A 56156-nucleotide genomic window follows, 5' to 3' on the forward strand; every position below is an offset into this window, starting at 1 on the left:
CCCCGGCCGGCGGGGCACCGGCACGGTGACGGCGGGCGGCCCCGCGGCCACCCGGGCCGCCCCCCGCCCCACCCCGCCCCCACCCCCCCCAAAAACCGCCCCCCCAAAACCAACCCCGGGCCCCCCGGGTTGGGGGACGGGCGGCCCCCGACCCCACCCCGCCCGGGGGCGGGGGCCCCGCCCCCCCCCCGGGCGGGGGGCCCCGGGCCGGGGGGGGGGGCCCGCCCCGCCCCCCCCGGGCCCGCCCCCCGGCCATAGGTCGTCTCTATGACCCCATAGACCGGCACCGCCTACACCTCCGCGGGCCCGCCGGGTTGGCTGCAGGGACGTCCCCGTCCGCCTCCCCGCTGCGCCCGACCGGAGGTACCACCCACCATGACCCGCCCGATCAGGGTCGCGATCGTCGGCGCCGGCCCTGCCGGTGTGTACGCCGCCGACGCCCTGCTGAAGTCCGACGCCGCCCACGCCCCCGGGGTCTCGATCGACCTGTTCGAGCGGATGCCCGCCCCGTTCGGGCTGATCCGCTACGGCGTCGCCCCCGACCACCCCCGGATCAAGGGCATCGTGACCGCCCTGCACCAGGTGCTCGACAAGCCGCAGGTCCGCCTGTTCGGCAACGTCGACTACCCGGACGACCTCGCCCTCGACGACCTGCACCGGTTCTACGACGCGGTGGTGTTCGCCACCGGCGCCACGGCCGACCGGGCGCTCGGCCTCCCCGGGATCGGGCTGGAGGGCTCGTACGGCGCCGCCGACTTCGTCTCCTGGTACGACGGCCACCCGGACGTGCCGAGGAGCTGGCCGCTGGAGGCCGAGAAGGTCGCCGTGCTCGGCGTCGGCAACGTGGCCCTGGACGTCGCCCGGATCCTCGCCAAGACCGCCGACGAGCTGCTGCCGACCGAGATACCCCCGAACGTCCACGCCGGGCTGCGCCGCAACCGGGCCGTCGAGGTGCACGTCTTCGGCCGCCGCGGCCCGGCGCAGGCCAAGTTCAGCCCGATGGAGCTGCGCGAACTGGACCACTCGCCGACGATCGAGGTGATCGTCGACCCCGAGGACATCGAGTACGACGCCGGCTCGATCGCCGAACGCCGGGCCGTCAAGCACGTCGACCTGGTCGCGGCGACGCTGGAGAACTGGGCGATCCGCGACGTCGGCGACCGCCCGCACCGCGTCCACCTGCACTTCTTCGAGTCGCCGGTGGAGGTCCTGGGCGAGGACGGCCGGGTCGTCGGCCTGCGCACCGAGCGCACCGAACTGGACGGCACCGGCAACGTCCGCGGCACCGGCCGGTTCCGGGACTGGGACGTCCAGGCCGTCTACCGGGCCGTCGGCTACTACTCCGACGAGCTGCCCAAGCTGCCCTTCGACCCGGTGTCCGGCACCGTCCCGCACGAGGCGGGGCGGGTCCTGGACGGCGACGGCTCGCACCGCGCGGCCACCTACGTCACCGGCTGGATCAAGCGCGGCCCGGTCGGCCTGATCGGCCACACCAAGGGCGACGCCAACGAGACCGTGGCCTGCCTGCTGGCCGACCACGCGGCCGGCCGCCTGCCCGGCGCCGTCGAGCCGGACCCCGAGGCCGTGGTCGCCCACCTGCGCGGGCAGGGCGTCCGGTTCACCACCTGGGAGGGCTGGCAGCTGCTGGACGCGCAGGAGCGCGCGCTGGGCGCGGCCGAGGGGCGCGAGCGGGTCAAGGTGGTCGAGCGCGAGGAGATGCTCCGGCACAGCGGGGCCTGAGCGGGCCCCCGGCGGGACCCGACGGCCCGGCAGCGGGTCGGGATCCGGGTCAGGGGCGGACGATCGGCAGCAGCACCTCGTCGACGATCGCCGCCGGATCGAGCCGGACGGCCGTTCCGCCGCAGGTCTTGATCCGGTACAGCATCAGCGCCGGCACCACGTCGGTGACCAGCGGGGTGACGGCCCCGGGGCGGACCTCGCCCCGGGCCGCACCCCGGGCCAGGACCTCGCCGATCAGTGCGGTGGTCGGCTGCACCACCCGCTCCAGCACGATCGTCAGGAAGACGTGGGCCCGCTGCTGGTCCAGCTCGCCCATGATCGCGCGCACGGCCGCGCCCGGTTCGCTGAACATCGCCGCGCGCAGCCTGGTCACGACCTCCATCAGGTCCCCGCGCAGGCCCCCGGTGTCCGGCGCCGGGCCGGCCGGGGGCAGGCTGGCCCGCAGCGCGTCCTTCACCAGCTCCTCCTTGGAGGGCCAGCGCCGGTAGAGGGCGGCCTTGCCGGTCTGCGCAGCGGCGGCCACGCCCTCCATGGTGAGCCGGGCGTAGCCGTCGGCGGTGAGCAGCCGGAGCGTGGCCTCGAAGATGGCGCTCTCCAGCGCCTCGCCGCGCCGCCGCAGCGGGGCGGCCGGCGACCGGGTCGGGGCGGCGGCCACCGACCGGCGCGCGACGTCGGTTTCAGCGGGCATGGCTGCGCACCTTCTTCGGTCCCGCCTCTCGACACGTCCCTCATCACGGCCGCCGATGGGCGGCCCGTCATGAGCGGAGCCGTTTCCCGCCTCCCGGGAACACTGTCGATGTTAGTGAACGAACCCGTTCCGCCCCAACCGTCCGTCCGCCGGTGTTCGACTGCGGCGTTCAGCAGGGCCCGTGCTGGGCTCGGGCCTCGGCGGTGGCCTTCAGGTTCGCCAGCCAGGCCTCCAGCCCCCGGCCCAGGAGCGCGGTCGCGACGGGGACGTCGGCGTCGACCTGAGGCCCGGTGTGGGTCTCCTCGGTGCGCACCAGGACACCGTCCTCGACCCGGGTGAAGGTCCAGACGTGCACGCCGTCGATGTGCAGCCCCTCCCCGACCGCGGGGCCGGTCCAGCGGATGCAGGACCCGGGCCTGAGCTGCTCGACGGTCGAGGTGATCACCAGCTCGGTGGCCGGGGTCGCGGGGTTCGGCGGTACCGGCGTCGTCCAGCGGAACGCCGAGCCGGCCCGCAGCGGGCCGCCGTCGAGGCGCTGCGCCGTCTCCACCGGGGGCTGCCAGGACGGCCAGTCGGCCACGTCGGTCTGCACCTCCCAGACGGTGCGCAGCGGCGCGTGGATCACGGCCTCGGTCCGGTAGCGGACCTGCGCGCCGGGGTCGACGCCCTCGCCGCGGCAGGTCAGGGACGCGGCGCGGTGGGCGGTGGCGGCCCCGGCCGGCGCGGCGGCGCCGAGCAGAGCGGCCACGAGCGGGGCGGTGATCAGGGCGGCGCGGATGCGGTTGCTGCGGATGCCGGACACGGTGGTCCCCTTCGCTCGACTCGGAGATAGACACTCACGCGTTCGTTAGAAGTTATAACGGACGATCAGATGAAGGGTCAATGCCCGCGTGACAACCCCTAACGATTCCTTGATGCCATCGCCGTCCGATCCGGGCCCGCCCCACCCCGCCGCGGTGACATAGTGAGGCTCCTTTCCGGATCCCCCCTCGATCCCCGGAGCGTGACACCGTGAGCGTCGTCGTCTGGATCTCCCCGAGCACCTGGCCCGCCTGCGTCGATGCGGCGCGCTGCCACGCCCCGCCCGGGGCCGAGATCGTCCTGCTCCACGCCGTCGAACCCGCCTCGCACGCAGCGCCGGCCCACCCGGACCGGACCGGCCGGGCCCCGTACGACCCCGACGCCCGCCTCGACGAACTCGCGGCGGCCTCCGGCGAGGGCCTGCTCAGGGCCGCCGCGAGACGTCTCGGCCGCCCCTGCACGGCCCGGGTGCGCGTCGGCCGCGTCGAGCGCGAGGTCGTCGCCGCCGCCGTCGGCGCCGACCTGCTCGTCCTCGCCCGCGGCGGCGACCGCCCGCACGGCCCCGACCGCGCCACCCGCTACGTCCTCGACCACGCCCCCTGCCCGGTCCTCCCGGTCCGGACCGGGCCCGGCACGCCGGAGCACCGACCCCTCGTCCCGCACCGCGGGACTCATCCGATCGGATGGCGCGCCGCGACACCCGGCGCGCCCGGGTAGTACGGACCCGGACGGGCGGCCACCGGCGGCTAGGGTTCGACCCCGTGACCGGCAACGACCTGGTCCTGGCCCTGGTGGTTGCCACCGCGCTGGGATTCGACTTCACCAACGGGTTCCACGACACGGGGAACGCCATGGCCACCTCGATCGTCACCGGGGCGCTGCGCCCACGGGTGGCGGTCGCCGTCTCCGCGGTGCTCAACCTGGTCGGCGCGTTCCTCTCGACCGCGGTGGCGGCGACCATCGCCAGCGGCCTGGTCGACAGCGGCGACGTCACCCTCACCGTGGTCATGGCGGGCCTGACCGGCAGCATCCTATGGAACCTGGCCACCTGGTACCTCGGGATCCCGTCCAGTTCCTCGCACGCGCTGATCGGCGGCGTGGTGGGCGCGACCATCGCGGCGGCGGGCGGCTCGGCCGTCAAGTGGCAGGGGCTGGTCGCCAAGGTGATCGTGCCCGCGGCGCTGTCCCCGTTCATCGCGGGAGCCATCGCCGCCCTCGGCACCTTCCTGGTCTACCGGATCACCCGCCGGGTGGCCGAGGGCCCGCGCTCCCACGGGTTCCGGATCGGCCAGGTCGGCTCGGCCTGCATGGTCTCGCTCGCCCACGGCACCAACGACGCGCAGAAGACCATGGGCGTCATCACCCTGGCGCTGATCGCCAACGGCACCCTGCACGCCGGCGCGACCTCCCCGCCCTGGGTCATCACCTCCTGCGCGGTGGCGATCTCGCTCGGCACCTACATCGGCGGGTGGCGGGTCATCAGGGCGCTGGGCAAGGGGCTCGTGGAGATCGAAGCGCCGCAGGGGATGGCCAGCGAGTCGGCCTCGGCGGCCGTCATCCTCTCCTCCACGGACTTCGGCTACTCGCTCTCCACCACCCACGTGGCCACCGGGTCGATCCTGGGCTCCGGGGTCGGCAAGAAGGACGCGGAGGTGCGCTGGCACATCGCCCGCCGGATGGTGACGGCCTGGCTGTTCACCCTGCCCGCCGCGGGGTTGATGGGCGCCCTCGCCTACTGGGTCGCCAACGGGATCGGCGGCACGGCGGGCGTGGTGACCATCTTCGTCGTGCTGATCCTGGCCTCGGTCGCCTTCTTCGTCGCCTCCCGCCACCCGGCCGTGACCCCGGAGAACGTCAACGCCGCCTGGACCGGATCGGTCGTCCCGGCACCCGAGCAGGACGAGGTGGCCTCGTGAACAGCTGGATCAACCTCGACGCGCTCTGGCGGATCATCGTGGTCGGGCTGCTCGCCGGCGCCGGCCTCCCCGCGCTGTTCGCGGTCGGCCTGCTCGCGCTCGCCCCGCAGCCCCGCCCGGACGCGCCCGGCACCGACCGGCCGACCGCCGGCGTGCTCGGGTACGCCGTCGCCGGACTCTGCTTCGCCGTGGTGCTCGCCGCGATCGGCTGGGGCATCGCGGTGATCGTCAACCACAGCTGAGCACCCCGGGCGGCGCGGCGGCCTTCAGGACGTGGCGGCCCGGCGCAACCCGTAGGCGGCCGCGCCGACGGCCAGCACGGCCGCGCCGGAGAGCACCGAGGCGAGCGGCAGGGCGGCGGCCAGCGCCAGGCAGCCCGCCAGGCCGAGCGCGGGGACGACCCGCGGCGGGCGGCCCTCGGCCCGGGTGAGCGTCCAGGCCGAGGCGTTCGCGACGGCGTAGTAGGCCAGCACCCCGAAGGAGGAGAAGCCGATCGCCCCGCGCAGGTCGGCGCTCGCCGCCGCGACCGCCACCACGGCGCCGACCGCCAGCTCCGCCCGGTGCGGCACGCGGTAGCGGGGGTGGACCGCGGCCAGCACGTGCGGCAGGTGCCGGTCGCGGGCCATCGCGAAGGCCGTCCGGGAGACCCCGAGGATCAGCGCCAGCAGCGAACCGAGCGCGGCCACCGCCGCCCCCGCCCGGACCACCGGGACCAGCCCGTCCGCACCGGCCGCGCGCACCGCCTCGGACAGCGGCGCCGCGGCCGCGGCCAGCCGCTCGGGCCCGAGCACCGCCAGGACGGCCACGGCGACCAGGGCGTAGACGACGAGGGTGAGGCCCAGGGCCAGCGGGACGGCCCTCGGGATGGTGCGCGCCGGATCGCGGACCTCCTCCCCCAGGGTGGCGATCCGCGCGTAGCCCGCGAAGGCGAAGAACAGCAGGCCCGCCGCCTGCAGCACGCCGTGCGCGGAGGCGTCGGAGCCGATCTCCAGCCGGGTGGCGTCCGCGCCCTCCGAGCCCAGCGCCGCCACCACGACGGCGGCGAGCACCGCCAGCACGACCGCGACGATCCCCCTGGTCAACCAGGCGGACTTCTGCACGCCGACGTAGTTCACCGCCGTCAGGGCGACCACCGCGGCGACCGCCACCGCGTGCGCCTGCCCCGGCCAGACGTATCCGCCCACCGTCAGCGCCATCGCGGCGCAGGACGCGGTCTTGCCGACGACGAACGCCCAGCCGGCCAGGTAGCCCCAGAACTCGCCGAGCCGCTCCCGTCCGTAGACGTACGTCCCGCCGGACTGCGGGTAGCGGGCGGCCAGTCGCGCCGAGGAGGTCGCGTTGGCGTAGGCGACCACGGCCGCGAGGGCCAGCCCCGGCAGGAGTCCGGAGCCGGCCGCGCCGGCCGCCGGTGCCAGTGCGGCGAAGATCCCGGCCCCGATCATCGAGCCCAGCCCGATCACCACGGCGTCGAACAGCCCCAGCTGACGGCGCAGTTGCGGCTGGGCACTCCCGGCCGGTCGGTTCATGGCAGGCTCCCGTGTCGATCTCCGATGCCCGTGCACGGTATCCCAGCCCGGGAACGAGAGGACGGCCGCCCCGCGGCGCGACGGACCGGCCCGCCGACACCCTCTCCGGCGCGCTGTCCGGAAACCGCCGACTGTCCGTAATGAACGGTTGTGTTCCCTATATCCCGGAGCTAGTGTCGTGGTAGTGGACGCTTCCGCCACCCTCCCGCCACCGTTCGCTCCCCAGCCACCGGGAGACCTGCCATGGCCACCTCGCGTGCCCTGGCCCAAGCTCCGCCCGCGCCCGCGCGCCGCGGCCAGCACCCAGGGATAGCCCTCACCGTCATCGCGGCCACCCAGCTCATGGTCGTGCTCGACATCACGATCGTGAACATCGCCCTGCCGCACATCCAGCAGGCACTGAACTTCAACACCACCGACCTGTCCTGGGTCATCAACGCCTACACCCTGACCTTCGGCGGACTGCTGCTGCTCGGCGGGCGGACCGGAGACATCCTCGGGCGCCGGCGGGTCTTCATCGCCGGCGTGCTGGTCTTCGCCCTGGCCTCGCTGCTCGCCGGCGTCGCACAGTCCTCCGCGTGGCTGCTGGCCGCCCGCTCCCTGCAGGGGCTGGGCGGCGCGATCGCCTCGCCGACCGCGCTGGCCCTGATCGCCACCAACTTCCGGGAGGGCCCGGAGCGCAACCGCGCCTTCGGCGTCTTCTCCGCCGTCGCCGGCGCTGGCGGCGCCATCGGGCTGCTGCTCGGCGGCATGCTGACCTCCTGGCTGTCCTGGCGCTGGGTGTTCTTCGTCAACGTGCCGATCGGCATCGCGATCGCCCTGCTGGCGCCGCTCTACATCAACGAGTCCGAACGGCACCCCGGCCGCTTCGACCTGGTCGGCGCCTTCACCGCCACGGTGGGCATGGTCTCGCTGGTGTTCGGGTTCATCCGGGCCGCCGAGCACGGCTGGACGGACTCGGTGACGCTCCTGTCGTTCAGCCTCGCCGTGGTGCTGCTGGCCGCGTTCGTGCTCAACGAGCGGCGGGCCCCGCAGCCGATCACCCCGCTACACCTGTTGCGCGACCGCAACCGCTCCGGCGCGTACGGGCTGATGCTCTGCGTGGCCGCGGCGATGTTCAGCATCTTCTTCTTCGTGACCCTCTTCGTGCAGGACATCCTCGGGTTCAGTCCGCTCCGGGCCGGCTTCGCCTTCCTGCCGATCAGCGTGGCGATCATCGCCGCCGCCCAGTTCGCGGCCCGCAACCAGGTGCGGTACGGCCCCAAACCCTTCCTCGTCACGGGTTCGTTCCTGGTGCTGGGCGGGGTGGTCTGGGCCGCCCAGACCGGCATCACCACCACGTACGTCGGCGGCGTCCTCGGCCCGACCCTGCTGTTCGGCCTCGGCATGGGCTCGATCTTCGTCCCGGTGATGCTGACCGCCGTCTCGCACGTCGCCCCGCACGAGACGGGCGCGGCCACCGGCATGCTCAACACCACCCAGCAGGTGGGCGGCTCGCTGGGCCTGTCGATCCTGGTGACGGTCTTCGGCACCGCCAGCCGCAACGAGGCCCGGCAGCAGCTCGGCGCGTTCCTCCACCAGGCCACCCCGCAGCAGCTCGTCGAGTTCCGGGCGACCGGACGGCTGCCGGCGCCGTACTCCTCGCAGGTGCTCGTGCACGGCATCTCCAGCGCCTTCCAGATGGGGCTGGTGTTCGCGGCGCTCGCGGTGCTGATCGCGGTGTTCGTCATCAAGGTCCGCCCGGCACCGGCGCCCGTCAGTCCTTCGGGGGAGGGTGCTTGACAGGGCCTCAGGGGATCCGGGACAGTCGAGTTAGAAATGGTTTTCATCTCCGATAGAGGAGTATCACCCATGTCCCTCGACGTCTCCCCCACCCTGCTCGCCCAGGCCGCGCAGGGCAGCGTCGACCAGTCCGACTTCATCGACACCGTCCGCACCTCGCTCCCGTACGCCTACCGGGTCGTCTCCGGGCTCAGCGCCGAACTCAGCGCCACCGACGCCGAGTTCACCACCGACAACACCACGCCCAGCGACCACGAGCGCGCCCAGCTGCTGCGTGCGCTGGCCAGCAACGCCATCCGGGGCAGCCTGGAGGAGCACTTCGCCGTCAAGCTCGCGTTCGTCAACTGCCACCGCGTCGGCGCCTTCCGCCCCGGCACCGAGGACGGCGACGCCTACCGCGAGTTCACCTCCCTGCACAACCAGATCCGCAACCAGAGCCCCGAGCTGCGCAGCTGCTGACGCCGGGCAGCCCACCGGCCGGCCCCCGCGCCCCCGCGCGGGGGCCGAGCCCCCGCCCGGCCCGTGACGGCGGTCAGGGTGAACCGGGGTTGCACCGTGTTGCGGGCGGGTGACACCGTGCCCGGCGATCTTGTCGGGGCGCGATCGGCTGCGTACGTTCGACCCGTACCGGCCGTCCCGGCCCTGCGGGGCCGCCCCACACCACACGGAGCACCCACCATGCTGCGGAAACTCGGCTTCCTCACCATCGGACTGTTCGACGAGGCCGACCCGCGCCGGGGCCACGAGGACACCCTCGACCTGATCACCCTCGGCGAGCAGCTCGGCTTCGACAGCGCCTGGCTCCGCCACCGCCACCTCCAGTACGGCATCTCCTCGCCCGTCGCCGTCCTCGCCGCGGCCTCCCAGCGCACCCGCCGGATCGAACTCGGCACCGCCGTCACACCGCTCGGCTGGGAGAACCCGCTGCGCCTCGCCGAGGACCTCGCCACCGTCGACGTCCTCTCCGGCGGCCGCCTCAACGCCGGGATCAGCATCGGCCCGCCCACCCACTTCGAGAACGTCCGGGCCGCGCTCTACCCCGACACCGCCGAACACGAGGACTTCGGGCACCGCCGCGCCGAGCGGCTGCTGGAGCTGGTCCGCGGCGAGCCCGCCTCGGACTTCGTCGGCACCGAGGGCATCGAGGTCTACTCCCGCCGGGTCCAGCCGCACTCCCCGGGCCTGGCCGCCCGCATCTGGTACGGGGCCGGCAGCCTGCGCTCCGCCCGCTGGGCCGGCGACCACGGGCTCAACCTGCTCACCAGCAGCGTCGTGAAGGCCGAGGAGTCCGAGGACTTCGCCGAGAACCAGCGCGCGCAGATCCACGCCTTCCGCGCCGCGCACCCCGACGGCGATCGCGCCCGGGTCTCCCAGGGCCTCGTCGTCATCCCCACCGACGGCGCCACCCCCGAGCAGCGCGCCAAGTACCGGGCGTACGCCGAGGCCCGCACCCCGCGCACGCTCGCCCCGCAGGGACCGGCCCGGATGCTGTTCGCGCCGGACCTGGTCGGGACGTCGGCGGAGATCGCCGAGCGGCTGGAGGAGCACGCCGGGTACCGGGAGGTCGACGAGGTGGCCTTCGCGCTGCCCTTCACCTTCGACCGGGCGGACTACGGGCAGATCCTCACCGACATCGCCACCCGCCTCGGCCCGGCCCTCGGCTGGCGGCCGGCGGACGCCGGTTCGGACGCGGACCCGAGCGCGGATACGGGCACGGGGACGAACGGCTGACCCGGGGGCCGCGCAGACACCGGCACGGTCAGAACTCGCCGGTCTCCAGCTCGAGTTCGAAGGGCGCGGGCAGGCGCACCCGGGTGCCGAAGGGGTGCGGGCCGGAGGCCAGGGTGTAGCCGAGCGTGCCGGGCTCGGAGAACAGGGTGCAGGAGCGGTCCTGCCGGTCGACCAGGAGGTAGAGCGGCGCACCGAACTGGGCGTAGCGCCGGCGTTTCACGGTGCGGTCGGTGTCGGCGTTGGACGGCGAGGTGACCTCGACCACCAGCAGGGTCTGGTCCGGCAGCAACGCCCCCTCCGACTTGGCGAGTTCGGCAGGGACCACGGCCAGGTCGGGCACGTAGAAGTTCTCCGTCCCCGGCAGGTCCAGGTTGCCGGAGCCGGCGCGCAGACCCAGTTCGCGCATCCGCGGGCCGACCTGCTCGCGGATCAGGTCGATGGCGCTCTCATGCGCCCAGGACGGCGACACGGGGGTGATGACTCCCTCGACGATCTCGACGCGGTCGCCCGCGATGTGCTGAATCGCGTACTTGAGGGCCTGCTCCGGGTTCGGCACCCGGCTGTAGTCGCCGGGGCCGATGTGCGCTGTGCTCACTCGTTGCTCTCCTGTCCGGCGCCGGCCCGCGCGCCCGGGGGCCGCCCGCGGGCCAGACTACCGGTGCCCGGCCGCACCGGCCGGGAGCGGCGGCCGGGCAGCCGCACGGGCGGCAGCGCGGACGACGGGTCTGGCCAGATGAATAAGCGCTTGCTTAGAATCGGGCGGCCAGTGCAGCAGCGAGCGCGCCCAGGAGATGCCATGACCGCAGTCAACCGCCAGATCCGCCTTGCCCGCCGGCCGGTCGGGGAGGTGCGGGCGGAGGACTGGACCCACGGGTCCGAGGCCGTGCCGACGGCCGGGGAGGGCGAGTTCGTCGGCCGCACCCGCTACCTCTCACTCGACCCGGCCATGCGCGGCTGGCTCGACGACCGGCCGTCCTACCTGCCGCCGGTCGGGATCGGCGAGGTGATGCGCGCCGGGTCGGTGGTCGAGGTCGTCGAGTCGCGGCACCCGAAGTACCGGGTCGGCGACCACGTGGTCGGCACCTTCGGCGTCCAGGAGTACGCGCTCTCGGACGGCCGCGGCACCCTGAAGGTCGACCCCGCGCTCGCGCCGCTGTCCACCTACCTGGGCGCGCTCGGCATGCCCGGCATGACCGCCTACTTCGGCCTGCTCGACGTCGGGGCGCTCAAGGAGGGCGAGACGGTGGTGGTCTCCGGTGCCGCCGGGGCCGTCGGCACCATGGTCGGGCAGATCGCCAAGGTGAAGGGCTGCCGCGTCGTCGGCATCGCGGGCGGCCCGGAGAAGTGCGCGCTGCTCACCGGGGAACTGGGCTTCGACGCGGCGATCGACTACCGCGCCGAGGACGTCCGCAAGGCGCTGCGCACCCACGCACCGGACGGCATCGACGTGTACTTCGACAACGTCGGCGGCGAGATCCTGGACGCCGCGCTGACCCGCCTGGCGATGCACGCCCGGGTGGTGGTCTGCGGCGCGATCAGCCAGTACAACAACGAGACCGCCGTGCAGGGCCCGTCCAACTACCTGTCGCTGCTGGTGCGCCGGGCCCGGATGGAGGGGTTCGTGGTCTTCGACTACGCCCGCCGGTACCCGGAGGCCGCGAAGGAGCTGGCCGGCTGGATCGGCGCGGGCCGGATCAAGGTCAAGGAGCACGTGCTGGACGGCGGCGTGGACGACTTCCCGGCGGCCCTCGGGATGCTGTTCCGCGGCGAGAACACCGGCAAGCTGGTGCTGCGCCTGGCCTGATCCGCCGCCGCGGGCAGCGGTGCGCGCGCACCGCGGGCGGCCGCCGGAGGACCGGCGGCCGCCCGTGTGCCGGGTGCGCTCAGAGCAGGCGCTTGATCTCCCCGCGCGCCCGGTAGAAGCCGCCCGAGGCGGACTCCCGCACCTCGGCGACCAGGTACCGCGCCCCGGGGACCCGGATGTCCTTCGGGAACTGCACCCGGCGCGCCCGGTCGTAACCCGCCGACACCACCCGCACCCGCAGCCGGTTGCCGTCCTGCACGCACTCCACCTCGACCCCCGCACCGGCCGGCCCGTCGGCTGTGACGGTGACCGTCTCCAGGGCGGCGCCCGCCAGCACCGGCTCCCAGCCAGTGTCCCGCACCTCGGCCGTGGCCGGCAGGGTGCCGCCCTCGGCCGCCCGCACGGCGTGCTCGCTCGCGTCCAGGCAGGCCAGCGAGCCGTCGGTGGTGACGACGTACAGCCGGCCGTCGCGGTACTGCATGCTGTACGCCGAGCCGCAGCCGGTGGCGAGCTTCCAGAGCCGGGTGCCGTCGGCCGCGAAGCAGTAGACGGAGGAGTGGTTGTCCCCGGCGAAGACGTACTCGCCGTCCGGGGAGGCCGCGCAGGAGAACACCGCCGCGTCGCAGCGGTAGGCCGCCGTCTCGGCGCCGTCGGACTTGCGCAGCCGGTGCACCCAGCCGCGCGACGTCCCGGCGAACACCGAGTCGGCCTCCTGCCAGCCGAACAGCACCTCGCCCTTGGTGGCGGTGTGCCAGAGCTGCTCCCCGCCGCGGGAGGCGTAACGGGCGACACCGCGCGAGTGCCCGTGGTAGACGCCGTCGGCGTCGCAGCGCACCATCCAGCCGGAGTTCCCGTCGGCGTTGCGGCGCCACTGGAACTCGTCCTCGTGGTCCACCGTGGTGAGGCCGCCGCGCTCGTCGGCGACGCCGAGCACGCCGTCGTGGATGTCGAGCCAGAAGATGTCCACGTCCTCGGCGATCTCGTACGCCACCCGCGGCACCTTGCCGCCCAGGTCGTAGACCTTGCCGTTGTCGCAGCCCGCGTAGATCCACCAGTCGTCGGCGACGATGCACTTGACGCCGTCCGGCAGGCCGAAGCGGGCGGTGACCTCGCCGTCGTGGGTGAGCGTGTAGACGTCGCCGCGCTCGTTGCCCACCCAGGCGTGCTCCTCGCCCACGAAGATGCCGAAGGCGGGCGAGCCGGAGCGGAAGCGCCACAGCAGCGGCGCCTGCGTCGCGGTGGAGCGGCTGCTGACGATCTGCCGGCGGGTCACCCCGCGCCGCTCGCGCACGCCCTGGACGGCGGGCGCGTAACCCTTGCGCACCTTCTCGCCGATCTTCTTGGCCGCCGCGGCGGCCGCCTTCTCGGCGCTCGGGTAACCGGTGGTCTTGCTCTGCCCTGCGTCGCCGATCCGCCCGTAGCGGACGGTCACCGTGGTGCCGGCGAGCCGCACCTCGTAGAACTTGTGCGCACCCCCCTCGTCCTCGGACAGTTCGAGGTAGGTGACCTGCTCTTCCACGGCAACGGACACGACGAAGTCCCCTTTCGGGCAACGGAGATGACGGACACGGGCGGGGCTGCGGAGACGGCGCACCGGAGCCGGACGGCACCGGGAACGCGACCCGGGCCTGCACCCGCCGCTCACCCACGACCCCCAACCTAGGCCCCGGCACTGACAACGCGTCCGCCGGGTGCCCACCGGAGGGCCGCCTCCCACTTGCCGCCCGGCGAACCGTTCTTCCTCCGTACATCTGGCCGTCGCCCTCCGCGCACGGTAGGGATCGGGTGGCGTTGCTAGAACCTCAGCGCCCGACCTTTCTTGTCCGTGGTCATGCCGCCGGGTCACGAGCCCGTGCGGCCGTCAGGAGGAAGCCCGATGCGGAGAACCCAGCGAGTTCGGCGCCGAGCGATGGCGGGGGCGGCCGCCGCGGCCGTGGTGGGGGCCCTGCTGGCACTGCCGGGGGGCGTCGCTCAGGCGGCCTCGCCGGACGTGGTGATCAGCCAGGTGTTCGGCGGGGGCGGCAACTCGGGCGCCCCGTACACCAACGACTTCGTCGAGCTCTACAACCGCGGCACCGCGCCGGTCTCCGTCACCGGCTGGACGGTCCAGTACGCCTCGGCGAGCGGCTCCTCGTGGACCAGGACCACGCTCTCCGGGACGATCGCGCCCGGGCACTACTTCCTGGTCCAGGAGGGCGCCGGGGCCGGTGCGGGCGCGGCGCTGCCGACTCCCGACGCCACCGGGACGATCGCGATGTCCGCCACCTCCGGCAAGGTCGCGCTGGTCACCAACGGCACCGCGCTGACCTGCTCCTCGGGCTGCGCGACGCAGGCCGGCGTGCGGGACTTCGTCGGCTACGGGTCCGGCGTCAGCTCCGCCGAGGGCTCGCCGACCGGCGCCCTGTCCAACGGCACGGCCGCCCTGCGCGCCGGCGGCGGCGCCACCGACACCGACAACAACGCGGCCGACTTCGCCGTCGGCTCGCCCGCGCCGCGCAACGCGGCCTCCACCGGCGGGGGCGGCACCGGCGGCACCCGCATCCACGACATCCAGGGCGCCGCCCGCACCTCCCCGCTCACCGGCAGCGCCGTCAGCTCGGTGCCCGGCGTGGTCACCGCCGTCGGCCCCAGCGGCTTCTGGTACCAGGACCCGCAGCCCGACGGCGACCCGGGCACCAGCGAGGGGATCTACGTCTACACGGCCGGCGCGCCCGCCGTCGCCGTCGGCGACTCGGTCACGGTGAGCGGCACCGTCAGCCAGTACCGCCCCGGCGGCACCGGTGGCACCACCAACCTGTCGATCACCGAACTGACCGCGCCCACCGTCGGCGTGGTCGCCCACAACGCGCCGCTGCCCGCCGCCACCCTGGTCGGCGCCGGCGGGCGGGTACCGCCGTCCGCGGTGATATCCGGCGTCACCAGCGGGGACGTCGAGACCGCCGGCGGCTACCGGCCCACCACCGACGGCCTGGACTTCTGGGCGTCGCTGGAGGGCATGCGGGTCGAGATCGACAACGCCGCCGTCGTCGGCCCCAGCAACACGTACGGCGACCTGCCCGTCGTCCCGCAGGGCAGCACCACCCGCACCAACCGGGGCGGCATCCTGCTGCAGGCCGCCGACGGCAACCCGGAGCGGGTCACCCTCGGCAACGCGCTGGCGCCCACCCCCACCGCCAACGTCGGCGACACCCTCACCGGCGCCACCGTCGGCGTCCTCGACTACTCCTTCGGCAACTTCAAACTGCAGGTCACCGCGACCCCGACAGTCGCCTCCGGCGGCATCGCCCCCGAGGTCACCGCGGCACCGACGGCCGGCCAGCTCGCCGCCGCCACCTTCAACGTGGAGAACCTCGCCCCCTCCGACCCGCAGAGCAAGTTCGACGGCCTGGCGGCGGGCATCGTCACCAACCTGCGCTCGCCCGACCTCGTCGCCCTCGAGGAGATCCAGGACAACAGCGGCGCCACCGACGACGGCGTCACCGCGGCCGACCAGACGGTCGCCAAGCTCACCGCCGCGATCACGGCCGCCGGCGGCCCGGCCTACTCCTACCGCCAGATCAACCCGGTGGACGGCCAGGACGGCGGCCAGCCCGGCGGCAACATCCGCCAGGTCTTCCTCTTCCGCACCGACCGCGGCCTGAGCTTCACCGACCGCGCCGGCGCCGGCTCCACCACCGCCGACTCGGTGGTCAACGCCGGCGGCACCCCGCAGCTGGCCTACTCCCCCGGCCGGATCGACCCGACCAACTCCGCCTTCAACGCCAGCCGCAAGCCGCTCGCCGGGGAGTTCCGGTGGAACGGCAAGCCGGTCTTCGTGATCGCCAACCACTTCAACTCCAAGGGCGGGGACCAGCCGCTCTTCGGCCGCTACCAGCCGCCCGCGCACCCGTCCGAGGCCCAGCGCCACAACCAGGCGACGGTGGTGAAGGGCTTCACCGACCAGATCCTCGCGGTGGACCCGAACGCCTCGGTCATCGTGCTCGGCGACCTCAACGACTTCGAGTTCTCGCAGACCGCCGACATCCTCACCGCCGGCGGCTCGCTCACCGACCTGCCGCGCACCCTCCCGCTGCCCGAGCGCTACACCTACGTGTACGAGGGCAACTCCCAGGTGCTCGACCACATCCTCATCTCCGGCGCACTCGCGGCGAAGGCCTACAGCTACGACATCGTGCACATCAACAGCGAGTTCAGCGGCCAGCTGAGCGACCACGACCCGCAGGTCGTGCGGATCCCGCTGCCCTGACGTCCCGTCCGCCGACGCGGTGCCGGCTCCCGCCACGGGGGCCGGCACCGCCGCCGTTCCGGCCCCCGCCCGACCGTGCGGGGCCGCCGGGGGGCCGCGGTGCGGCGGGCCGCCGTGCCTGTTCGGGCAGTCGGTGCTGCCCGCGAGGACCTGCCGGGCCCGCCCGTCCTTCGGGTATGAGTGGGGGGAGCCGCCACCGCGAAGGAGCCCACCGTGCAGGCCCGAGACACCGCCAGGACCGCCGACACCAGGACGGAGGAGTCCGCGGCCGCCCGTACGCCGGTCCGCCGCACGGCCGCCGCACCGCCCGCGCTCGCCCTCCAGCGCAGCGTCGGCAACACCGCCGTGGCCCGGATGATGCGTCAGGACGGGCGGCCCCGGGCCGGGGAGACCGTCCAGCGGATGGCCGCCGCCGGGCCGAAGTTCCTCGCCATGAGCCGGGAGTGGTTCGCCGAGCACGGCACCGAGGTCTTCGAGGTCGACTACTACACCTTCCTCGACGCGAAGAACATCAGCACGAAGCCCCAGGTGCACGAGGAGGACTTCAAGGCCTCCGTGCGCGGCGAGTGGGAGGCCGCCCGGGCCGCACAGGCCCAGGCCCAGCAGGACGCGGCGGCCGTCGTCGAACAGCGCCGGGCCTCGACCGCCGCCGACCGCCGGGACACCTGGCAGATGGTCGGCACCGTCCGGTACGCCAACGGCGTGGGCCTCGGCAACGCCGACCGCAACCTGGAGGACCAGGTCAGGCTCAACCAGATCCGGGTCAACACCTCCACCGGGCACGTCGAGCCGGTCCTCAACCGCCGCTACCACTTCCACGTCGCCGGCGGCTCCCACGGCGCGGCGATCGTCTTCCTGCTCGACGCGGACTTCCGGGTCGTCCCCTGCATCTACGACTACGCCGACTCGCGCTCGCAGAACCGCTACAACTGGAACAACAGCGGGACCAACTACGACAGCGGCGCGGACGTGCCGGGCCTGGCCGAGTCCGTCGCCCGCGCCGCGCAGCTGGGCAACGGCTGACGGCCGCCCGGCGTCGGAGCCCGGTCAGGGCCCGGTGAGGTGGCGCAGGTAGGCCTCGAGCGCTCCAGGTAGCGGCGCCGGTCGCCGGGCCGGGCTCAGGCGTCGCCGGGCCAGGCCGCCTCGCGCAGCAGGCGCAGTCCGTTGAGCCCGACCAGCACGGTGGAGCCCTCGTGGCCGAGGACGCCGAGCGGCAGCGGGAGGGTCGCGGCCAGGTCCCAGAGCACCAGGGCGGTGATGAACCCGCCGGCGAGCACGAGGTTCTGGACGACCAGCCGGCGCGCCCGGCGGGACAGCTCGATCACCGCGGGGACGGTGGCGAGCTCGTCCCGGACCACGACCGCGTCGGCCGTCTCCAGGGCGAGGTCGGAGCCGGCCCGGCCCATCGCGACGCCGGTGTGCGCCGCCGCCAGTGCCGGGGCGTCGTTGACGCCGTCGCCGATCACCAGCACCCGGCGGCCGGCGGCCTCCAGCTCCCGGACGGCCGCGACCTTCCCCTGTGGCAGCAGTCCGGCGCGGACCTCGGTGATGCCCGCCTCGGCGGCCAGCCGGGCCGCGGCCCGCGGGTTGTCCCCGGTGACCAGCAGCGGCGTGCCGTCGGTCAGCCCGGCCAGGGCGGCGACGGTGGCGGCCGCGTCCGGGCGCAGCCGGTCGGCGGTGCCGAGGACGCCGACCGGCACGCCGGCGACCTCCACCAGGACGGCCGTGCGGCCGGCCTCCTCCAGGGCGGCGGCCAGTGCGGCCGCCTCGCCGGCGGCGCCGTCCGCGCGGCCGCCGAGCAGCCGGACCGGGGCACCGACGCCGACCACCCGGCCGTCGACGGTGGCGCTCACGCCGACGCCGGGGACGGAGCTGAAGTCCGCCGCGTCCGCGAGCGCCAGACCCCGGGTGCGGGCGGCGGCCACGACCGCGCGGGCCAGCGGGTGCTCGCTGGGGTGCTCGACGGCCGCGGCCAGCGCCAGCAGGGCGTCCTCGTCGAGGCCCGAGCCGGCCAGCGGGCGCAGTTCGGTGACCCTGGGGGTGCCCTCGGTCAGGGTGCCGGTCTTGTCGAGTGCGACGGCGTCCACCTGGCCGAGGCGCTCCATCACCACGGCGGACTTCACCAGGACGCCGTGGCGGCCGGCGTTGGCGATGGCGGAGAGCAGCGGGGGCATGGTGGCCAGCACCACCGCGCACGGCGAGGCGACGATCATGAAGGTCATCGCGCGCAGCAGCGCGTCGGTCAGGGCCGTTCCGGCGGCCAGCGGGACGGCGAAGACGGCGAGGGTGGCGGCCACCATGCCGAGGGAGTAGCGCTGTTCGACCTTCTCGACGAACAGCTGGGTGGGCGCCTTGGTCGCGGAGGCCTCCTCGACCATGGCGACGATCCGGGCGATCACCGAGTCGGCGGCGTCGCGCCCGACCCGGATCCGCAGGGCGCCGGTGCCGTTGAGGGTGCCCGCGAACACCTCGTCGCCGGGTTCCTTGGCCACCGGCAGCGGCTCGCCGGTGATGGTGGCCTGGTCGACCTCGCTCGCGCCGTCCAGGACCCGGCCGTCGGCGCCGATCCGCTCCCCGGGCCGGACCAGCACGGTGTCGCCGACGGCGAGCACCCCGGTGGGGACGAGCTCCTCCCGGCCGTCGGGGAGCAGCCGGCTCGCGGTGGCCGGGGCGAGGTCGAGCAGTCCGCGCACCGAGTCGGCGGTGCGGGCGGTGGCCAGGGCCTCCAGTGCGCCGGAGGTGGCGAAGATGACGATCAGCAGGGCGCCGTCCGTGACCTCGCCGACGGCGGCGGCGCCGAGGGCGGCGACGATCATCAGCAGGTCGACGTCGAGGGTCCGCTCGCGCAGCGCCAGGAGGCCGGCCCGGGCAGGTTCCCAGCCGCCGGCGGCGTAGGCGAGCGCGTACAGCGGGCCCCAGGACCAGGCGGGGGCACCGGCGAGGTGGAGCGGCAGGGCGACCAGGAAGAGCGCCGCCGCGGCGGCGGCCCAGCGGGCCTCGGGCAGCGAGAGCACCCGGGTGCGGCGCCGTGCGGCGGGGGCCGTGGGCGCGAGCGGGGGTGCGGGGCGCTCGGTCAGGGTGGCGGGCATGGCAGCAGGACCCTTCGGGCAGGGCGGGACTCTCGACCGATCAACCATACATGTACATATGAACGCACTTTCATTCGTTACCGCCGCGAGGCGGCTCGGAAGCGGGCCGGATGCGGGGCCGCTCCGGGGCCGGGGCGGGCGCGGAGCAGCTGCCGGGCGGCGGGAGGGCGGCTCGCGGGACGGACTGCGGTGCGGTCCGCGGGGCAGCCTCGAAAATCCGCTCCGGGGGTCGCCCGGCACCCCCTAAGCTTTACGATCATGCTTGCAAGACGACTGGCCGGGCTGCTCGTCGGCGCCCTCGCCCTCACCGCGGCCTGCACCGCCGCCCCGGCACCCGACCGGGCCGCGCCCTCCGGCACCCCGCCCGTCGCCGACGAGCCGTCGCCCGAGCCGCACACCCCGCTCGCCGTACACGCCCTCACCTCGGCCGAGCTGCAGTCCCGGTGGTGGGACTGGGCCACCTCGGTGGCGGAGGAGCGCAACCCGGTCACCGACCAGGACGGCCACCTGTGCGGTCAGGGCCAGCGGGACGACGTCTGGTTCCTGGCCGGCACCACCGGCGGCGCCGTGACCCGCAGCTGCAACGTCCCGGTCGGGCTCCCGATCGCGTTCCCGCTGGTGAACCTGTTCGGCGAGTCGTCCGACTGCCTGGAGTTCATGGACTCCGCACAGGGCAGCGCCACCCTGGACGGGCGCGAGCTGACCGCCGAGGCGCTCGGCTCCACGCCGATCCGGATGTACCCGCAGGAGGGCAACCCGTTCACCAGCGTGGAGGGCAGCGTCAACACCCACTCCTGCGGACTGTGGGTCCGGCTGGATCCCCTCGACCCCGGCAGCCACGAACTGACCCTGCGCGGCCGGTCCGGCGCCTTCACCACCTCGGTCGACTACCACCTCAAGGTCGCCCGGCCCGTCCCCACCAACGCGGCCTGACCGGGCGCCGGCCCGGCGCGCGGCGCCCGGATCAGTCCCGGCGCACCCGGGTGCAGCGGGTCACGTACGGCAGGGCGATCTCCTCCCGGGCCGCCAGGTCGGGGTGCGTGGCGAGGAGCCGGTCGACGTCGGCCAGCAGGCGCGCCCGCTCGTCCTCCGGCAGGGCGATGACGTAGCTGCGCGAGGCCACCATGGCGACGATCCCCTCCCGCGTGGTGACGTGCTCCCAGCGGATCTCCAGCCGCTCGGGCGCGCCGAACGGGGCGGGCAGCAGCGGCCGGGTGTCGATCTCCTGCCGCGCCGAACGGTGCATCAGCGCACCGAGTTCGGCCGCCCACGGCTCGGACTCGTCCCGGACGTTCCACACCAGGGCCAGCGTCCCGCCCGGCGCCAGCACCCGGGCGATCTCCGGCACCGCGACCGCCGGGTCGAACCAGTGCCAGGCCTGCGCCACCACCACGGCGTCCACGCTGCCGTCCGCCAGCGGGATGTGCTCCGCCGAGCCGGCCCGCACCGCCGCCCTCGGCACGGCCGCGGCCAGCTGCTCGCGCATCGCCGCGTCCGGCTCGACCGCCACCACGTCGAGCCCCGCCTCGACCAGCAGCCGCGTCAACTTGCCCGTCCCGGCGCCCAGATCGAGCACCCGCCGGGCCTCGCGCGGCACCGCCGAGCCGATCAGCGCCTGCGGGTAGCCGGGCCTGCCCTGCTGGTAGGCGTCCGCGGCGGCGCCGAAGGACCGCGCCCGCAGCCGGCCGGACCACCGCCGGGTCGCCCCCTGCCGGGTCATCCCGCAGGCCCGCCCGATCTCCTCCCAGGTCGCGGACCTCCCCCGGCGCAGCTCCGCCACCACCTCCGTCCGGCGCTCCTCCAGGGCCGCCACCACCTCCGACAGCCGCCGCAACCCGTCCAGTCCGCCGTCCCCCACCACGTCGTCCGCGATGTGACGACCGAGATCATCCGTAGCCATGCCCGGCACCGTACGCACCGGGAGCCGGACACGTCAACACTCATTGCCCAGCCAGGCAACAGAAGTTGCTCTGACACGCCGGCCGCCGCACCGCCCCCCGCGCGGGTGATCGCTGCGGCCGGAGTTGACGAGGCGGGCCCGCCTTAGCACGAACTCGACTTTCCAGGGCGGGACTTGGCCAAGAATCCCTTCACATGAGCGAATCCCGGGCGGGTTCCCGGTATCGACGGGGCGAGGCGAGAAGCCTGGTGCCGGGACGGCGCCGACGATTGTTGCCACTGGTGTGCGAGATGTCCGGCATGTCCGGCACGGCGGTACAAGTCAGCTCTACAGCAGTATTTCTGAGTTTCGATCAGGAATGTCCTGAACTTGGCTATGCTGCAGCACCACGTCACCGGCGCCGGACGCCGCCCCGTCCCCGTATCCCGCACCGTTCCGATCGTTGGAGGATGCCGAATGCTTCGAGCTGGATCATCACCCGCCAGACGGCCCGCCGCGCCGTTGCTCGGCTGGCTGCTCCCCACCGCCGTGATGGCGGCCGCCGTGGGGATCGCCGAGGCGGTGGTGACCGCCGGGGCCCGGGCCGCGGTGCTCTGGTGCGGAGCGACCGGCACCGTGCTGGTGGCGGTGGTGGCCGCCGAGTCGGCCCGTCGGGGGCGGGCACTGGCCGCGGCCCGGGAGCAGCACGCCCGTCAGGTCGGCGAGTTGCAGCAGCGGCTGGCCGGCCAGGAGGCCGAGGCGGTGCTGCTCGCGCGGGAGGGGCTGGCCCGGCTGGTGGCCGGCGCGCGGTACGGCACGGACAGCGACACCCTGCTCCGGCCGTACCGGAAGCCGGACTCCCCGATCGGCCCGAAGTTCCGCGGCGCACTGGAGTCCGTGGCCCGCGGCGTCATCACCGCCGTCGACGACGAGGTGAGCCGGCGCGACTCCGCCGAGCGCGCCTTCGTCAACATCGCCCGCCGGGTGCAGGCGATCATCCACCGCCAGGCCAAGGACCTGCGCGAGATGGAGGACCGGCACGGCAACGACCCGGCGGTCTTCGACGACCTGCTGCGCCTGGACCACGGCAACGCCCTCACCGGCCGCCTCGCCGACAGCATCGCCGTGCTCTCCGGCGCCCGGCCCGGCCGCCAGTGGACCAGGCCCGTCGCCCTGTACAGCGTGCTGCGCGGCGGCATGTCGCGCATCCTGGAGTACCAGCGCGTCGACCTGCACCCGGTGGCCCAGGTGTCGGTGATCGGCCCGGCCGTCGAGCCCCTGATCCACGCCGTCGCCGAACTGCTCGACAACGCCACCCGGTACTCCCCGCCGCACACCCACGTGCACCTGAGCGCCGCCGAGGTGCAGAGCGGCATAGCGATCGAGATCGAGGACGGCGGCCTCGGCCTCACCGACGAGGCCAGGCTCCGCGCCGAACGCAGCCTGCGCGAGGCCCAGGTCTCCAAGGACCTCGACGACCTGACGGAGTCCCCGCGGCTCGGCTTCGCGGTGGTCGGCCGGCTCTGCCAGGCGTACGGCTTCCAGATCTCGCTCCGCCGCTCGGCCTACGGCGGCGTGCGGATCGTCCTGGTGGTGCCGCAGGAGCTGGTCACCACCGCGCCGCCGACCGGGCGCGCACACGGCATCGGCGCGTTCTCCGGCCCCCGGCCGCTGCCCGCCAACCCGCCCAGGCCGGCCGCCCCGGAACGGCCCTGGGGAGCGCGGACGACGGTGGCCGGCGCCCCCGGGCCGTCCTTCGGCACCGCCGACCCGTGGGCTCCGAGCGGCTCGTCCGGGCCCGGATCCGGACCGGGCGCGGGGTCCGGCCACGGGGACGACGAGGTCGTGGTGACCGAGCGCACCGCCAACGGGCTGCCGCAGCGCCGGCGCCGGCCGCCCACCACCCGGGCGGCCTTCCCCGGCCCGGCCCGCACCACCGGGCAGCCCGTCGGCCCGACCGCGGGGCCGGCCGCGGGCCCCGCCCACCCGGCGGCGCGCCCCGTCAAGGAGCCGGTGCAGCCCGGCCTCTGGCTGGAGGCGTTCACCGAGGGGATCAACGGCAACGGACCGTCCGCCGGTCCGGCCGGTCAGACCACCGAACAGACGGCAGCGAAAGGCGAGCAGTGATTCCGCACCGCAGCAACATGGACTGGATCCTCCGGGATCTGGCACACAGCGTCCCGTGCGTCCGCCACATCGTCGTGCTGTCCGGCGACGGCCTCCGGATCGCCCAGCACGGCACCGACCCGGACACCGCCGACCGCCTCGCCGCCGCCTGCGCCGGACTGCAGAGCCTCGCCGGCGCGGTGGGGCAGGAGTTCCCGCACGGCGACGGCTCGATGCGGCTGGTGGTGATCGAGGTGGACGGCGGGTTCTTCTACCTGATGGCCGCCGCCTCCCGCGCCTACCTCGCCGTGCTCGCCGACGAGGGCGTCGACGCCGGGCTGGTCGGCCAGCAGATGCGCGACCTGGTGGCCCGGATCGGCGAGCACCTGGCCGCTCCCCCGCGCAACCCCGAGGCGGTCGCGTGAGGCGGCCGGACCGCGGCCCGCGCCCGGCGGGCCGCCGCCGCCCGGCCCCCGACCACCCCCGGACGGGCCCATGAACGACGACCCCGGGACGCGCACATGAACGAGCACAGTGAGGCGGGCACATGACGGCGGCCGACCAGGGCGACTGGGACGGCCCCGACCCCGAACGCCTGTACGTGATCACCCGCGGCCGAAGCGGCCCGTCCGGACCGGGCGTCTTCGACCTGGTCACCCTGATCGTCTCCCGCGCGGAGCCGACGCCCACCATGCAGCCGGAGCACGCGGCCATCCTGCGGCTGTGCCGCTCGCCGCTGTCGGTGGCGGAGGTCTCCGCCTACCTGGAGCTGCCCACCAGCGTGGTCACCGTGCTGCTGGCCGACCTGCTCGACGACGGGCGGATCGAGGCCCGCGCCGCCGTGCCCGCGGCCGAACTCCCCGACCGTGCCCTGTTGGAGGCGGTGATCCATGGACTTCAGAGGCTCTGACACGGTGGCCGGACCGGCGACGGCCGACCTGCTGCCGGACTCCGTCACGATGGCGGTCAAGGTGGTGATCGTGGGCGGCTTCGGCGTCGGCAAGACGACGCTGGTCGGCTCGGTCAGCGAGATCCGCCCGCTGACCACCGAGGAGACGATGACCCAGGCCGGGGTCGGCGTGGACGACCCGACCGGGGTCGAGCGCAAGAACTCCACCACCGTGGCGATGGACTTCGGCCGGATCAGCATCAGCGACAAGCTCGTCCTCTACGTCTTCGGCACCCCCGGGCAGGAGCGGTTCTGGTTCCTCTGGAACGGCCTGTTCGAGGGCGCCCTGGGCGCCGTGGTGCTGGTGGACACCCGCCGGCTCGAGGTCAGCTTCGAGGTGATCGGGCGCCTGGAGGACCGCGGCGTGCCCTTCGTGGTGGCCGTCAACGGCTTCCCGGAGGCCCCCTCGTACCCCCTCGACGAACTGCGGGGGGCCCTCGACCTGCCGCCCGAGGTGCCGATCATCGCCTGCGACGCGCGCAGCCGGGAGTCCGGCCGGGACACCCTGATGACCCTGATGCGCCACCTGTACGAACTCGCCGCCCCGCGCGCCCGGTGAGCCCGTGACCACCCTTCCCGACCCGAACCACCCCGGAGACCCCGTGACCACCCCGCTCCCCGACGACGCCGCCCCGACCCCGCCGCCCGGCTGCCCCGCCCACGCGCACGCCGTCGAACCGCTCGGCCCCGGCGGCGTGCGGCGCCTGTACGGGCCGGAGGCCGAGGCCGACCCGGCGGGGCTGTACGAGAAGCTGCGCGCCGAGCACGGCGAGGTCGCCCCCGTGCTGCTGCACGGCGACTTCCCGGCCTGGCTGATCCTGGGCCACGGCGCGAACATCACCGTGATGCGCTCGCCGTCCCTGTTCTCCCGGGACTCCCGCCTCTGGTCGTGCTTCCGCGACGGCGAGGTCCCGCCGACGTCCCCGCTGATGCCGGTGATCGCCTGGCAGCCGCTGTGCGTCTTCGCGGACGGCGAGGAACACCGGCGGCTGCGCGGTGCCGTCCTGGACGGCCTGAACCGCTTCGACCGGCGCGGGGTGCGCCGGCACGTCCGGCGGTTCACCACCGACCTGGTCCAGGTCGTCGGACCGACCGGCCGGGCCGAGCTGATCACCCAGTTCGCCGAGCACCTGCCGATGCTCGTGATGACCAAGCTGCTCGGCATGCCCGACGAGTACGGCCCGCAGCTGGTGGACGCCGCCCGGGACCTCATGAAGGGCACCGAGACGGCCATCGCCAGCAACGACTACGTGGTGGCGAGCCTGCAGCGGACGATCGAGGCCAAGCGCGCGGAGCCCGGCACCGACCTGACCAGCTACCTGCTCGAGCACCCGGCCGGGCTGACCGAGCAGGAGGTGATGGAGCACCTGCGGGTGGTGCTGCTCGCCGCCAACGAGACGACCGTCAACCTGATCGCCGACTCGCTGAAGATGGTGCTCACCGACCCGCGCTTCCGCGCCCACCTCTCCGGCGGCCAGATGACCCTCGGCGAGGCGCTCGACCAGGTGCTCTGGGACTCCCCTCCGATGTCCCTGGTGGCGGGGCGCTGGGCGACGGCCGACACCGAGCTCGGCGGGCAGCGGATCCGGGCCGGGGACATGCTGCTGCTCGGCCTGGCGGCCGGCAACGTCGACCCGGTGGTCCGGCCCGACCCGACCACCCCGCTCTACGGCAACCGCTCCCACCTGTCCTTCGGTGCCGGGCCGCACGAGTGCCCCGGTCAGGACATCGGGCGCAACGTCGCCGAGGTCGGGATCGACATCCTGCTCACCCTCCTGCCCGACCTGCGGCTGGCCGTCGACGAGGCGGAGCTGTCCTGGAGCTCGGCCTGGATCTCCCGCCACCTGACCGCGCTGCCGGTGGAGTTCACCCCGCGCGAGATCGAGCCGGACCCGGAGTCGGTGGCGGCCGCCGAGGAGGCGGCCCAGGCCGCGGCGCAGGCAGCCCGGGTGGAGGCGCAGGCGGCGAGGGCCGCGAAGGCGGCGGCCGGCGCCGCGGTCACCTCGCCGGAGTCTCCCGCGGCGGGGCCGTCCGGGCCGGGGGCGGCCCCCGCCGCGGCCGCTCCTCCTGCCGCGGTGTCGGTTCCCCGGCAGCGGCGCAACTGGTGGAGCGTGCTGACCGGGGTGTTCCGGCGCTGAGCCCCGGCTCGGCGGTGGTCCCGGCCCTCGGGTGGTCCCGGGCCGCACCCGCGTTCGTCGCGGGTGCGGCCCGGGAGCGGCACGACCTCGGACCGGGGCCGGCACGGCCTCAGGCCGGGTGGCCGTCGGTGCGGTGGCGGCGGAGGGTGAAGGTGTCGACCGGGGTGAGCTCGGCGTGCGGACCGTCGAAGGTGTAGTAGGTGACCCGCATCGTGGTGAGGCCGCCGCGCCGGTCCCCCGGGTCGACCTCGAAGGCCGCGAAGCCGTGGGTGTGCGTGCGGTCCTGGAAGGCGGCCCACGGCGCGTCCTCGGTGACCCAGATCGACTCGCGGTAGGGCGCGGGCGGGCGCGGCGCGTCCTCCAGGGCGACGACCACCCGGCCCCTGGGCTGCTCGAAGAGGTCGTCCTGGGTGGTGGCGGCGTTGCCGCCGGCCCCGATGATCATGTGCACGGTGCCGCGGTCGGTGTCGGCCGTGCGCAGGTCGGTGCCGGTGGGCACCGGGGTGCGGGTGTCGTTGGGGAGGGTGCCGCGGACGGGGTGCGAGCGCTCGTAGTAGTGCTCGTGCCCGCTGACCACCAGGTCGACTCCGTAGGCGTCGAACAGCGGCCCCCAGGCCTCGCGGATCCCGAGGTCGCTGCCGCTGCCGTGCCGGGAGCTGGAGATCATCGGGTGGTGCATGCAGACGACGATCCAGTCGATCGAGCGGTTGCTCCGGGCGGCGCGCAACTCCCGTTCCAGCCAGCGCTGCTGGGCTCCGCCCGAGTAGCCGCGCAGATAGGTGTCGCCGCTGTTCTGGATCGCCACGTCGTCGTTGGCGAGGCTGATGACGCGCACGGAGCCGGCGGTGAAGGCGTACCACATGCCCCGGGTCTCCTCGTCGGAGGAGGCCGAGGAGTCGGGCAGTGAGAAGTAGGTCTGGTAGCCGAGCGCGCCGATCGGGCCGTTGCCGCCCTCGTTCTCGTGGTTGCCCACGCAGGGCATCCAGGGGCGCAGGCGGGTGGAGCGGCTGTTGCTGATGAACCAGTCGGCCCAGGTCGCGGTGCGGCTCTGGCCGTGCCGCCCGCTGTAGGAGGCGTAGCAGAGGTCGCCGTTGACCAGGTTGAACAGCGGACCGACCCGCTCCACGGCGGTGACGATGTCGGCGGAGTGCGCGGTGCCGACCTGGCTGCTGGTGAAGACCGGGTACGTGCCGAGCGGTGAGGGCACGCCGTCCGGGAAGACCACCTGGCGGCGGAGGTTCGGGGTGGCCTGGTCGCCGAAGCTGGTGAAGGTGAGGGGGACGCGGCCGCGCGGGGCGGTGGTGAAGGAGCCCGTCTCGGGGCTCGCGCCGTCGTGCCCGGCGGTGTAGAGGTAGGTGGTGCCCGGGCGCAGGCCGGTGAGCCGGGCGTGGTGGACGTACACCTCGTCCTTGGAGAGGGCGTCCCGGTAGGTGCGGGTCTCGGCCTCGACGACCCGGCCGAGTCCGCCGTCGGGCGAGCCGATCCGCACCTGGGGGCGTCGGACGGACTGCGGGGTGATCCAGGAGACGGTCATCTCGGCGGCCGGGTCGGTGCCGAACTGCAGGTGGAGGCCGCTCACGCTGGGCGCCCCGAGCCGGTGCGGCGTGGACTGGAGCAGCGGGCTCGTGGCCGGCCCGTCCTGCGGGTCCGCGGCCGCGGCCGGCTGCGCGGCGGCGGCGCCCGTGACCAGCGCGGCGCCGGCCGCCGACGTGCCCTTGAGGAGGGACCTGCGTGCGATCGTCATGGAACTCCGCCTGCCGCGTGGGGGTGTCGGACCCGGAGCACTGTACCGACATGTGCATGTCGGGACGATCGATTTGACGGATCGTCACGCCGGCCCCGCAGGGCCGCGCACCACCGCGCACACCCGGCCCGGGGCTCGGTCCGTACCCCTGGCTGTGTCAACAGTGGTGACATAGGCTCCACGCCATGACCGAACGCGTAGTCCCCGAGCCCCAGCGACGGCGCCGCCGCCCCACCAAGCAGGGCGTGGTCCTCTCCCGGGAGCTCATCGTCGAGACGGCACTGCGGCTCGTCGGCCAGCACGGCGCCGAGGCGCTCACCGTCCGCCGGCTCGGGGCCGCCCTCGGCGCCGACCCGAGCGCCGTCTACCGCTACTTCCGCAGCACCGACGACCTGCTGCTGGCGCTCGCCGACGAACTCATCGGCCGCGCCCAGCAGGGCTGGAAGGCCACCGGCGACTGGCGCGCCGACCTGCGCGCCATCGGTCTGCGCATCCACGCCGCCTACCAGGCCCACCCGCAGGCCGCCCTGCTCGCCGCCCACCGCACCACCGGCCGCGCCCACGAGATCGCCGCCGTCGAGGCCATCATCGGCACGCTGCGCCGGGCCGGCTTCCCCGACCCGGAGGCCGTGCGGATCTACCACGCCTTCGTCGACCAGAGCCTGGGCTTCGCGGCCCTCGACGCGGCCGCGCTGGCCCTGCCGCCCGCCGCCCAGAGCGCCGACCTGCGGGTCTGGCAGGCCTCCTACGCCCGGCTCGACGCCACCACCCACCCGCACATCGCGGCCACCGCCGATCTGCTGACCGCCGACATGCACCGCAGCGGCTACCCGTTCGCCCTCGAGCTCCTCCTCGACGCCGCCGCCCTCCGCCTCCCGGCCACCCCCTGAACCGCGCTCCGGCCCGGGGGCGGCGACGGCCGGCCGGTACCGCGCCGGGCGTGCGTCGGCCCCGACGGACGCGAGGTCCGCCGGGGCCGGGCGCAGGGGGGTCGGCCCGTCACGGGCCGGGTGGGGAGGCGACTCAGGGGCAGTGCTTCCAGGCCAGGTGGTAGATGGTGTTGATGTCGCCGTCGGTCGAGTCCATGGTCATGAAGCTGGTGGTGCGGGTCGGGTCCGAGCTGCCGGCGGCTACCCGCAGTTCGGTGTTGATGTTGAAGTTGCGCTGCTCGCCGCAGGGGGCGTAGACGAGGGCGGCGACGTCGACGGTGTCGGTGGCCTGCCAGCTGTCGTCCGTCGGGCCCCGGAAGGAGTGGTTCTGGGAGGTGGTCTGGGCCTGCCCCTGGAAGTAGTAGTTGGCGCGCTGGGTACCGGTGGCGCCCGGCTCCAGGTGGGCGAAGCCCCGGTAGTCGGCGGAGGCGATCGCGTAGGTGAAGCCCTGCGGCACGTGCACGCGCAGGTTGAGCTGACAGTTCTTCCGGAAGTCGGTGGGCTTGGACCCGACGCCGACCTGGGCCAGGTAGCTGCTGTAGGTCACGGTGAAGGCGGTGTTGTCGGGCGATACGGCGACGGCGGTCGTGCCGACCGGGCAGCCGGAGCCGTTGACGGTGGCGACGTCGATGACGATGCGGTCCGGAGGAGTGGGCAGCGAGTCGACCCCGAAGGCCGGTGAGGTGAGGAGTGTTGCGACGATTCCGGTGGTTGCCAGGGCACGGAGCAGCATGGGCTTCCCCTTCGGTCGTCCACGGGGCCGGGGCCGGCGCGGTGCCGGTCCGGGCGCGACCCCGGATTTGACATGCATATGTCAGCACACCTGCCCGCCCGTGTACAGGGGGTGACCCAGCGTAGCGGAAGGCGTCGGCGGCGTGGGACTGCGCTCCCCCCGGGTGACCTGCGGGCGTGGGTCCGGCGGTGCGTCCACGATCGCTCGCATAGTCGAAGCGTCAGTCCTATCGTCCGATCGTGAGATGAGCCGAGGATGTCGCTGCCCCACCGCCGGACCGCCACCGCGGCCCTCGCCCTGCTCCTCGCCCTCCCGGGGTGCGGCGCACCGGACACCGCCCCGCCACCCGCCCCGGCCACCGGCACCGCGGCGGCGCCCTCCCCCACTCCCGCCGGACCACGGCCGTTCACCCTGCTCGCCACCGGCGACGTCCTGCCGCACACCGAGATCATCCAGCAGGCCAAGGAGGACGCCGGCGGCAACGGCTACGACTTCACCGCCATGCTCGCGGGCGTCGAACCGCTCGTCCGCGCCGCCGACCTCGCGATCTGCCACATGGAGACGGTCTACGGCGCCGACGGCGGGCCGTTCACCGGCTACCCCGCCTTCAAGACCCCGCCGCAGATCGCCCGGGCGCTCCGGGACGCCGGCTACGCCGCCTGCGACACCGCGTCCAACCACACGCTCGACGACGGGCCGAACGGCATCCGGCGCACCCTCGACGCCATGGACGCCGTCGGCCTGGCCCACACCGGCTCCGCCCGGACGGCCGAGGAGGCCGGCCGGCCCGCACTGCTGCACGCCGGCGGCGCCACCGTCGCCCACCTCGCCTACACCTACGGCACCAACGGCATCCCGCTGCCCGCGGGCGAGCCCTGGGCGGTCAACCTGATCGACCGGGACCGCATCCTCGCCGACGCGCGCGCCGCCCGGGCCGCCGGCGCCGACCTGGTGGTGGTCAGCGTCCACTGGGGCACCGAGTGGCAGGACGCCCCGAACGAGCAACAGCTCACCCTCGCCAAGGAGCTGGCCACCGGGCAGGGCCCCGGACGGCCCGACGTCGACCTGATCCTCGGCACCCACGCCCACATCCCGCAGGCCTACGAGAAGATCGGCGACACCTGGACCGTCTACGGGATGGGCGACCAGCTCGCCGGACACATGTTCACCTACGACGGCGCCGAGGACCCGCGCGGCAACTGGAGCTCCATGGCCCGCTTCACCGTCAACCCGCCCGCCGGGCCGGGGCTGCGCTGGACGGTCGGCCGCGCCGAGTTCGTCCCGCAGATCACCGACCTCGGGCCGCCGTACCGGGTGCGCGACCTCCGCGAGGCGATCCGCAGCCACCCCGAACGCGCCGACTGGGCCCGGGCCCTGGACCACATCCGCTCGGTGGTGCTCAGCCGCGGAGCGGGCGCGGCGGGGCTCACCATGGCTCCGTGAGCGACCCGCCCGGGCGGCGCCCGCTCCGCGGCCGGGTCGGCCGGGACGGTCCTACGGCTTGCGGCCGAGCCCCGCGTAGCAGGCGACCTCGTCGTCGGCGAGCGCCGGGCCGTCGCCGAGCTCCGGGTGCCAGCGGTTGACCAGCGCGACGCCGGGCTCGTCCAGCTCCAGACCGGTGAAGAAGCGCTCCACGGAGGCGCGCGGGCGCAGGTGGTTCTCTATCCCCGCGGCCGAGTAGCGGCGCGACCCCACCCCCACCCGCTCGGGCATCGTGTCGGCGGTGCCGGCGGTCAGCGCGAGGAAGCTGCCGGAGGGCAGCGCGTCCAGCAGCTTGCGGACGGGCGGGTGCGCGGCCTCGTCGGAGAGGAAGTGCACGATGTTGATCAGCGTCAGCGCGATCGGCTGGTCGAAGTCCAGGGTGGCGGCCACCGCCGGGTCGCCGAGGAACCTGCCGGGCTCGCGCAGGTCCCCCTCGACGTAGGCGGTACGGCCCTCGGGGCTGCTGGTGAGCAGCGCGCGCGAGTGGGCCAGCACGATCGGGTCGTTGTCGACGTAGACCACCCGGCAGGACGGGTCGACGGCCTGGACGACCTCGTGCAGGTTGGGCGCGATGGGGATGCCGGTGCCGACGTCCAGGAACTGGCGGACGCCGTGCACCTCGGCCAGCCGGCGGACCATCCGGTGCATCACGGCGCGGGCCGCGGCGGTGGCGGCACGCGAGCCCGGCCACTCGGAGAGGATGCCGTCGCCGACCGCGCGGTCCACCGGGAAGTTGGTCTTCCCGCCCAGCAGGTAGTCGTAGACCCGGGCCGGGTGGGCGCGGTCGGTGTGCAGGTCGACCTGCGGCGGCGCCTCCTCGAACCGGGTCCCGCTCAGCCAGTCGTCCGGTCCGTTGCTCTCCATGCCCTGCCCTCCCAGTACTTCGTCCGCTGCCCACTCAACCACAGAACATGATCGAACGTCAGCCGCTTTCGGACGGCACTTGACCGTCGAGTGACTGAACACCCGGTTCCCCCACGGCGGCAGCGAAGGACGGCACCCGCAGCGCGGTGACCAGACCGAGCGCCGGGCCGGCCGTGCAGAGGGTCACGTAGCCGGGGATCAGACCCAGGTGGTGGTGGTCGCGCAGCCACTCGGCGAGCAGCGGGAACGTCCCGCCGAACGCGGCGATCGTGGTCGCGTTGACCACGCCGAGGCCGAGCGCCCTGACCTCGGTGGGGAAGAGCAGCCCGGTGAAGACGTTGAGCGTGCCCAGCACGGTGGCCACCAGCATCCCCAGCAGCACCGCGACGGCCTGGAACGGCAGCCAGCCCTGGCGCAGCGCGGTGAGCAGCAGCGGCACCAGCAGCACCGGCAGGGCGAAGCCCACCCGGGCGACCGGCAGCAGGCCGATCCGGTCGGCGGCCGCGCCGGTGAGCAGCATGGTGGCCAGCACCACCGCGAGCACCACCGTCATGAAGGAGGTCGCCTCCTCCTTGTCGACCACCCCGTAGGCGGCCGCGTACTGCGGCAGGTAGACCAGGGCGAAGTAGTAACCGACCGTCCCGCCCAGGGTGTTGAGGAAGACGGTGAGCACCGCCCGGCGGTGGTCGCGGAGCACCCGCGCGAACGGCGGGGGCCCGGCCGGCCCCCGGGCCCGGCCCCGGTCGGCCTGTCCCCGCTCCCTGCGGGCCCGGTGGAACTCCGCGCTCTCCGGGGCCGCCCGGCGCACCCAGACCGCGGCCAGCCCGAGCAGCGCCGCGACCACGAACGCCCAGCGCCAACCGCCGTGGGTGACACCGTCCTTGCCGAGGGTGTGCAGCAGCAGCGCGAGCACGCCGTAGGAGAGCAGCGAGCCCAGGATGATCCCGCCGTAGGACACCGAGCTGAAGGCGAAGCGGTGCCGGGGCGGGGCCGTCTCGGTCACGTACGCGGCGACGCTGGGCGCCTCCCCGCCGAAGGCCAGGCCCTGCACCACCCGGGCCGCGACGGCCAGGACGGCCGCCCAGGCGCCGATCGACCGCTGGTCCGGCACCACGGCGATGCCGAGACTGGCCGCGGCGATCACCGACATCCCGAGGGTGAGCGCGAAGCGCCGCCCCCGGGTGTCGCTGAGCCGCCCGATCAGGTACGAGCCGACCGGCCGGGCGACGAAGCCGACCGCGAAGCCCGCGTAGGCGCCGAGCAGCCCGCCGAGTCCGCCCTTGCCGTGGCCGAAGAGGTCCGCCGCGAAGTACGGGGCGAGGACGGCGTAGACGTTCCAGTCGAAGGACTCGACCACCGAGCCGACCGTCGCTGCGGCCAACTCCCTTCGCCGCCGCCCGGTTTCGGGGCCCTCGCCCGACGGGATGGTTCCGGTCCGATCTGTCATGGCCCCAGCATGGCAGCCGCGCCGCTCCCGTGGGGCCGGATCCGGCCCGCCCCGCGCGGGGCGGTTCGGGCGGGCCCGCGGAGCCGCCGGCGCTTCGGACACGACGTACCGATGTGACGCGTGTGACGGTGCGGTGATATCTGTGTGCGGTGCATTCGACGATCACCGGGATATCCCGGCGCGCCCTGCCCGCCCTCATCGCCGCCGCCCTGCTGGCCGGCTGCAGCGGCGGCGGCGCGACCACCGCGACGCCCACCGCCACCACGGCCGGCGCCACCCCCGCCCAGAGCACCACCCCGGCGCCCGCCCCGACGCCCACGGTCAAGCCGACCGGCGCCGACGACCCGGCGCTCAAGCCGTTCTACGGCCAGCAGATCGCCTGGGCGCCGTGCCCGGACGACCCGGCGACCGAGAAGGTCGACGAGTCCGTCGAGCAGTGCGCCACCCTCAAGGTCCCGCTCGACTACGGCCACCCGGCCGCCGACACCCTCGACGTCGCCGTCGTCCGCAACCCCGCCGCCAAGCCCGACCAGCGGGTCGGCTCCCTGCTGGTCAACCCCGGCGGCCCGGGCGGCTCCGGAGTGCGGATGGTCAAGGGCGACCCCAAGGGCTTCGACGGCCCCCTGCACGACCGGTTCGACGTCATCGGCTTCGACCCGCGCGGCGTCGGCGGCACCGACCCGCTCAAGTGCCTCGACGACCAGGCCAGGGACGGCTGGGTCACCACCGACGAGCCGGGCGCCGACCACGGCAAGTAGCTCGCCGACGCCTGCCAGGCCAAGTACGCGAAGGTCCTGCCCTTCGTCAGCACCCGCGACACCGCCCGCGACATGGACGTGCTGCGCGCCGCCGTCGGCGACCGGAAGCTCAACTACCTCGGCATGTCCTACGGCACCTACCTCGGCTCGCTCTACGCCGAGGAGTTCCCCGACCGGGTCGGCCGGCTCGTCCTGGACGGCGCCACCTCCCCGTCAGCCACCCTGGTGCAGCACAACATCGAGCAGCAGGCCGGCTTCGAACGCGCCCTCAAGGCCTTCGCCGCCGACTGCGCCGGCAAGGACCCGTGCCCGCTCGGCAAGAACGCCGACAAGGCACCCCAGAAGCTCGCCGACTTCCTCGACGGCCTCAAGGACAAGCCGCTCACCACCGCCAAGGGCCGCACCGTCACCGCCACCGCGGCCTGGACCGGCGTGATCAGCCGGCTCTACGGCGGCGAGCAGGCCTGGGCCGACCTGCGCAACGTCCTGGGCTGGGCCATGGTGCGCGGCAAGGGCGACTACCTACTCGACCTCGCCGACGGCTACAACGGCCGCGACAAGGACGGCCACTTCGGCGCCTCCGCGGACGCCTACACCGCCATCCACTGTGCCGACGGCGCCACCGACGCGCCCACCGGCGAGCAGCTCCAGGCCGCGCTCACCGACCTCGCCGCCAAGGCCCCGCTGGTCAGCAAGCACGACCCGACGGCCGCGCTGTTCGACCCGGACTGCCGGATCTGGCCGTTCCGCGCGACCGAGAAGCCGCACGTCATCAAGTCCACCGCCGCCGCGCCCATCGTCGTGGTCGGCACCACCGGCGACCCGGCCACCCCGTACGCCTGGGCCGAGAAGCTGACCTCCGAGCTCGGCAACGCCGTCCTGCTCACCCGCGACGGCGAGGGGCACACCGCCTACGGCGCCAGCTCCTGCATCCGCGGCGCCGTCGACACCTTCCTGGTGGACGGCACCGTCCCGGCCGCCGGGACGCACTGCGCGACGGACTGACACCGCACGGCTCCCCGGCCCCGCCGCCCGCCCCGGAAACCCCGGGCCTGGGCCGCGGGGCCTTCCGCCACCGCGCCGGGCGCCCCACCGGCTCCCGGACGACTCAGCGCCCGCGGTCCCCCACCGCCGGTTCGAGCAGCGACAGCGTCCGCTGCCGCGCGTCGCCCCGGGTCAGCACACCGAGCTGCCCGGGTGGTGGACGAAGCGGTAGGTCTCGCGGTCGAGTTCGGTGACTTCCACGCCGATCGCGGCGGGGACGGTGACGCGGGCCCGGACGGCGGCGAGCACCCGGGCCGTCAGTTCGGCGCGCTGTGCGGCGCTGCGGCCGGCCAGGATCTTGATCTCCACCAGCACGACCGCGTGCCCGCCCGTCCCGTCGCCGACGGAGGTGTGCCCGGCCGGGCGGAAGAGGGTCTTGCAGTCGGCGACGGTGGTGTCGATCACCTCGGTGATCAGCCGGTGGACCTCCTGCGCGAAGGCCTCGCGGTCGAGGTCGAGACCGGCCGAGTGGTCGACCAGGATCTGTGGCACGGGTGCTCCCGGGGGGCGGAGCCCACGACGGGCTCGGTCGGAGGGTACGGCGGCGCCCGGACCGGTCGGGACCGGTCCGGGCGCCGCGGTGACGCTACCGCGCGCCGCCGCCGGGCCGAACGGCGGGGCTCACGGTGCGGTGTGACACGGCATCGACGGCTGTCAGGGGGCGTCCGTACCGGCCCCCGGCCCTGCGGACCAGGGGCTCGCCCGACGTCAGCCGACCGAGGTGCCACCGGTCCGCGCCTCGGCCTGCGGCCCGGCCGCGGCCCCTCGGGCGCCGAGCGCCAGGCGCAGGCCGCCGGCGATCAGCAGCAGACCGCCGTAGGCGCCGATCTCGATCTGCAGCAGCGGCGAGGGGTGGTAGGCGAGGACGTTGGAGAACCAGGGCAGCGTGGCCAGGAACGCGCCGGCGACGGCCGCGGGCGCCGACCGGAGCCGGGCCAGCGAGACCAGGATCACCACGGCCATCACGATGACGGGCCACGGCGTGCGGTCGGAGGGGACGATCCCCGGCACCCCCAGGCTCCAGGCCACCGGTGGCAGCACGATCCCGGCCGCCGTGGCCAGCATGGCCCACTGACTGCGGCGCGAGGTCGGCGGCAGGTCGGGCGGGGCGCTCAGCAGCAGGAGGGAGACCAGCGCCAGGAACGGGATCCGCGCCGGTGCGAACGACGGGCCCAGGGCGATCGCCGTCACCAGGAGGGACAGCGTGCTGCCGACGAGCGCCAACGGCCTCGCCCAGGTCCAGCGTCCGGCGACGGCGCAGAGCAGGCCGAGTGCGGGCAGCGCGTTGAGGACGAGGCCGTAGGGCCACAGCGCGCGCGACTCGGGGGTGAAGATGGTCGGGACGAGGCCGAGCACGGCCGAGGCCGCGGCGCCGACCAGCGCGTACGGTGCGGCGACGGCCAGCGCCCTGCCCGCGGCGGTGGTGGACGAGATCCCCAGCCGGATGCGGACCGCGTGCCCGAACAGGTCGAGGTTCTCCCTCGCCCGCGCGACCCGGCCGACGGCCTCGGCCCGGGCCTCCCCGTGCAGGGCCGCGATCTCCTCGCCGTGCTGCTGCCAGTACCCGGCGGGGTAGACGCGCAGCAGGCCGCGGGGGGCCGGCGGCGCCGGCTCGGAGGGTCCGGTCACCGCCGGGCCCGGTCGTCCCGGCTCTCCGGGCCCGGCCGGGGGCACGGCGGGGTGGTGTGGGTTCACGCGAAGGAGTCCTTCCAGGTCGGCGTGACGGGGTTGGCCAGGCGGCGTTCGACTTCCGCGGCGGCGGCGCGAAGTCGCTCGGCCTCTTCGACGAGCACCGCCCGCCCCTGCCCGGTCAGGCGGTAGCTGCGGCGGAGCCTGCCCGCGACGGTCTCCTCGCCGTGCACCTCGATGAGGCCTTCCAGGACCAGGCGTTCCAGGGCGCTGTAGAGCGTGCCGGTGCGCAGGCGCACCCGCCCCCGGGAGACCGCGAGGACTTCCTGGACGATGGCGTACCCGTGCCGCGGCCGGTCGGCCAGCACCGTCAGCATGAGCAGGGTCGGTTCCTGCAGTGCTCGCTGCGTCATGACCCGAAGGATAGGTAGATCATCGGCCTATCCACAACCCCGCTGGTCGAACGGGGTTTCCCCGGGCGTCATGTGACGGCGGCTCACCCGGACGTCCACCGCGGGAGCACGGCCGGCCGGCGCGGGCCCCGACCGCTGTCGCCGGGGCCCGCGCCGCGTGATCCCCGCGTCTACGTCCGGACGACGATCACGTCGATGCCCCGCCCCGGCGGCGTCTCCACGTTGCCGGCCACGTCCGTGGCGGTGGACGTCACCCGGTAGACGCCGAGGCCGGACGGCGGCCGCACCCGCCAGGTGCAGTGCCGGTGCGTGCCGTCCGAGCAGCTGAGCTCGGCGCGTTGCACCAGGGTCGGGCCGGGCACCTTCGAGGTGAACACGACGTCCACGTGGTCGACGCCGGAGGCGTTGTCACCGGCGGTACCGGTGACGTACTGGTCGTCGTGCGGCCCGCCCGCCGGGACGGCCACGAAGATCGCCTCGGACGCGGTGGTGAAGGCCGACGTCGGCGCGGTCCGGTCGAGCCGGACGGTGTACGTCTTCTCGGTCTCCTCGTTCCCCGCCCGGTCGGTGGCGTGGAAGGTGACGACGGTCTCGCCCTCCTGGGTGATCGTCAGGGCGGCCGTGCCGCCGGGCACGGTGGTCTCCGGGGTGGTCTGGGCGCCACTCGTCCGGTAGCTGACGCCCGCGACGCCCGAGCCACCCGGTTCGTCCACCGCGGTCAGGGTGACGTGCCCGTCGGCGGTGATCCAGCCGGCCGGATTGGTGGTCGAGCCGAGCGCGGCCGTGGTGACCGGCGGCGTCCGGTCGATCCGCACCGTGAGGGCCCTGGCGTCCTCGGTGTTCTGCGCGCGGTCGACGGAGCGGTAGGACAGCGTGTGGACGCCCGCGGTGGTGACCGGCACCGGGCCGGTGTAGCCCGTCCAGCCGCCGCCGTCCAGGTCGTACTCGGTCCGGGCGACCCCGCTGAGGTCGTCGGTGGCGCCCAGGGTGACGGTGACGTCCCCGTTGTTCCAGCCGGCGCCGTTCGGGGGCGGGTCGGCGGTGGCGGTGGTGACCGGCGCAGCGGTGTCGACCGGCTGGATCTGCTGGAAGACCTGCGCGTCGGGCTCGTGGATCTTCTGCGGCGCCGGGAGGCCGGGCACGGTGGCGCCGCCGATCGCCCCGCCCTTGAGGCGGATGTGCGCCCAGTCGTCGTACCCGTCGAGCTTGACGCTCTGCACGCCGTCCTTGTTCACGTCGGAGGAGACCGTCCCCGGGTCCTTCGAACCGTTGCAGTTCCAGTCCATGTAGCCGGCCGTGTCGACCCGCGCGGCGATGAACGCACCACCGCAGTTGCGCTTGACGTCGTAGCGCACGCCGCTGCCGGTGGCCGGCGGGGACGCCTCGTCCAGGTGGGTCTCGTCGAGGGTGGTGGCGGTCCGGGAGTAGTCGACGAACCGGTCGGCCCCGTGCGGCAGGCCGTCGCCGGAGTACAGGTAGTTCATCACGCTGAAGTAGTGCGGCTTGAAGTTGAGTTCCTCGAAGCCGCCGTGCTGCAGCCCCAGGTTGTGCCCGAGTTCGTGCATCAGGTCGGTGGCCTGCTCGTTCTTGTCGCCGACCTGGCCGGTCTGGTTGCCGAGGGCGAGGACGATGTCGCTGCCGCCGTCCGGGGAGATGCCGGTCCAGGAGGTGCCGGGGACGAGCAGGTGCGCGGCCACCGCGTAGTGGAACACCGGTGCGCGGCCGGAGCTGACGAATCCTCCCTTGCCCTTCTTGATGGCGTCGAAGGCGTTCCACTGGTACCGGCTGTCGTTGTTGCAGCTGCCGTCGCCGTCGCAGGTGCCGAGGTTGGTGGTCTCGGCCAGCTGCCGGGCGCGGCTGTACCCGCCCCAGGTCTGTCCGGTGGCGAAGTTCATGATGCTGTCGGGCCCCGCGTCGATGTGCAGGTTGACGCCGGAGCCGGGCGCACCCCGGCGCTGGACCGGCGCGTTGGCGAAGGCGTCGACGAGCAGCTTGGCCGCCGCCGCGTCGAACCGGTGGCTGTGGGCGTTGCCGGGGCTGGTGTCCTCCATCCAGTCGACCTGGATGAAGATGTCCGGCTTGTTGACGTCGGCGCCCATGGCGGGCAGGTCGATGAACTGCATTCCGCTGCCGTCGCCCGGGTCGAGGGAGACGCCGTGCTGCTTCCACTCGTCGGCGATGCCGTCGCACATCTTGGAGTTGCAGTCGAACGCGTACGTCGCGGTGGCGTCGTTGCCGTCGCCCCCGGTGCGGTTGATCTTGTAGCCGCTCGGCACCGTCTCGTTGTAGCTGTTGGAGCCGTAGAACGGGTTGTCCCAGTGGATCCGCAGGTCGGGCCCGCTCTCGCCGTCGATCGCGAAGAAGGCCGACCCCTCGGTGCCGGTCATGAAGCCGCAGGACTCCGACTCCCAGCTGGCGGACGCCCCGGCCTCGATCCGGGCGGGCGGCTCGTGGGTCCAGCACCCGTGGTCGAGGTTGTCGCTGGTCAGCACGAGCGCCTGGTCACTGGTGTTGTTGAGGACCACCGTCGTGCTGCGGGCCGCCCGGACGGAGGCCTGGGCCGGCGGCGGCGCCGTACCGAACCCGGTTCCGGCTCCCAGCAGTGCCAGGCCGAGCACCGCCACGGCCCGCCCGGCCCGGCCGCGCCACCGCCCGCCGCGTCGTTCGTGTCTCATCCGCCCTCACTCTCCGTATCGGATCCGCCCCACGCTCACACCGTGGGGCGGCCCCCGGCCCCGGGCACCCAGGCGGAGCCCGAACGGGGAGGGAAGACGATCGAACGGCCGGACCGGCTGGCCTCCCCGAGTGAACGGGCCCCGGACGTCCGAAGGTCGAGGCCGTGAGATCACGGCAGCGGGCCCGGTCGTACCGGAGTGGGAGTCGTACCGGGCTGGGACCCGGGAGGCGGAGCTCCCACTGCCGGCTCGGTGTCCGCCCGCCCTACGTCCCGGCCTGCCGGTAGAGCGTCACCAGGAGGCCGTGCACCGGCTCGCCCTCCGGATCCTCCTCGGCCTCGTCGACCAGCGCGGCCAGCGCCTTGGCGAGCTTCGCCGCCTTGGCCGGGCTGAGCCTGATGTGGCGCAGCGTCAGGAGGTGGCCGGTGGGCGAACGGTCCAGCTCCTGGGCGACGGCGCCGAACAGCGCGGCCGTGCCCTCCGCCTGCGGTTCGGCGACGAGGAGTCGCTCGGCGCTCCGCCGGTAGTACTTCTCGGTGCCGCCGCGCACTGTCCGCGTTCCCGCGTCCTGGACCAGTCCCGCCTCGCCCAGCACCCCGAGGTGGTGGGAGACGCTGCCCTTGTTCACCCCCAGCTGTGCGGCGAGCCGACTGATCGTCGACGGCCGGGCGCTGAGGGCGAAGAGCAGGCGCTGGCGCAGGGGGTGGGCGAGTGCGGTGTGCTGCCGGGACGTGCTGATCCGCTGGACGTCCTCGTCCGGTTGGTTGCTCACCCGATCAAGCGTTAAGGACGTTTGACGCTTTGGCAAGCCGCTGGTCTACTCCCTCCCATGACCTCCACCTCCACCACCTCGCTGCCCGAGCTGGACACCGCCGCCGTCGTCGAGTCGATCGCCGACCTGGTCGGCGCGAACTACGTCTTCCCCGACGTCGCCCGACAGTTGGCGGCCCTGCTGCGGCGCCGGGGCGCCAAGGGCTCCTACCGGGCCGGGACCGCAGAGGAGTTGGCCGAAGCCGTCACCGCGGACCTGCGGTCCGTCAACGGCGACCTGCACCTGGCCCTCAAGCACCACGCCGCCCCGGTGCCGCCCGAGCGGGGCGCGGCCGGACTCGCCGAGATGCGCCGGGAGTTCGACGCCTCCCTGTGCGGTGTCCCGCGGGTGGAACTCCTCGACGGCGGCGTCGCGGTCCTGGAGATCGGGCCCAAGATGTTCCCGCTGGACTGGGCGGCACAGCCGCTGGCCGCGGCGCTCTCCCTGGTGGCCCCCGCCCGCGCTCTGATCCTGGACCTGCGCCGCAACACCGGCGGCGATCCGGACACCGTCGCCTTCGTCTGCGGCTACCTCCTCGACGGCCGCACCCACCTCAACACCATGCTCTCGCGACAGGGCGAGCTGGCCGAGCAGTCCTGGACTCCCCCGTTCGTCCCGGGCGCCCGCTTCGGCGGCAGCAAGCCGCTCTCCGTCCTGACGAGCGGGAACACCTTCTCCGCGGCCGAGGAGCTCGCCTACGACCTGCAGCAGCTCGGACGCGCCGAGGTCGTCGGGGAGGCCACCCGGGGCGGCGCGCACCCGCGGGAGGGCTGGACGGTGCACCAGCACCTGGAGCTCAGCGTGCCCGTCGCCCGCGCGGTCAACCCGGTCTCGGGCACCAACTGGGAGGGCACCGGCGTCCGCCCCGACGTCCCGTGCGACGCCGGGGCGGCGCTCGACCGCGCGCTCGACCGGACGGTGGCGCGCCTGGCCTGACCCCGCGCCGCACGCCGAGGGCCCGGGCCGGAGCGGACTCCGGCCCGGGCCAACGGTGTTGTCGCTAGCCCTGCGCCGCTCGCCGACACGCGTTCCCCGCGAGGACGGCGGGCACGTAGTCCCCCCGCAGGAGGTGGTACCACTGCTGGAAGGCCGTCTGGCCACCGGCCGCGCCGACCAGGCAGGCGTCCTCCGCAATCTGTGCATCGGCGTCCGGCTTGTTCTCCAGGACGTAGTAGAAGCAGCCCTGCGGGGTCGCGCTCGCGGCCGGGGCGAGCGCGACGGCGCCGCCCAGCGCGAGGGTGAGGCCCGCACTCGCGGCGACGATCCGTCGTACCGGCTTCATCGTGATCGGTTCCTTCCAGTGGTCGCGGAGTCGGTGACCGGGGAATGCGGGATTCCCCCCCCGGGCCCCGGCCCCGGGACGGAACTACCGACGCCGCGCGCCGACGCCCCGCCCGGGATCACCCGAACGCGAGCACCGCGAGGCCCCGGCGCGGACGGGCGCCGGGGCCGTGGGCCGATGGGGCCGGGGACGAGCGGTGGGGGTGGGTCGTGCGGACGGAAACGCCTGGTCAGCAGCCGAAGTTGATCGATCTGAAGGTCGCGTAGTGGTCGCCGGTGTAGTAGTCCTCGTGGTAGCGCTTGCCGGTGACGATCCGGCGGGCGCCGCGGGTCGGCGAGCCGGGTGTGACCACGGTGTACTCGTGGTAGTAGCCGTACGACTGGTTCGGCAGCACGCGCTCCTTGTTCTGGAACACCACGCCGTCCTGGCTGTACGGGAACGGCCCATTGGACGCGATCAGGTTGAGCGTGGTCCGGGCCTGCGAGGGCAGCGCGGTCAGGCAGACCGAGCCGCTCACCGCGGCGTGCGCCTCGGTGGCGACCGCGACGGGGGCCAAGGTGGTCAGGGTGACGGCGGCGACGGCGACAGCGCGAGTCGTCCACGCGCGTAGAGTGCGGGTCATGACAACCAGCATGGCGACCCCCGGAGCCGGCCGGAAGCCCTGATCCAACTCTTCACCTCGGGTCAACTCGGCGTACCGGCACAGGCCTTGACCTGGTCAGCGACCGTCGGGGGAGGCTTTCGGGGCGGCCGGGGCGGCTCGGCGTTCCCGGGGGCGGACGGCGCCGAGCAGCAGCCCGGTCAGTTCGTCGACCACCTGGTCGAGGGTGGCCTCGAACTGGCCGGCCGTCCAGTCGTGCAGCAGGCCGTTGACGGCGCCGATGAAGGCCGTCGCGGCGATCCGGTGGTCCCGGGGGGCGATCTCGCCCCGGGCGGCGGCCGCCGCGGCCTCGGCGAGGATCAGCTCCACCCAGCGGGCGCGCCGGAGGAGCCGCTGGCGTTCCAGCGCCGCGCTCACGCCGACGATCTCCACGAAGGTGATCCGCAGTCGGCGCGGGTCGCGGGTGACGGCGGTGACGTAGGCCCGCAGGACGACCGTGACGCGCTGCTCGAAGCCGTCCGCCGCCGCGTCGGCGAGGGCCCGGACGACCTCCTGCTCGGTGAGGTCGTTGACCCGCAGGTGCAGTCGGGCGAGGACGTCCTCCAGGTTGCGGAACTCCTCGTAGAACTGCCGCGTGGAGAGCCCGGCGGCCTCGCAGAGCGCCGTCACCGAGGAGGCGCGGTAGCCGGGGCCTGCGCCGAACAGTTCCAGCCCGGCCGCGAGGAAGCGCTCGCAGCGCTCCGCCCGCCGCTCCTGCGCGGACCTGCCGCCGTACGTGCCCGTGGCCGTGCCCATCCGCGCCCGCCCCTCTCCGCTCCGAACACCGTCCCGGGACGATTGTCGGTGACCGGGGTCTTGCCAGGCGGCCGCACCCCTCCCTACCGTCGGGTAGCGCAATCTGACAAACCGTCTTTTCAGACTTCGTGCCACCGCGAAGGAGCGACGATGCCCCGGTCAGGTTCCCGACGCCGTCCAGGCGTCCGATCCCTCTGCACCCTGGCGGCCGCCCTCGGCCTGCTGCTGCCGGCCGCCGCCACCGGCCACGCCACCACGCCCGCGGCACTCCGGGAGGTGATGTTCGTCGGCAACAACTGGGAGGGCACGGCCGACGCCATCGAGCCCTCCGGCGCCCTCACCAGGATCGGGCGGATCGACGTCATCCCCGACAAGGACCAGCGCCTCGCCGAGATCTACCTCGACCCGGTCAGGCTCGGCTACTTCCTCGGCATCCGGCTCGGCCCGGGCGAGGGCCACGACCAGTTCGTCGACGACATGTACACCACCCCGGACGCCTCCGCCCTGGTCGTCTCGCGCCCCAGCTTCGCCGACGTGGTGTCCCTGGACCTCGCCACCGGGCGGATCAACTGGCGCTTCCCCGTGGCCGGTTACCGCGCCGACCACATGGCGCTCTCCCCCGACGGCACCCGGGTCGCCGTGTCCGCCTCCACCGCGAACACCGTGCACGTCCTGGACGTCAGGACCGGCGCCCAGCTCGGCTCCTTCCGCACCGGCGACAAGCCGCACGAGAACATCTTCACCGACGGCGGCCGACAGCTCTGGAACATGTCCATCGGCAACGTCGAGACCGCCCTCGACGCACCGTGGTTGGACTGGACGAAGGGCGACCGGCACATCACCGTCGTCGACACGGCCACGTTCGCCCCGATCAGGGTCATCGACATGCGCAAACGGCTGGACGACGCCGGCCTCGGCGGGCTCTCCAACGCCGTCCGCCCCGCCGTCTTCTCGCCCGACGGCTCCCGGCTCTACTTCCAGGTGTCCTTCTTCAACGGCTTCCTGGAGTACGACGTCGCCGCGGACCGGATCACCCGGGTGAAGACGCTGCCGGGCAGCCCGGGCACCGACGGGGACCGGACCACCTGGCCCAACGACTCCCGCCACCACGGCCTGTCGATCAGCCCGTCGGGCGACAAGCTCTGCGTCGCGGGCACCGTCGACGACTACGCCACCGTCGTCGACCGCGCCACGCTCCAGGAGGGCCCGCTCGTCCCGGCCTCCAAGCCCTACTGGGCGACGGTCAGCGGGGACGGCCGGTCCTGCCTGATCTCGGAGAGCGGCGCCGACCAGGTCACCGCGATCGACTTCGCGACCGGGCGCAAGACCGCCTCGGTCTCCGTCGGCCGCCACCCCCAGCGGGTCCGGCCCGGCCGCGTTCCCAGCGGCTGGACCGGACCGGCCACGGGCTGAGGCCCGGCGCCTCGCCGGGGCCGGGCCTCAGCCCGGCCCCGGGGCCGCCGGACAGCCGCCGATCAGCCGCGCGACAGCACCAGGGACTGCACCGCCGGGAGCCGGCGCCAGTCGCTGGAGACGATGCTGGCGTGCGCCCCCGCCAGCTGCTGGGTGCGCGCCCGGGCCTGGTCGGCCGTCGGGTCGGTGGCGCTGATGGCGGGCGCCACGTTGTGGGCGTCCGTCATCACCAGCAGGTAGTGCGAGCGGTCGTACCATCCGGTGTCGATGCCGTTGACGTAGGTCGCCGCGTCGCCGTCGAAGACCACGAACCAGGGCCGGATGCCGGCGTCCGCGCCGGTGTACGCGCTGCGCGGGTCGCCGGCGGCGGCGCCGTGCACGGCCGGGAACAGCTGGGCGTCCTTGATCCGGCCGGCGGCCGCGAGGTCGCGCAGGTGGCGGCCGTACTCGACGTCGGTGTGCAGGGTGTCGAAGGGGTTGCCCTCCTCGACGGTGCCCGGGATCGCGTAGAGCAGGACCCGGCCGGCGAGCGCCGAACGGCTGGGCCAGTTGCCGGCCCGCACCGCCTCGTCGACGCTGGCGTACGCGCCGCCGCCGGGCTTGGCCAGCAGGTCGGCCGGGCGCAGCACCGCCGGGCCGAGGTGGGCGGCGATCAGCGCGTCCAACTCCTTGGGGCCCATCCCGTGGTTGGCGGAGAAGCCCGCCTTCAGCTCCAGCTTGACGACCAGCGGGCCGGCGGCCGGGTGGGCCGCGAGCCAGACCCGGACGTCGTCGAGGCAGTTCTCCAGGTTCTTGTTGGCGCCCCCGCCGTACAGCTGCGCCGGGGTGGTGGCGGCGGTGCAGTTGTTGGAGTTGCCGAGCGGGTTGGAGTGGCTGACCTTCCACTCCTTGGTGACGATGTCGGTCCAGACGTCCAGCTCGATCATGCCGGTGCCGGTGTCCAGCCCCTGGGCGAGGTAGGGGTAGGCGGCCGGGTCGTAGGTGTTGTGCAGGCCCACGGTGGTGGCCGAGCCGAACGGCAGGTCGCCGGCGGCGTCCTCGGCCGCGTCGGCCGACGCCGTCGAGATCAGGGCCGCCGAGGCTGCGAGCAGGCCGGCGGCCAGGAAACCGGCCGTGGTACGGCGTGCGGTCATGGGTGTTGTCCCCCCGGGTCGAGATGTGCCTTCCGGCGGCCCCTCCCGGACCGCCCCGCGAAGCATCGCCCACCCGGGCGTGCGCAGGGTGAAGAAGACACGACAATGTCGTGACGAGAATAGCGGGCGGGTCCCGACCGGCTGCGAGCGGCCTCCGGTCACCGGCCCGGGCGGTCGGGGCCCGCCCCGCGCCACGCCCTGCGGCGGGGAACCACGGCGCTGTCAGGGGCCCGGGTTAGGGTGCCCGCACGCGGTGCGGCCCCCTCCGCACCGGAGCGTCGAGCACTGGAGGAACTCCCGTGTCCCTGGTCCGTGTCCACAACTTCTCGATCTCCCTCGACGGCTACGGGACGGGCGAGGGGCAGACCCTCGACTCCCCGTTCGGCCACGCCGGCACCCGGCTGCACCAGTGGTTCTTCGGGACCCGGACGTTCCGCCGGATGCAGGGCCTGGAGGGCGGCGAGACCGGCGTCGACGACGCGATGGCCCGCACCTGGGCCGACGGCATCGGCGCGGAGATCATGGGGCGCAACAAGTTCGGCCCGCAGCGCGGCCCGTGGCAGGACGAGGACTGGAAGGGCTGGTGGGGCGCCAACCCCCCGTTCCACACCCCGGTGTTCGTGCTGACCCACCACCCCCGCCCGACCGTGGAGATGGAGGGCGGGACGACCTTCCACTTCCTCGACGCCACCCCGGAGGAGGCGCTGCGCCGCGCCCGGGAGGCGGCGGGCGGCCAGGACGTCCGGATCGGCGGCGGACCCGGTACGGTGCGCGCCTTCCTGGAGGCCGACCTGATCGACCACCTGCACGTCGTCGTGGTGCCGATCGTGCTGGGCCGCGGGGAGTCGCTCTGGGCCGGGCTGGAGGGCGTCGAGGAGCGCTTCCGCACCGAGGCGGTGAGCAGCCCCAGCGGCGTGACCCACGTCACCTTCACCCGCAGGTAGGCCGGTGGGCCGGCCCGCCCGGGCGTGCGGGCGGGCCCGGCGTACGGGCGAGAACGGCCGGTGGCCTCCCCGCGGGTGCGGGAAGGCCACCGGCCGTCGGCCGTGCCGTCCGGGTCAGACCCGGTCGGCCGCGATCAGGACGTACTGGAACGAGCCGTCCTTGTAGGAGTTGATGAACGCCTCCTCGATGCCGGTGACCAGCGAGGAGGTCGCGCGCAGCTCCCAGTAGGGCAGGGTCGCCGGGGTGAGGTCGATGACGGCCTGCGGGACGAGCCGGTTGTCGGCCATCGCCCGCAGGTACTCCCGGCGGGAGTGGATGTTGCACTCGAAGTGGGCGTTGATCTGCGACACCCACTTGGAGGGCTGCCCGTACGCCGGGTTCCAGCAGCCGGTGATGGTCACGTAGCGGCCGCCCACCGAGAGGACCCGGGAGTGCTCGGCGAACAGGTCGTGCAGGTCCACGTACATGCTGGACTCGTTGTTCCAGGAGCCCGCGATCTGGCCGGTCTCGAAGGGCATGTCGAGCATGTTGCAGACCTGGGAGCGGACGAAGTCCCCGATGCCCAGCTCGTCGGCGCGGTTGTTGCCGAACTCGGCCTGCTTCGCGGAGAGGGTGACGCCCCGGACCCGGCAGCCGAAGCGCTGGTGGGCCATCACCATGGAGCCGCCGCGGCCGCAGCCGGCGTCGACCAGGGTGTCGCCGGGCCGGATCGGGCCCAGGTGGTCGAGGAGCAGCTCGGCCTGGGCGGACTCCAGGCGGTGCAGCTCGGTGATCACCTTCTTCTCCCGCTCGCTGTCGGCCGGGTCGCCGATGGCGGCCTGGTCGACGTCGCCGATGCCGTAGTGGTGGTGGTACAGGCCGTCCACGTCACCGAGGCGGAGGTTGACCGGCCGGGCCTCGTGGTCCCAGTACCGCGCGATGTCGCCCTGGTAGGGAGTCGCCGGGCCGGGGATCGCGGCGTTCTGGGTGGTGAGGTCATCGGTCAGGGACATGCGTCAGCTCCTAGCGGGTGGTTTTCGGTGGTGGCACGCGGGCGTGCCGGGGAGGTGCTGGTGGCCGGACGTGCCGGGGCCGCCGGGGCGGTCACCAGAAGTCGGGCAGGGTGTAGCGGTAGGAGTTGGTCTGGTGCCAGTGGTGGTTGCCGTCCAGCCAGGCGGCCACGCCGCGCAGGAAGCGCACCAGGGTCGGCACCGGGCAGGCCGCGGCCAGGGCGGCCGCCTCGGCCTCGAAGGCGTGCATCAGCTCGTTGTGGACCTCGACCGCCTTGAGGTAGGCCTCCTTGTGCGGGACGCCCTCGCGCCGGGAGATCACCACCGGCAGGTTCAGGTGCAGTCCGGGGCTGGACAGCTCCTTGGTGTAGGAGTACAGGTCGTTGACGATCGTGGTGGCGTTCCCGGCCAGCGCGATCACCCGCTGCATGGCCGGCAGCGCGTGGAGTTCGGCGGGCAGCTCGTAGCCGCCGACGGTGTCGGTGATCGTCGGGCAGGGCCGGAAGTTGTTGAACTGGCGCATGGCCAGGTACTCCCACACCTCCGGGACGTGGTCCGTCTCGTCCCAGGCCGCCTCGGCCAGGTACCCCATGTGCAGCCGCGCCATGTCGTGCCGGAAGCGGTCCGCCTGCGAGGGCGTGGAGGCGCGGGTGAAGTACTGCATCGCCGAGTGGTACGCCCGCCGGGGCGGGTCCTCGGCGAGCGAGGCCTCCCACGCGGGGTGGTACTCCGCCGTGGTGTGCAGCGGGTCGAGCGCGGTGTGCGCGAGCAGCAGGCGGCCGCCCAGGCCGACCGGCGAGCCGCCGAGGTCCTCGCAGTAGCAGTCGTCCACCGCGTTCTCGGCGACCATCAGACGGGCCGCGAGCATCAGGTGGTCGGTGCTGGGCGCGTCGGGGTGGCAGGCCACCATGTAGCGCCCGGTGGAGAACCCGTCGAAGTCCTTCTCCCACTCCACCGGGTAGAGCTGGATCTCGTCGATCGCCCAGGCCTTGATCCTGAGGCTGAGCTCCTCCACGCGCGCCGGGTCGGGCTCGGCGATCGGGTGGTGGTAGAGGCCCGGGATCGGGTCCCCCGGCTGTGGCTTGCCGGCGCCCGTCGGTGCGGCCGCCGCGGGCGCGCTCGGGTCGGCTGCACTGGGGACGCTCGCGGTGGGTGTCGCCGCCCCGAACGGAGCCGGTACGGGCGCGGTCGGGATCGCGGCGGTCGGCGCCGGCCCGGCCGGCACGGGCTCGGCCGAGGACGGGGCGGACGGCGTCAACTGCAGCCCGGCGGTGCCCAGTCCGCTGGGTCCGCGCAGGATCCGCTCGATCGCCGGTGAGCTCATGACCCCACCGCCGGGGCGGCGCGCTCGGGCCGTCGCCCGGGTGGTGTGTCCGATCTGGTGCACAGGGGCATGGAGCCTCCTCTGGTGAAGGATCGCAAGATATGACGGTTTGTCACCTCGCCTGCGGAGCAGGGGTTCTTCGCACCTGGCCCCGTCTCGCTCGCTTCCCAACCGTAGGCGTGCAGGGCCGTCCGGAATCGCAACGGACGATCTTCTACACCCGATTAGGTGAACGTATGGGCGTACGGCGTTTGAAACGCCTCTTCGTCATGCATTGGTAAACCCGCGCTCCGGGCAGGCACTCCGCGCGCCCCCGCAGGCACGACTCCGACGTCGACGCCCGGCCGGCGGCCGGAACGTGCGCACCGGTCACATGACTCGCGCACGTCCCTTCCGTTCCGAGTACGGATCTGACACCATCGTCCGCTATCCGGTGATCATGGGCGGGCGGGCACCGGCCCGGGGCTCCCGAGGGGCACTCGGCCGGGCGGACCCTCGCCGCGGGTCCGGTTCGACGGCCCCACGGGCACCGGCGCGAACCGCCAGGGGGAGGAACGGAATGGACGGGTCCGTCGGACGCGGTCTGCGGCAGGCGGCCGCCGGGCTGCGGCACCTGGAGGAGAGGTGACCGCTCCGGCCGACACCCGCGCCCCGGACGCCGACACCGCCCGGCCGGCCGGCGGACACCGGCCCGCGCCCTGGGTCCGCACCCGGCTGCGCTCGGGCCGGACGGCCGCCCTGCTCATGGCGGCGCTCGCGTTCGGCACCGTGCTGCTCGCCGCCGCTCTCCCGCGCGTCCTGGACCGGGGCGCGGACGAGGCCTTGCACGGTTTCCTGAAGGACCGCGGCCCCTCCTGGAACATCCTGCTCGCCACCGCCGACCACCGGTCCGACGCCGCCGACCTCGACGAGGTCGCGCGGACGCTCGGCTCCCGCCCCGGGGCGACCTTCCGCTACGCGGCGTCCGGCCCGGTCTACGGGGCACGCGGCGACGAACCCCGCGAGCTGGACAACCCCGGCTACGCGCGCCCCGACGGCCTCCGGCCGAAGCTCGGCCTGGTCTACCTCCAGGGCATCACCACCCGGGTCACCGTGGTGGCGGGCACCTGGCCGACGGGCGACGGCGGCCGCGGGCCGGTGCCGATCGCGCTCAGCAAGGCCGCGGCCACCACCATCGGCATCGGCCTCGGCGACGTCCTCCAGGGCGGCGAGGGACCGGACCGGGAACTGGCCCGGGTGGTCGGCCTCTACACCGTCGACGACCCGCACGACCCGTACTGGGCCGACCTCGGCTGCGTCGACCGCGCCTGCGTGCGGGGGAACCCCCACCTCCTCCTCGCAGCTGACGGGATCGTCGCCGCGGACGGCCTGGACAGGCTCGCCGACTGGGGTGTCCACACGACCGACTTCTGGCGCCTGCCGGTCGACACCGGCGCCCTGCACGCGCGCCGACTGCCCGAGACCAGGCGGGAGATCGCCGGGTACACCGGCGGCTCCACCGTCGTCGGGCTGGCCACCGCCACCGGCCGCAACGACCTGACGATCTCCTCACAGCTGCCCGCCGCCTTCGACCGGGCCATCGCCCGGCAGGGCGCCGTGGCACCGCTCGCCGCGATCGGCCCGGCCGGACTGGCCGGGGTCGCCGCCGTGGTGCTCCTCCTCACCGCCGGCCTGACCACCGAACGGCGCGCGGCCGAACTGCGGCTGCTCCGGGCCCGCGGCGGCTCGCGCGGCGGAATCCTGCTGCGCCTGCTCGGCGAGGGCGCGGTGACCGTACTGCCCGCCGCCGCGGCCGCGACCGCCCTGGCCCTCCTGCTGGTGCCCACCCCACGCTGGACGGACGCCGCCCTGGCGGCCGCCGCCACCACCCTGATCGCCCTGCTGGCGTTCCCCGCCCGCGCGGCCCTGTTCCGGTCCGCGCCGCGCCCGGGGAACGGGGGCCGCCGCCTCGTCGCCGAACTCCTGGTGCTGGCCGTCACCGCCGCGGCCGTCCTGGAGGTCCGCCGCCGCGGCCTCGCGCCCACCGGCGCGGGCCTTGACCCGCTGCTGGTCGCGGCACCGCTGCTGCTCGCCGTCACCGGTGGCCTCGTGCTCGCCAGGCTCCAGCCCGTCGCGGTCGGGGCACTCGCCCGCAGCGCCGGACGGCTCCCCGGCCTGGTCGGCTTCCTCGGCCTGGCCCGCGCGGCCCGCGGCCCCGGCGGTCGGGGCCGCCCCTCCCTGCTGCCGATGCTCGCGCTGACCCTCGCCGTCACCACGGCCGGGTTCGGGGCCACCGTGCTGGACGCCGTCGAAGGTGCCCGGGTGCGCGCCTCCCGGACCGTCGTCGGCGGGGACGCGGCCGTCGGTGCGCCGACCGGCGCCTCACTGCCCTCCCGGTTCACCGAGGCGGCCGCCGCACTGCCCGGAGTCCGGCTCGCCACCGGTGTCTGGTGGGAGAGCGAGGTGTACCTGCTCGGCACCGACGTCGGGCCGACCAGGGTCAGCGCCCTGGTCGTCGACCCCCAGGCCTACGCCGAACTCTCCCGCAGCGTCGGCCGCGGCGCGTTCGACCCGGCCGCCCTCACCGGCGCCGGCGGAGCCGACGCGCCGGTACCCGCCCTCTTCAGCACCGCCCTGGGGGACCGGTTCAGCGGTGGCGGCTACCGGTTGCGGTGGCCCGACGGCTGGGAGCTCGGCACCGCCGACGCCGGCCGGATCGCCACCACCCCCGCGCTGGTCGGGGACGACCGCAGGTTCGTCGTGCTGCCGGCCGGCCCCGCGAGCGCCCGGCTCCCCCAGCCCGGGCAGCCCAACCTGTGGTTCGCCGTGGGCGACGTCGACGAGAAGGAGCTGACCCGGCTGGTGCGCGAGACGGCGCCGCCGGTGGCCTGGCGGCTCACCCTCGGCGAGCACCCCGGTGAGGCCCTCTCCGCCGAGGCGAGCGGGGCCGTGTCGCCGTCCGCCGCCGCGCCCTCCGCCGTTGCATCGTCCGCCGTCGCGCCGGGGGCGGGCGCGGGCACCGGGGCCGCGGCCGACGGCGTCTCCGGGCCGTCCGGGAGCGCCGGGGCTGCCGGGGCTGCCGGGGCTGCCGGGGCCGTCAGCCTGCCGAACGGCTACCGGGTGCACACCGCCACCGCCCTGGCCGACGAGCTCGCCGGCGACCCGCTGCAGCGCTCGGCCACCCGGCTGTTCTGGGCGGCGGTGGTCGGCGCCGCCGGATTCGCGCTGCTCGCCGTCCTGCTGACGCTGGTCCGGACCGCCCCCGAACGCGCCGCGCTGCTCGCCCGGCTGCGCACCATGGGCCTGCGCCCGCGCCAGGGCCTGGCCCTGATCCTCGTCGAGACCCTGCCGCAGACCCTCGTCGCGGCCGTCGGCGGCGGAGTGGCGGCACTGGCCGCGACCGCCCTGCTCGGGCCCGCGTTCGACCTCTCCGCCCTGGTCGGCACCGACGTCCCGCCGGGGCTGCGGCCCGCGCTGGTGCCGGTCCTGCTCCAGGTGCTCGGGCTGACGGCCCTGGTCACCGCCGGTGTGCTCGCCGAGGCACTGGTCTCCGGGCGGCGCCGGATCACCTCCGAGCTACGGGCGGGGGACCGGCACTGACGAACGGTGCGCCGGTCTCCGGCCACACGGCCGGGGCGGGCGACCGCGACGGCGAGGGTCACGCGGCACGCGGTCACGCGCCACGCGGTCACGCGACGGACCGGCGGCGAGAGGCGTGACGAGGCATCAGCACGCGGCGTGGCGGCCGCGGAAGAGCGCCACGAGGAGGAGGGCGAACCCGCCGATCGGCCCGTGGTCGGGGTACGAACCGCGGTGCTAGCGTCCCCGCCATGGGATCACCTGGGGCTCGTGGGGCGGCGGCGCGATCGGCGATCGAGGGGGTGCGGGAGCTCGCCGGAGAGGGGCTGACGGCGGCGCAGGTGTTCCGGCGCGCCGACGAACTGCTCCGCCCCGTTCTGGAGTTCGACGCCGTCTGCTGGCACACGGCGGACCCGGCGACCGGTCTGGTGAACTCCGTGCAGAGCGAGGACCTGAGTCTGGCCGCCTACGACCACGCGGTGCGGCTGGAGGTCTGGGAGGACGACCTGGCGACCTTCCCGAAGATCCGGCACAGCGGGGTCCAGGCCGAGACGCTCAGCCGGGTGACCGGGGGGCGCCCGCAGGAGAGCGTGCGGTACCGGGAACAGATCGCGCCGGCCGGGTTCGGGGACGAGCTGCGGGCGGTGTTCGACTCGGCCGGCGGGATGTGGGGGTGCGCCGCGTTCATGCGCGCGCCCGACCGCGGACCCTACCTGGGGCGGCAGCGCCGACTCGCCGACGCCGCCGCCCGGCACCTGGGCAACGCCCTGCGGGCCTGCCACCTCCCGGCGGCGGCACCGGACGCCGCGGACCCGGGGCCGGCCGTGCTGGTGCTCGACCGCGCCAACCGGCTGCGCGCGGTCTCCGGACCGGCCGAGGAGCTGCTGGCCCGGCTCGCCGACCCGACGCCCACCGCGCTGGCCGTCCCGACCTCGGTGGCGATGGCCGCCGAGCAGGCCCGCCGGGCCGCCCACGGACTGCCCGTCCGGCAGGTGCCGGTACGGGTGCGCACCCGGGACGACCGCTGGTACCTGCTGCACGGGTCGGCGCTGCGCGGCGGCGCCGCGGAGGAGGTGACGGTGGTGCTGACGCCGGCCTCCCCCGCCGAGGTGATGCCGCTCCACCTGGCCGCGTACGGGCTGACCGCGCGCGAGCAGGAGGTGGCGCTGCTGCTGGTCCGCGGCAGCGACACCCGCGACGTGGCCCGGCTGCTCGTGATGACCCCGTACACGGTGCAGGACCACCTGAAGTCCGTGTTCACCAAGACCGGGGTGGGCAGCCGGCAGGAGCTGGTGGCCCGGATCATGCTCGGCGGCGGCCGCTGCTGACGTGAGCCGCGGGGCGCACCGCGCCGGAGTCCGCCCCGTCAGGCGCCGGAGTCGGACACGTCGGAGGCCGCGTCGGGCGCGGCGGACGCACCGGCCTCCGCCGTCCCGGTCGTTCCGGGGGTCGCGGCGGACGCCGGGCCCGCGGCCGGGAGCAGTTCGGCCTCCTCGCCGACGGTCCGCACCTCACGGGCGGTGAGCAGCCAGCGGCCGTCCGCGGTCCGCACGAAGCTGTCGTGGTAGCGGCCCACGACGTAGACCTGGTAACCGCCGTCCGGGCCGAGGCCGAGGAAGGTGTAGTGGGTGGTGCCGGTGGCGGTGCCGGCGACCGGGTCGACGTCGATGCCCGGCTCACTGAGGAAGTGGGAGCCGCGCCAGTCGGACCAGAAGGCCTCGCGCTGGGCGTCGGCGATCGCCCGGATCTCGGCCCGGCCGCGCGCCACCGTGCCGTGCGCGGTGAAGACGGCGTCCTCCACGTAGCCCTGGATCCACTCGTCGAGCTGGTCGGTGTCCCGCAGATGGGCCTGGCGGGAGAGCAGCCGGCGGATCGCGGTGACGTCCTCGGCGATCGGTGCGGCGGCGACGGTCGCGGCCTCGACGATCGGGGCGGCGTCGGTGGTCGCGGCCTCGACGATCGGTGCGGCGTCGGTGGTCGGGGCGGCCGTGGTCGGGGCGGTGCCGGCGGCGGTCTCGGGTGGCATGGGTCGGTCTCCCTCGCAACTGGTGAATGACGGTCCGTCAGATCCGTACGGTCCGCGGCGTCATGGTGCCAGGGCGGGCCGGCGCCCCACATCCGGGGAATTACCTACCCGGACTACGTACCGCCCCGGACGTGCGCGATTTAGCGCCGGTTTGGGCGGCCTGGCCAGACTCCCGTTGACCTCGACCCGCCGGCCTGCCGGCCCTCCGCCGTCCCCACCGTCCGACGCCGGGGCCGCGCGCTCCCCACCGCCACCGCGGGCCGGTCGCCACCACCACGTTCCTCTCGCGCTGGAGTTCCCCGTGCCCATCACCGCGCCGCAGCCGGCTTCCGACGACATCCGCCCGCCCAGAGCCCGCCGCACCGGCACCCGGCCCGGGCTGCGCGCCCTGGGCACGCTGGCGCTGGCCACCGCCGTCCTGGTCGCCACCGCGGCGTGCGGCTCGTCCGGGTCCGGCTCCGCCGACGGCGCGGGCGCGGCGGGGGGCGGCGCACCGGTGGACGGCGGCACCCTGCGCTTCGCGGCCGAGGTCGAACCGGACTGCCTGGACCCGGCGGTGAGCCCGGCCGACGTCACCGGCGTGGTGGACCGCAACGTCTTCGACTCCCTGGTGCGGCTCGACTCCGCCGGGACGTTCCACCCCTGGCTGGCCACGTCCTGGGAGGTCTCGCCGGACGGCCTGACCTACACCTTCCACCTGCGCACCGACGTGCTGTTCCACGACGGCACGAAGCTCGACGCGGCCGCGGTGAAGGCCACCCTGGAGCACGCCGTCGACCCGGCCACCAAGTCCCTCTACGCCGGCGGCCTGCTGGAGGGCTTCGCCGGGGCCGACGCGCCCGACCCGGCCACCGCCGTGATCCGGCTGACCAAGCCGCGCGCCGCACTGCTCCAGGCGCTCAGCACCCCGTACCTGGGCATCCAGTCCCCCAAGTCGCTCGCCGACAACGCCGCCGACCTGTGCCGCAAGCCGGTCGGCTCGGGCCCGTTCTCCTTCGTCTCCTGGGAGAAGAGCACCAGCGTCACGCTCAAGCGCAACCCGGGCTACGCCTGGGCGCCGGAGGGCGCCGCGCACACCGGCGCGGCGCACCTGGAGAAGCTGGTGTTCCAGATCGTCCCCGAGGAGTCGGTCCGCCAGGGGCAGCTGCGCAGCGGGCAGATCGAGA

The 56156-nt window shown here is 74.5% G+C and carries 49 protein-coding genes (1 of these 49 only partly in view); 26 read left to right on the plus strand and 23 right to left on the minus strand.

What is annotated here, in order from left to right:
* Positions 1–375 precede the first annotated feature (375 nt).
* Complete coding sequence (locus tag ACFYUY_RS28000) at positions 376–1740, plus strand: FAD-dependent oxidoreductase (RefSeq protein WP_387904679.1); 1365 nt, start codon at positions 376–378, stop codon at positions 1738–1740.
* A 49-nt stretch (positions 1741–1789) separates the two neighbouring features.
* Here ACFYUY_RS28000 and ACFYUY_RS28005 read toward each other — a convergent pair whose 3' ends face one another.
* Positions 1790–2428 carry a TetR/AcrR family transcriptional regulator gene (locus ACFYUY_RS28005; RefSeq protein WP_387904682.1) on the minus strand — a complete coding sequence of 213 codons (639 nt, stop codon included), beginning with the start codon at positions 2426–2428 and terminating at the stop codon, positions 1790–1792.
* Between the two features lie 169 nt (positions 2429–2597).
* Complete coding sequence (locus ACFYUY_RS28010) at positions 2598–3230, minus strand: SRPBCC family protein (RefSeq protein ID WP_387904684.1); 633 nt, start codon at positions 3228–3230, stop codon at positions 2598–2600.
* 209 nt (positions 3231–3439) lie between these two features.
* Here ACFYUY_RS28010 and ACFYUY_RS28015 point away from each other — a divergent pair, with 209 nt between their 5' ends.
* From ACFYUY_RS28015 to ACFYUY_RS28025, 3 genes are read left to right on the plus strand one after another with little or no spacing between them, the layout of a single operon-like run.
* Positions 3440–3946, plus strand: coding sequence for a universal stress protein (locus ACFYUY_RS28015; protein WP_387904687.1), 507 nt, complete (start codon positions 3440–3442; stop codon positions 3944–3946).
* A 44-nt stretch (positions 3947–3990) separates the two neighbouring features.
* Positions 3991–5145 carry an anion permease gene (locus ACFYUY_RS28020; RefSeq protein WP_387904690.1) on the plus strand — a complete coding sequence of 385 codons (1155 nt, stop codon included), beginning with the start codon at positions 3991–3993 and terminating at the stop codon, positions 5143–5145.
* Complete coding sequence (locus ACFYUY_RS28025; RefSeq protein ID WP_360215489.1) at positions 5142–5387, plus strand: hypothetical protein; 246 nt, start codon at positions 5142–5144, stop codon at positions 5385–5387. Before ACFYUY_RS28020 ends, ACFYUY_RS28025 begins: the two co-directional genes overlap by 4 nt.
* Positions 5388–5411: 24 nt before the next feature.
* Here the strand turns inward: ACFYUY_RS28025 and ACFYUY_RS28030 are convergent, their stop codons facing one another.
* The gene (locus tag ACFYUY_RS28030; RefSeq protein ID WP_360215492.1) at positions 5412–6671 is read right to left on the minus strand and encodes an amino acid permease; all 1260 of its coding nucleotides are present in this window, start codon (positions 6669–6671) and stop codon (positions 5412–5414) included.
* A 243-nt stretch (positions 6672–6914) separates the two neighbouring features.
* Here ACFYUY_RS28030 and ACFYUY_RS28035 point away from each other — a divergent pair, with 243 nt between their 5' ends.
* From ACFYUY_RS28035 to ACFYUY_RS28045, 3 genes are all read left to right on the plus strand, one after another.
* A complete protein-coding gene (locus tag ACFYUY_RS28035; RefSeq protein WP_360215495.1) occupies positions 6915–8453 on the plus strand; it encodes an MFS transporter in 1539 nt (512 codons plus the stop codon).
* A gap of 69 nt (positions 8454–8522) precedes the next feature.
* Positions 8523–8912, plus strand: a complete 390-nt coding sequence (locus tag ACFYUY_RS28040) for an SCO5389 family protein (protein WP_387904692.1) — start codon at positions 8523–8525, stop codon at positions 8910–8912.
* 219 nt (positions 8913–9131) lie between these two features.
* Positions 9132–10184 (plus strand): LLM class flavin-dependent oxidoreductase, encoded by a 1053-nt coding sequence (locus tag ACFYUY_RS28045; protein ID WP_387904695.1) that lies wholly within the window; start codon positions 9132–9134, stop codon positions 10182–10184.
* 28 nt (positions 10185–10212) lie between these two features.
* On the opposite strand, the gene ACFYUY_RS28050 is transcribed toward ACFYUY_RS28045, so the two are convergent.
* Positions 10213–10779, minus strand: a complete 567-nt coding sequence (locus tag ACFYUY_RS28050) for a Uma2 family endonuclease (protein ID WP_387904698.1) — start codon at positions 10777–10779, stop codon at positions 10213–10215.
* Between the two features lie 201 nt (positions 10780–10980).
* On the opposite strand from ACFYUY_RS28050, the gene ACFYUY_RS28055 reads away from it, so the two are divergent.
* A complete protein-coding gene (locus ACFYUY_RS28055; RefSeq protein WP_360215507.1) occupies positions 10981–11988 on the plus strand; it encodes an NADP-dependent oxidoreductase in 1008 nt (335 codons plus the stop codon).
* 79 nt (positions 11989–12067) lie between these two features.
* Here the strand turns inward: ACFYUY_RS28055 and ACFYUY_RS28060 are convergent, their stop codons facing one another.
* Positions 12068–13519: a WGR domain-containing protein gene (locus ACFYUY_RS28060; RefSeq protein WP_360215510.1), complete on the minus strand. Its 1452-nt coding sequence runs from the start codon at positions 13517–13519 to the stop codon at positions 12068–12070.
* A gap of 345 nt (positions 13520–13864) precedes the next feature.
* Here ACFYUY_RS28060 and ACFYUY_RS28065 point away from each other — a divergent pair, with 345 nt between their 5' ends.
* Positions 13865–16234: a lamin tail domain-containing protein gene (locus tag ACFYUY_RS28065; RefSeq protein WP_387904701.1), complete on the plus strand. Its 2370-nt coding sequence runs from the start codon at positions 13865–13867 to the stop codon at positions 16232–16234.
* 213 nt (positions 16235–16447) lie between these two features.
* Complete coding sequence (locus ACFYUY_RS28070) at positions 16448–17257, plus strand: hypothetical protein (RefSeq protein WP_387904704.1); 810 nt, start codon at positions 16448–16450, stop codon at positions 17255–17257.
* 95 nt (positions 17258–17352) lie between these two features.
* On the opposite strand, the gene ACFYUY_RS28075 is transcribed toward ACFYUY_RS28070, so the two are convergent.
* Complete coding sequence (locus ACFYUY_RS28075) at positions 17353–19323, minus strand: heavy metal translocating P-type ATPase (RefSeq protein WP_387904707.1); 1971 nt, start codon at positions 19321–19323, stop codon at positions 17353–17355.
* 258 nt (positions 19324–19581) lie between these two features.
* On the opposite strand from ACFYUY_RS28075, the gene ACFYUY_RS28080 reads away from it, so the two are divergent.
* A complete protein-coding gene (locus tag ACFYUY_RS28080) occupies positions 19582–20256 on the plus strand; it encodes a signal protein (RefSeq protein WP_387904709.1) in 675 nt (224 codons plus the stop codon).
* A gap of 31 nt (positions 20257–20287) precedes the next feature.
* On the opposite strand, the gene ACFYUY_RS28085 is transcribed toward ACFYUY_RS28080, so the two are convergent.
* Positions 20288–21223: a class I SAM-dependent methyltransferase gene (locus tag ACFYUY_RS28085; protein WP_387904712.1), complete on the minus strand. Its 936-nt coding sequence runs from the start codon at positions 21221–21223 to the stop codon at positions 20288–20290.
* Between the two features lie 456 nt (positions 21224–21679).
* Between ACFYUY_RS28085 and ACFYUY_RS28090 the strand changes: the two genes are divergently transcribed.
* The 5 genes from ACFYUY_RS28090 to ACFYUY_RS28110 all read left to right on the plus strand — a co-directional run bounded on the left by ACFYUY_RS28090 (position 21680) and on the right by ACFYUY_RS28110 (position 26395).
* Positions 21680–23329 carry a sensor histidine kinase gene (locus ACFYUY_RS28090; protein ID WP_387904715.1) on the plus strand — a complete coding sequence of 550 codons (1650 nt, stop codon included), beginning with the start codon at positions 21680–21682 and terminating at the stop codon, positions 23327–23329.
* 17 nt (positions 23330–23346) lie between these two features.
* Positions 23347–23733, plus strand: coding sequence for a roadblock/LC7 domain-containing protein (locus tag ACFYUY_RS28095; RefSeq protein WP_360215529.1), 387 nt, complete (start codon positions 23347–23349; stop codon positions 23731–23733).
* 122 nt (positions 23734–23855) lie between these two features.
* Positions 23856–24218: a DUF742 domain-containing protein gene (locus tag ACFYUY_RS28100; protein ID WP_360215532.1), complete on the plus strand. Its 363-nt coding sequence runs from the start codon at positions 23856–23858 to the stop codon at positions 24216–24218.
* Entirely contained in the window at positions 24199–24816 is a 618-nt protein-coding gene (locus ACFYUY_RS28105) for an ATP/GTP-binding protein (protein WP_360215535.1), read from the plus strand. The genes ACFYUY_RS28100 and ACFYUY_RS28105 overlap by 20 nt, the downstream gene beginning before the upstream one ends.
* Before the next feature lie 43 nt (positions 24817–24859).
* Entirely contained in the window at positions 24860–26395 is a 1536-nt protein-coding gene (locus ACFYUY_RS28110) for a cytochrome P450 (RefSeq protein ID WP_387904718.1), read from the plus strand.
* A 109-nt stretch (positions 26396–26504) separates the two neighbouring features.
* Here the strand turns inward: ACFYUY_RS28110 and ACFYUY_RS28115 are convergent, their stop codons facing one another.
* Positions 26505–28139: a purple acid phosphatase family protein gene (locus ACFYUY_RS28115; RefSeq protein WP_387904721.1), complete on the minus strand. Its 1635-nt coding sequence runs from the start codon at positions 28137–28139 to the stop codon at positions 26505–26507.
* Positions 28140–28324: 185 nt separating this feature from the next.
* On the opposite strand from ACFYUY_RS28115, the gene ACFYUY_RS28120 reads away from it, so the two are divergent.
* Entirely contained in the window at positions 28325–29029 is a 705-nt protein-coding gene (locus ACFYUY_RS28120; protein ID WP_387904723.1) for a TetR/AcrR family transcriptional regulator, read from the plus strand.
* 133 nt (positions 29030–29162) lie between these two features.
* Here ACFYUY_RS28120 and ACFYUY_RS28125 read toward each other — a convergent pair whose 3' ends face one another.
* Positions 29163–29801: a DUF4360 domain-containing protein gene (locus ACFYUY_RS28125; RefSeq protein ID WP_360215547.1), complete on the minus strand. Its 639-nt coding sequence runs from the start codon at positions 29799–29801 to the stop codon at positions 29163–29165.
* A gap of 255 nt (positions 29802–30056) precedes the next feature.
* Here ACFYUY_RS28125 and ACFYUY_RS28130 point away from each other — a divergent pair, with 255 nt between their 5' ends.
* Positions 30057–31244 (plus strand): CapA family protein, encoded by a 1188-nt coding sequence (locus ACFYUY_RS28130; RefSeq protein WP_387904726.1) that lies wholly within the window; start codon positions 30057–30059, stop codon positions 31242–31244.
* A 51-nt stretch (positions 31245–31295) separates the two neighbouring features.
* Here ACFYUY_RS28130 and ACFYUY_RS28135 read toward each other — a convergent pair whose 3' ends face one another.
* Positions 31296–32147, minus strand: coding sequence for an SAM-dependent methyltransferase (locus ACFYUY_RS28135; protein ID WP_360215553.1), 852 nt, complete (start codon positions 32145–32147; stop codon positions 31296–31298).
* Between the two features lie 58 nt (positions 32148–32205).
* Complete coding sequence (locus ACFYUY_RS28140; RefSeq protein ID WP_387904730.1) at positions 32206–33528, minus strand: MFS transporter; 1323 nt, start codon at positions 33526–33528, stop codon at positions 32206–32208.
* A gap of 215 nt (positions 33529–33743) precedes the next feature.
* Here ACFYUY_RS28140 and ACFYUY_RS28145 point away from each other — a divergent pair, with 215 nt between their 5' ends.
* Positions 33744–34352, plus strand: coding sequence for a hypothetical protein (locus tag ACFYUY_RS28145; protein WP_387904733.1), 609 nt, complete (start codon positions 33744–33746; stop codon positions 34350–34352).
* A 36-nt stretch (positions 34353–34388) separates the two neighbouring features.
* Positions 34389–35357, plus strand: coding sequence for an alpha/beta hydrolase (locus ACFYUY_RS28150; protein WP_387904789.1), 969 nt, complete (start codon positions 34389–34391; stop codon positions 35355–35357).
* A 171-nt stretch (positions 35358–35528) separates the two neighbouring features.
* Here ACFYUY_RS28150 and ACFYUY_RS28155 read toward each other — a convergent pair whose 3' ends face one another.
* The 5 genes from ACFYUY_RS28155 to ACFYUY_RS28175 all read right to left on the minus strand — a co-directional run bounded on the left by ACFYUY_RS28155 (position 35529) and on the right by ACFYUY_RS28175 (position 40885).
* Positions 35529–35888, minus strand: a complete 360-nt coding sequence (locus tag ACFYUY_RS28155; RefSeq protein ID WP_387904735.1) for a 5-carboxymethyl-2-hydroxymuconate Delta-isomerase — start codon at positions 35886–35888, stop codon at positions 35529–35531.
* Between the two features lie 216 nt (positions 35889–36104).
* Entirely contained in the window at positions 36105–37025 is a 921-nt protein-coding gene (locus ACFYUY_RS28160; protein ID WP_387904738.1) for a hypothetical protein, read from the minus strand.
* 62 nt (positions 37026–37087) lie between these two features.
* Positions 37088–37438, minus strand: a complete 351-nt coding sequence (locus ACFYUY_RS28165) for a PadR family transcriptional regulator (protein WP_360215568.1) — start codon at positions 37436–37438, stop codon at positions 37088–37090.
* Positions 37439–37608: 170 nt separating this feature from the next.
* On the minus strand, positions 37609–40113 hold the full coding sequence (locus tag ACFYUY_RS28170) for an OmpL47-type beta-barrel domain-containing protein (protein WP_387904740.1): 2505 nt from the start codon (positions 40111–40113) through the stop codon (positions 37609–37611).
* 265 nt (positions 40114–40378) lie between these two features.
* Positions 40379–40885 carry a winged helix-turn-helix domain-containing protein gene (locus ACFYUY_RS28175; RefSeq protein WP_360215574.1) on the minus strand — a complete coding sequence of 169 codons (507 nt, stop codon included), beginning with the start codon at positions 40883–40885 and terminating at the stop codon, positions 40379–40381.
* Positions 40886–40942: 57 nt separating this feature from the next.
* Between ACFYUY_RS28175 and ACFYUY_RS28180 the strand changes: the two genes are divergently transcribed.
* On the plus strand, positions 40943–41860 hold the full coding sequence (locus tag ACFYUY_RS28180; RefSeq protein ID WP_387904743.1) for a S41 family peptidase: 918 nt from the start codon (positions 40943–40945) through the stop codon (positions 41858–41860).
* A gap of 64 nt (positions 41861–41924) precedes the next feature.
* Here ACFYUY_RS28180 and ACFYUY_RS28185 read toward each other — a convergent pair whose 3' ends face one another.
* From ACFYUY_RS28185 to ACFYUY_RS28195, 3 genes are all read right to left on the minus strand, one after another.
* Positions 41925–42206 carry a hypothetical protein gene (locus tag ACFYUY_RS28185; RefSeq protein ID WP_387904745.1) on the minus strand — a complete coding sequence of 94 codons (282 nt, stop codon included), beginning with the start codon at positions 42204–42206 and terminating at the stop codon, positions 41925–41927.
* Positions 42207–42435: 229 nt separating this feature from the next.
* Positions 42436–42828, minus strand: coding sequence for a ribonuclease domain-containing protein (locus ACFYUY_RS28190; protein ID WP_360215586.1), 393 nt, complete (start codon positions 42826–42828; stop codon positions 42436–42438).
* 96 nt (positions 42829–42924) lie between these two features.
* Positions 42925–43602, minus strand: coding sequence for a TetR/AcrR family transcriptional regulator (locus tag ACFYUY_RS28195; RefSeq protein WP_387904748.1), 678 nt, complete (start codon positions 43600–43602; stop codon positions 42925–42927).
* Positions 43603–43752: 150 nt separating this feature from the next.
* On the opposite strand from ACFYUY_RS28195, the gene ACFYUY_RS28200 reads away from it, so the two are divergent.
* On the plus strand, positions 43753–45015 hold the full coding sequence (locus tag ACFYUY_RS28200; protein WP_387904751.1) for a YncE family protein: 1263 nt from the start codon (positions 43753–43755) through the stop codon (positions 45013–45015).
* Between the two features lie 62 nt (positions 45016–45077).
* On the opposite strand, the gene ACFYUY_RS28205 is transcribed toward ACFYUY_RS28200, so the two are convergent.
* Positions 45078–46148 (minus strand): phosphatidylinositol-specific phospholipase C domain-containing protein, encoded by a 1071-nt coding sequence (locus tag ACFYUY_RS28205; protein ID WP_360215595.1) that lies wholly within the window; start codon positions 46146–46148, stop codon positions 45078–45080.
* A 299-nt stretch (positions 46149–46447) separates the two neighbouring features.
* Between ACFYUY_RS28205 and ACFYUY_RS28210 the strand changes: the two genes are divergently transcribed.
* Positions 46448–47092 carry a dihydrofolate reductase family protein gene (locus ACFYUY_RS28210; RefSeq protein ID WP_387904754.1) on the plus strand — a complete coding sequence of 215 codons (645 nt, stop codon included), beginning with the start codon at positions 46448–46450 and terminating at the stop codon, positions 47090–47092.
* A gap of 114 nt (positions 47093–47206) precedes the next feature.
* Here the strand turns inward: ACFYUY_RS28210 and ACFYUY_RS28215 are convergent, their stop codons facing one another.
* The gene (locus ACFYUY_RS28215) at positions 47207–48085 is read right to left on the minus strand and encodes a geranyl diphosphate 2-C-methyltransferase (RefSeq protein WP_360215601.1); all 879 of its coding nucleotides are present in this window, start codon (positions 48083–48085) and stop codon (positions 47207–47209) included.
* A gap of 91 nt (positions 48086–48176) precedes the next feature.
* On the minus strand, positions 48177–49406 hold the full coding sequence (locus tag ACFYUY_RS28220) for a family 2 encapsulin nanocompartment cargo protein terpene cyclase (RefSeq protein ID WP_387904757.1): 1230 nt from the start codon (positions 49404–49406) through the stop codon (positions 48177–48179).
* A 624-nt stretch (positions 49407–50030) separates the two neighbouring features.
* Between ACFYUY_RS28220 and ACFYUY_RS28225 the strand changes: the two genes are divergently transcribed.
* Positions 50031–52985 (plus strand): hypothetical protein, encoded by a 2955-nt coding sequence (locus ACFYUY_RS28225; protein ID WP_387904760.1) that lies wholly within the window; start codon positions 50031–50033, stop codon positions 52983–52985.
* Positions 52986–53215: 230 nt separating this feature from the next.
* A complete protein-coding gene (locus ACFYUY_RS28230; RefSeq protein ID WP_360215610.1) occupies positions 53216–54292 on the plus strand; it encodes a helix-turn-helix transcriptional regulator in 1077 nt (358 codons plus the stop codon).
* A gap of 38 nt (positions 54293–54330) precedes the next feature.
* On the opposite strand, the gene ACFYUY_RS28235 is transcribed toward ACFYUY_RS28230, so the two are convergent.
* Positions 54331–54990: a nuclear transport factor 2 family protein gene (locus tag ACFYUY_RS28235; RefSeq protein WP_387904763.1), complete on the minus strand. Its 660-nt coding sequence runs from the start codon at positions 54988–54990 to the stop codon at positions 54331–54333.
* Positions 54991–55291: 301 nt separating this feature from the next.
* Here ACFYUY_RS28235 and ACFYUY_RS28240 point away from each other — a divergent pair, with 301 nt between their 5' ends.
* Positions 55292–56156 carry the 5' portion of an ABC transporter substrate-binding protein gene (locus tag ACFYUY_RS28240; protein WP_360215614.1) on the plus strand. The gene runs 857 nt beyond the window's last position, so 865 of the gene's 1722 nt are visible here — the first part of the coding sequence; its start codon is at positions 55292–55294; its stop codon lies beyond the right edge, outside the window.

It is taken from the genome of Kitasatospora sp. NPDC004745, assembly GCF_042873275.1.
Taxonomy (GTDB): domain Bacteria; phylum Actinomycetota; class Actinomycetes; order Streptomycetales; family Streptomycetaceae; genus Kitasatospora.

What these genes read in the sequence shown, in the direction of transcription:
- ACFYUY_RS28000 (WP_387904679.1), top strand. Translation starts at nt 376, where the DNA reads ATGACCCGCCCGATCAGGGTCGCGATCGTCGGCGCCGGCCCTGCCGGT.
- ACFYUY_RS28005 (WP_387904682.1), bottom strand. Translation starts at nt 2,428, where the DNA reads ATGCCCGCTGAAACCGACGTCGCGCGCCGGTCGGTGGCCGCCGCCCCG.
- ACFYUY_RS28030 (WP_360215492.1), bottom strand. Translation starts at nt 6,671, where the DNA reads ATGAACCGACCGGCCGGGAGTGCCCAGCCGCAACTGCGCCGTCAGCTG.
- ACFYUY_RS28035 (WP_360215495.1), top strand. Translation starts at nt 6,915, where the DNA reads ATGGCCACCTCGCGTGCCCTGGCCCAAGCTCCGCCCGCGCCCGCGCGC.
- ACFYUY_RS28040 (WP_387904692.1), top strand. Translation starts at nt 8,523, where the DNA reads ATGTCCCTCGACGTCTCCCCCACCCTGCTCGCCCAGGCCGCGCAGGGC.
- ACFYUY_RS28045 (WP_387904695.1), top strand. Translation starts at nt 9,132, where the DNA reads ATGCTGCGGAAACTCGGCTTCCTCACCATCGGACTGTTCGACGAGGCC.
- ACFYUY_RS28055 (WP_360215507.1), top strand. Translation starts at nt 10,981, where the DNA reads ATGACCGCAGTCAACCGCCAGATCCGCCTTGCCCGCCGGCCGGTCGGG.
- ACFYUY_RS28065 (WP_387904701.1), top strand. Translation starts at nt 13,865, where the DNA reads ATGCGGAGAACCCAGCGAGTTCGGCGCCGAGCGATGGCGGGGGCGGCC.
- ACFYUY_RS28075 (WP_387904707.1), bottom strand. Translation starts at nt 19,323, where the DNA reads ATGCCCGCCACCCTGACCGAGCGCCCCGCACCCCCGCTCGCGCCCACG.
- ACFYUY_RS28080 (WP_387904709.1), top strand. Translation starts at nt 19,582, where the DNA reads ATGCTTGCAAGACGACTGGCCGGGCTGCTCGTCGGCGCCCTCGCCCTC.
- ACFYUY_RS28085 (WP_387904712.1), bottom strand. Translation starts at nt 21,223, where the DNA reads ATGGCTACGGATGATCTCGGTCGTCACATCGCGGACGACGTGGTGGGG.
- ACFYUY_RS28090 (WP_387904715.1), top strand. Translation starts at nt 21,680, where the DNA reads ATGCTTCGAGCTGGATCATCACCCGCCAGACGGCCCGCCGCGCCGTTG.
- ACFYUY_RS28095 (WP_360215529.1), top strand. Translation starts at nt 23,347, where the DNA reads ATGGACTGGATCCTCCGGGATCTGGCACACAGCGTCCCGTGCGTCCGC.
- ACFYUY_RS28100 (WP_360215532.1), top strand. Translation starts at nt 23,856, where the DNA reads ATGACGGCGGCCGACCAGGGCGACTGGGACGGCCCCGACCCCGAACGC.
- ACFYUY_RS28105 (WP_360215535.1), top strand. Translation starts at nt 24,199, where the DNA reads ATGGACTTCAGAGGCTCTGACACGGTGGCCGGACCGGCGACGGCCGAC.
- ACFYUY_RS28115 (WP_387904721.1), bottom strand. Translation starts at nt 28,139, where the DNA reads ATGACGATCGCACGCAGGTCCCTCCTCAAGGGCACGTCGGCGGCCGGC.
- ACFYUY_RS28120 (WP_387904723.1), top strand. Translation starts at nt 28,325, where the DNA reads ATGACCGAACGCGTAGTCCCCGAGCCCCAGCGACGGCGCCGCCGCCCC.
- ACFYUY_RS28125 (WP_360215547.1), bottom strand. Translation starts at nt 29,801, where the DNA reads ATGCTGCTCCGTGCCCTGGCAACCACCGGAATCGTCGCAACACTCCTC.
- ACFYUY_RS28130 (WP_387904726.1), top strand. Translation starts at nt 30,057, where the DNA reads ATGTCGCTGCCCCACCGCCGGACCGCCACCGCGGCCCTCGCCCTGCTC.
- ACFYUY_RS28135 (WP_360215553.1), bottom strand. Translation starts at nt 32,147, where the DNA reads ATGGAGAGCAACGGACCGGACGACTGGCTGAGCGGGACCCGGTTCGAG.
- ACFYUY_RS28165 (WP_360215568.1), bottom strand. Translation starts at nt 37,438, where the DNA reads ATGACGCAGCGAGCACTGCAGGAACCGACCCTGCTCATGCTGACGGTG.
- ACFYUY_RS28170 (WP_387904740.1), bottom strand. Translation starts at nt 40,113, where the DNA reads ATGAGACACGAACGACGCGGCGGGCGGTGGCGCGGCCGGGCCGGGCGG.
- ACFYUY_RS28180 (WP_387904743.1), top strand. Translation starts at nt 40,943, where the DNA reads ATGACCTCCACCTCCACCACCTCGCTGCCCGAGCTGGACACCGCCGCC.
- ACFYUY_RS28185 (WP_387904745.1), bottom strand. Translation starts at nt 42,206, where the DNA reads ATGAAGCCGGTACGACGGATCGTCGCCGCGAGTGCGGGCCTCACCCTC.
- ACFYUY_RS28190 (WP_360215586.1), bottom strand. Translation starts at nt 42,828, where the DNA reads ATGACCCGCACTCTACGCGCGTGGACGACTCGCGCTGTCGCCGTCGCC.
- ACFYUY_RS28195 (WP_387904748.1), bottom strand. Translation starts at nt 43,602, where the DNA reads ATGGGCACGGCCACGGGCACGTACGGCGGCAGGTCCGCGCAGGAGCGG.
- ACFYUY_RS28200 (WP_387904751.1), top strand. Translation starts at nt 43,753, where the DNA reads ATGCCCCGGTCAGGTTCCCGACGCCGTCCAGGCGTCCGATCCCTCTGC.
- ACFYUY_RS28205 (WP_360215595.1), bottom strand. Translation starts at nt 46,148, where the DNA reads ATGACCGCACGCCGTACCACGGCCGGTTTCCTGGCCGCCGGCCTGCTC.
- ACFYUY_RS28215 (WP_360215601.1), bottom strand. Translation starts at nt 48,085, where the DNA reads ATGTCCCTGACCGATGACCTCACCACCCAGAACGCCGCGATCCCCGGC.
- ACFYUY_RS28220 (WP_387904757.1), bottom strand. Translation starts at nt 49,406, where the DNA reads ATGAGCTCACCGGCGATCGAGCGGATCCTGCGCGGACCCAGCGGACTG.
- ACFYUY_RS28230 (WP_360215610.1), top strand. Translation starts at nt 53,216, where the DNA reads ATGGGATCACCTGGGGCTCGTGGGGCGGCGGCGCGATCGGCGATCGAG.
- ACFYUY_RS28235 (WP_387904763.1), bottom strand. Translation starts at nt 54,990, where the DNA reads ATGCCACCCGAGACCGCCGCCGGCACCGCCCCGACCACGGCCGCCCCG.